Below are 56,263 nucleotides of genomic sequence, written 5' to 3'. Positions count from 1 at the left end.
ACGAGAGCCCCAGCAGGGGTAGGACGGCGACGGCGCTGACCCAGACCATGAAGCGCAGGGTGTCCTGGGGCTTTCCCAGTCTGGTGGCGACGTTGGCTACTCCCCAGCTCGCGCCGGCCAAGATCACCAGGCCTAGGGCTCCGACCGGGGCGGCGAGTTGGTGGTCGATGAGGATCAGGCCGAGGCCGCAGCAGGCGATCGCGATGCCAACGAGTTGTGCGGGGCGCGGGCGCTCGCGGAGTACGACGGTTGCGAAGAGCAACGTGAAGACGACCTGGCACTGCAGGACGAGCGAGGCCAGGCCGGCCGGTACGCCGTGGTCCATCGCAATGAAGAGCAAGCCGAACTTCGCCACCCCGAGCGCCAGGCCGACGGCGATCACGTACCGCCACGCGACCCGGGGCCGGCCGAGCAGGAAGATCGCCGGTACCGCCGCGAAGAAGAAGCGCAACGCGGAGAAGAACAGCGGCGGAAAGCCTTCCAGGCCGACCTCGATGACGACGAAGTTGACGCCCCAGACGACCACGGCAGCCAGGGCGAGGAGGACGTGACGAGGGTTCATGTCAGCAAGTCTGGGCTGGGCTACAGTTAAGGACCAGCGAAGATTGCTACCGCTGACACTGTAGGAGTGCTACATGATCGATCTGGGCCGCCTGCGCGCGCTGCACGCCGTCGCGACGTACGGCTCGGTCGGCAGTGCCGCCGAGGCACTCGGCTACACCCCGTCGGCCGTCTCCCAACAGCTCGCCAAGCTGGAGCGCGAGACCCGCACGATCCTGATCGAGAAGCGCGGCCGCGGGATCGTCCTCACCGACGCGGCCCTGCAACTCGCCGCCACCGCATCGAAGGTCCTCGAACTGGTCGAAACCGCCGAGCTGACCCTGGAAGAGCAGCGCGGCCAGGCGATCGGCTCGCTGGCGATCGCCGCCTTCCCGACCGCCGCGCGCGGACTGCTCCCGGCAGTGTTGCCTCAGTTGATAGCCGACAACCCCGCACTCGACGTCACGGTGATAGAGAGCGACCCGGTCGAGGCCGTCGCCGCCGTCGCCCGCGGCGAGATCCAGATCGCCATCGTCCACGACTGGCACAACACCCCGATCGCGATCCCCGAGGATCTCTCCAGGGTCAAGCTCGGCTCCGATCCAGCCGACGTCCTGGTCCCAGCCTCGCATCGCTTGGCCGGCAAGGAGGTCGTGCGCGCCGAGGACCTGGTCGGCGAGCGCTGGATCTGCCAACCGGCCGGTTCGATCTGTCACGAATGGCTGGTCCGCACGATGCGCAAGGCCGGCGTCCAGCCAGAGGTCGCCTACTCGATCGCGGAGTACCAGACCCAGCTCGCAATGCTTGCCCGAGGCATCGGTATCGGCCTCCTCCCCCGGCTCGGCCGCGGAACCCTTCCAGACGGCGTGATCGCGCTCCCATTGCAGCCGGCACCAAGCCGCCGCCTGTACGCCGTCTGGCGCACAGCGACCGCCCGACGCCCCGCGATCGCCGTCACACTGGCCGCCCTCAAAGCGGGCTGGTCCTCCCGCGACACGGCCTAGCAAAGCGCCCACGTTCCGCCCCACGGGATTTGTCCCGGTCACTCTTCGCGACCGATTGACAGCACCTCGCATCAAGGCTAACTTTCCGGGAAATCTATTAGGAAACTTTCCTAATAACTAGTAAGAACCCCTCTCGTCCCCGCCCCTGACGCAGTAGGAGGAACCATGAACCGCCCCCATTGGTTCGCCCTGGTGTCGACTCTCGCGCTGGCCGCGACAGCCCTCGTCACCACCAGCGCGACCGCCAGTACGACCACCGCCCCCACCCCGGCCGCGGCCACACCGGTTTCGATCAACGGACAGTTGCATGTCTGCGGTACCAAGCTCTGCAACCAGTACGATAAGCCGATCCAGCTGCGCGGCATGAGCACGCACGGCATCCAGTGGTACGCGAACTGCATCAAGAAGGCGTCCCTCGACGCGCTCGCCACCGACTGGAACGCCGACATCCTGCGGATCTCGATGTACGTCGCGCGCGGCGAGGACGGCTACGAGACCGACCCGCGCAAGTTCACCGACCTGGTGCACGGCTACATCGAGGAAGCCACCAAGCGCGGGATGTACGCGCTGGTCGACTGGCACCAGCTCACCCCCGGCGACCCCAACGTCTACACCGCCAAGGCGAAGACGTTCTTCGCCGAGATCGCCGAGCGGCACAAGGACAAGAACAACATCACCTACGACATCGCCAACGAGCCGAACGGTGTCAGCTGGGCCAAGATCAAGTCGTACGCCGAGCAAGTGATCCCCACCATCCGCGCCAAGGACCCCGACGGCGTCGTCTTCGTCGGCACCCACGGCTGGGCGTCGCTCGGCGTCTCCGACAGCCGGACCGAGGCCGACGTGATCAACAACCCGGTCAACGCCTCGAACATCATGTACACCTTCCACTTCTACGCAGCATCCCACCACGACGACTACTTCAACGCGCTGTCGCGGGCCGCGGACAAGATCCCGTTGTTCGTCACCGAGTTCGGCACCCAGAACTACGAGGGTGAGGGCGCCAACGACTTCGCCTACTCACAGAAGTACCTGGACTTCCTGGCCAGCAAGAAGATCGGCTGGACCAACTGGAACTTCTCCGACGACGAGCGCTCGGGCGCGGTGTTCAAGGAAGGCACCTGCGCCGGCAACAACTTCACCGGTACTTCGGTACTCAAGCAGGCCGGCGTCTGGATCCGCGACCGGATCCGCACCCCCGACGACTTCCCGACCGACGGGACCGAGCCCACCGACCCGACCGACCCAGCCACGACCATCAATGTCTCCACCGCGGCCCAGCTGAAGACGGCCCTCACCGCCGCCAAGCCGGGTGACACCATCAAGCTTGCCGATGGCACCTATACCGGCAACTTCAAGACCACCGTGTCCGGTACCTCCTCAGCACCGATCAAACTCACCGGCTCATCGAAGGCCATCCTGACCGCCGGCGGCGGGTACGGCCTGCACCTCAACGGCGCGAGCTACTGGCAGGTGTCCGGCATCACCGTCACCGGCGGCCAGAAGGGCATCATGATCGACAACGCGACCCGCGTGCTGATCGACGGTGTCACCGTGCACGGCCTGGACATGGAGGGCGTGCACTTCCGCAACAGCAGCACCTACGGAACGATCAAGAACTCGAAGATCTACGACACCGGCAACGACGGCCGCGGAATGGGTGAAGGCGTGTACGTGGGCAGCGCCGGTGGCCTGGACGACAAGTCGGACAACGTGCAGATCCTCGACAACACGATCGGGCCGGACGTCGGCGGCGAGGCGGTCGACCTGAAGGAAGGCACCAAGGGCGGCCAGGTCGCGGGCAACAGCTTCGACGGCCGCGGGCTGACCGGCGCCAACTACGACGACAGCTGGATCGATGTCAAGGGCAACAACTACGTGATCGAGAACAACACCGGCAAGAACACCACCAACAACGGCTTCGAGACCCACATGCAGGAGGACGGCTGGGGTTGCGGCACGGTCTTCCGCAACAACAAGTCCGACCTGACCGGTGCCACCGGCGCCGGTCGGTACGCCTTCAACATCACCAACTACGACGCTTCCACCTGCAAGGTCACCATCGACCGCTCCAACACCATCACCGGCGGCAAGGCCCTCGCCAACCCAGGCATCCCCGTCACCTGATCCCCTGACCCGTACTCCGGTCGCTCCGCCCCGACGACTGGAGTACGGGTCAGTTGTCGACCAATTGCTTGAGCTTGGCTTCGGATTCGTCGTCGACCGGGGTGTAGGTGGTCAGGCGCATCCGGGCCACCTGGCTCACCCAGAGATTCAGCGCCTCCAGCCGCATGAGGCCGACCTGCTCGTTGTCGAGCACCTTGATCTTCGCGCTCGGCGCGGCCACGTCGTACCGCTGCCACAGCTCGGCGAACAGGGGCGAGTTCACCAGCAGCCGCTCGGTCAGATCCTGCCAGCTCGGCTCCCCCAGATGCTCGGCCGATGCGGCCCGGAAGCCCGCGACCATGTGCTGCTCGATCGACTCGTGATCGATGAAGGCGCACCGCCACTCGTCCGACACGAAGGTCAGCCAGAGCAGGTTGCGTTCCTCGATCGGGATCTCGTTCATGTCGAGGATCACCTTGCAGTACGCGTCGTTGAAGGCCAGCACGTCGTACCGCGAGTTGAGCACCTGCGCGGGGTACGGGGAGAGCTGGTCGAGCATCTTCTGCACGGAAGCCGGGAGTGCCGAGCAGTCACTCTTGCCCGGGCCGAGCGCGATACCCGCCAGCGTGTAGAGGTGGTTGCGCTCCAACCGGTCGAGCCGGAGGGTGCGGGAGATCGCCTCCAGCACCTGGGCCGTCACGTTGATGTCGCGCCCCTGCTCGAGCCAGGTGTACCAAGTCACGCCGACACCCGCCAACTGGGCGACCTCTTCGCGCCGCAGGCCCGGAGTACGGCGTCGTCCGCCGGGCGCGAAGCCGACCTCGTCGGGCTGGATCCGCTCCCGCCGGCTGCGCAGGAACGCGGACAGCTCACGCCGCCGCTCGTCCTTGTCGGTGACGACTGGCACACTGCTCAGCAGACTCACCTCCCCATGGTGCGGCCTCACGCGCCCCGGCAAAAGCCTGGTGCCGGGTGCTGCCAATACCAGGATAACCAGGCTCTCACCACCAGGCTCGCGACAAGCACATGCTGAGTCCTATGACAGACCAGCTCCAAACCGCCCGGGTAGTCCCCAAGTCACCTCTCGGCCCCGTCGCCCTCACCACCTTGCTCTTCGGCGCCTTCCTGCCGATGCTCTCCTTCTTCATCATCAACGTCGCGCTGCCCGCGATCGCCACCGATCTGCACGCGAACGCCGGTGAGCTGCAGCTCGTCGTCGGCAGCTACGGCATCGCCAACGCGACCCTGCTCGTGGTCGGCGGCCGGCTCGGCGACGGCTTCGGCCGCAAGCGCCTGTTCCTGATCGGCATCGTCGGCTTCACTGTGATGTCGCTGATCTGCGCGATCGCGCCGAGTATCGGCGTCCTGCTCGCCGCCCGGGTGGTCCAGGGCGCCGCCGCCGCGGCGATGACACCGCAGGTGCTCGCCTCGATCAGCAGTCTGCTCACCGGCGAACACCGCGCCCGCGCGATGGCGATGTTCGGCGTCGCGGGTGGATCGGCCGCCGCACTCGGCCAGATCCTCGGTGGCGCTCTGGTCGAGGCCAACGTGTTCGGCCTCGGCTGGCGCGCGGTCTTCTTGGTCAACGTTCCGGTCGGCCTGCTCGCGATCGTCGCCGCAGTGAAGGTTCTGCCCGAGACCCGCGCCGACAAGGCCCAGCGCGTCGACCTGGTCGGCGCCGGTCTCCTGGCGCTCGCACTGGTTCTGCTGCTGCTCCCCCTCACCGAGGGACGCCCACTCGCCTGGCCCGCGTGGACCTGGGTCTGCCTGGCCGCCACGATCCCGGCCGTCGCGCTGCTCGGCGTACACCAGCACCGGTCCGAGAAGGCCGGTACTGCGCCCCTCATCCCTCCGTCGGTACTACGGCTGCGCCCGATGCAGATCGGATTGCTGCTGGCCGTAGGGTTCTTCACCACCTTCGGCGGCTTCATGTTCGTCTTCGCGCTGGCCACCCAGGGCGAGGCCGGGATGTCCCCGCTGCAGGGCGGTCTGAGCCTGCTGCCGATGTCGGTCGGCTTCCTGATCACCTCGATCTACGGGCCGCGCCTGCAGCAGAAGTACGGCGCCGGGCTCATCCTGCGCGGCTGGATCGTGCAGTCAGTCGGGTACGCCGCTCTGGCGGTGGTCGCCCTCACCGTGTGGCCGGATGTGACGCCGTGGACGCTAGCGGTCCCCATGCTGATCGCAGGGTTCGGCAGCGGCCTGGTGATGGTGCCACTGATGGGCGTCGTCATCGGTCAGGTGCCTGCTCCCCAAGCTGGTCTCGGTAGCGGCATCCTGCTCACCAGTCAGCAGACCTGCCTCGCACTGGGTGCAGCAACAGTCGGTACGGCGTACCTGTCGCTGGCAGGGACGTCCTGGGGACAGGGCGGTGCACTGGCAGCAGTAGCGCTGGCCATCACCGCGATCTCGCTACTGATGACGCCGGTGACTCACCAGCTCCGGGCTAAGTAGTCCAGTGGGCTGGGCGGGTCACGGCCTTAGGGAGCTTGGTCTTGGAGTCGCCCCGGGCGGCGTTGACCTGGGACTGGGTGAGGAACAGTGAGCCGGTGAGGTCGGCGCCTTCCAGCCTGGTGTCGCGGAGGTCCGCGCCGATCAGGTCGGCTTGCCGCAGATCGGCCTCGCGGAGATCAGCCGCGATCAGGTAGGCGCCCCGGAGGTTGGCGCTGTGCAGGTCCGCGCCGCGGAGTTTGGCCCCGAACAGGTCGGCTCCGCGGCGCTCCTTCTTGGAGACCTTGCCGCGCACCAGAGCGCTGGTCTGCAACAGGAGTTCGTTGACCTTCGCGCGCTCGCTTTGGAGATCGACCTTGGTGACATCGGGTTGCAGCGTGAGCTGCTCGATCCGCTCGCTCGCGGCGCGCAGGGCGGGGTGGATCGCCTTGGTCTGCGGCAATTCGAGCGCCTCAGCCAGGTACCAGAGCAGTTCGTGCAGTTGGCGCATGATCGGGAGCGCCTCGAACAGCTTCTGACCTGGAAGCTCCCGCCAACTGCTGCCGGCCTGCCGGGAGATCTTCTGACCGGCGCCGAAGCAGTCGTAGACCGTGCAGCCCTGGAAGCCCTTGGTTCTGAGCTTGCTGTGGATGCCGCAGCGGAAGTCCTGGTCCAGGTTCGGGCAGGGCTCGCCGGCCGCCTTGTCGATCGCGAAGTCGGCCGACCTCTGGAAAGTCAGCGCGACGCAGCAGAGGCCGTAGCAGCTACCGCAGTCTGCCTTGAGATCTGCCCTGCGATTTTCTGTGCCGGGCACCCGGTCAGTTCTGTTCGGCGGCTGTCTGGCCGGTACGGCGCCAGCGGATGCCGGCCTCGATGAACTCGTCGATCTCGCCGTCGAAGACGCCGCTGGTGTTACCCGACTCGTACAGCGTGCGCAGGTCCTTGACCATCTGGTACGGGTGCAGCACGTAGGAGCGCATCTGGTCGCCCCACGAGCCCTGCACGTCACCGCGCAGCGCGTCGATCTCGGCCCGCTCCTCGGCCTTCTTCAGCGCGAGCAGCTTGGCCTTCAGGATCACCATCGCGGAGGCCTTGTTCTGCAGCTGGGACTTCTCGTTCTGGCAGGAGACCACGGTGCCGGTCGGGATGTGGGTGATCCGGACCGCCGAGTCGGTGGTGTTGACGCTCTGCCCACCCGGCCCGGACGACCGGTACACGTCGATCCGCAGCTCTTCTTCCGGTACGTCGATCTCGTCGGTCTGCTCCAGCACCGGGACCACCTCGACCGCGGCGAACGAGGTCTGCCGACGGCCCTGGTTGTCGAACGGGGAGATCCGGACCAGCCGGTGGGTGCCCGTCTCGATGCTCAGCGTGCCGTAGGCGTAGGGGGCCTTCACGCCGAAGGTCGTCGACTTGAGGCCTGCCTCTTCGGCGTACGACGTGTCGTAGACCTCGGTCGGGTAGCCGTGCCGCTCGGCCCAGCGCAGGTACATCCGCTGCAGCATCTCGGCGAAGTCGGCCGCGTCGACGCCGCCGGCACCGGAGCGGATGGTGACCAGCGCCTCGCGTTCGTCGTACTCGCCGGAGAGCAGGGTGCGGACCTCGAGCGACTGGATCGCCTTGGCCAGCGAGCCCATCTCCTTCTCCGCCTCGGCCAGGGTGTCCGCGTCGTTCTCGTCGCGGCCCATCTCGACCATGATCTCCAGGTCGTCGATCCGGCCGCGCAGCTTGACCACCCGGTCGAGGTCGGCCTCGAGGCGCGACAGCTTGGAGGTCACCTTCTGCGCGTTCGCCTGGTCGTTCCACAGGTCGGGCGCGGCGACCTGCTCGCCGAGGTCGGCGATGTCGCGGCGCATGCCCTCCAGATCGAGAACTTTCTCGATCGAGGTCAAGGTCGCGTCCAGTTGCTTCAGGTCAGCGTCGAAATCAGGTCCAGCCACAACCAAGCAGCGTACCCGCTCAGCGTCCCAGGCCGGGAATTCAACCCCGCAGGCCGTGCTTCAGCGCACCGAACACGACGGCTGCGGCCTGCTCCATCGCCTCTTCGTACTGCGCGATCCGGCCGGCCTCCGGCTGCTCGGGCAGGACCCGGGCGAGCTCGGCCTCCAGTACTTTCTGAGCCGCCTGGTACTGCGCCGCGATCACCCGCGCCTGCAACGGACCGAGCTCCGGATCCCGCTCCTGGAGCGCTTGCACCATCAAGATCTCCATCTCGTCGGCGTTCTTGCGCCGTCGGGCGAGCAGCGCGGGGCTCTCCTCGATGGTCCGGGCGAAGGCCTTCCAGGTGACCAGGTGCTCCGACCGCAGCCGCATCCGGATCTCGTCCAGGTAGTACTGCTCGAGCACCTCGACCGCCCCGGCGCCAGGCCCGGCCTCGCGGATCGCCCGGACCGGCCCGAGCCACCAGGCGTCCTCGTCGAAGAGCAGGTCTTCCTTCGTCGGGAAGTGATTGAAGACGGTCTGGACGGCGACATCGGCCGCCTTCGCCACGTCGGCGACGGTGACGTGATCGAACCCGCGCGCCATGAACAGCTCGGTCGCCACATCGGAGATCAGCTGCCTGGTCTGCAGCTTCTTCCGCTCCCGCCGGCCCTGGGTCTCCATGGACAGCAGCTTAGCGATCATGCTTTACTTCCTCCATAGTTGTAGTCACTACAAATTTGGAGTTACACCATGACAATCCTCGTCACCGGCGGCCGCGGCAAGATCGCCCGCGCCGTCCACGCCGGCCTCGTCGCGGCCGGCCACGACGTCCGCGTCGGCAGCCGCGAGCCCGCCGATCTGCCCGGCGCCATCGCGCTCAACACCGCCCACCCGGTCTCGCTCGCCAACGCCCTCGACGGCATCTCCCAGGTCTTCCTGTACTCCGACCCCTCGACCGCCCCGCTCTTCGTCGAAGCCGCCGAGAACGCCGGCGTCAAGCAGGTCGTCCTGCTCTCGTCCCTGTCCTCGCAGGCCCCGAACGACGATGCGGCGGGCGACCCGCATGCGGAGACCGAGCGCGTCATCACCGACGGCGCCTATGCGACCACTCGGCTGCAGCCCGGGACCTTCATGTCGAACGCGATCTACTGGTCGTACCAGGTCCGCGCCACCGGTCAGATCCGGCTGCCTTACCTGGATGCCGAAGAGGCCCCGATCCATGAGCTGGACATCGCGGACGTCGCGCTCAAGGTGCTGCTCGACGGTCCCGGTGGCCTGCACGACGGTCGCGCGTATCCGCTGACCGGCCCCGAGTCGATGACGCGGCGGCATCAGATCGAGCTGATCACCGAGGTCACCGGCGTACCGATCGAGGCTGTCGAGCTGACGCCCGAGCAGGCCTTCGTCGAGATGGCCGACACCATGCGCAACCCCGCGCAGCTCGCCTCATTGATGGCGTACTGGGCGTCGCGCGTCGGCATCCCCCACCCGCTCGAGCCCAACGTCGAACTGCTGACCGGCCACTCGGCCCGTACCTTCGTCAACTGGTTGAAGGACAACCCGAGCGTCTACACCTCCTAAGGGAGGATCGAGTCGATGTAGCCGCCATCCACCCGGATGGCACCGCCGGTGGTGGCGGATGCCTGGGTGGAGCTGAGGTACACGATCAGGTTGCCGATCTCGGACGGCTCGACCAGGCGCTGGATGAGGGAGTTCGGGTCGTCGAGCTCTTCGCTGCCCGGTCCACGGGTGGGACCGGCCAGTACTGAATTCACTATGACTCCGGTGCCGGCCGCGGCTTTCGCGAACCCTCGGGTCACGGCCAGCAGAGCGGTCTTGGTGACTCCGAGGTGCACCATGTGCAGCGGGGTGGCCACTGCTGATTCGCTGGCGATGCTCAGCACTCGGCCGAAGCCGCGCTCCATCATGCCGGGCAGGTAGTAGCGGATCAGCCGGACTGCCGAGAGGACGTTCACCTCGAAGTACCGGCGCCACTCGTCGTCGTCGATCTCAAACACGGGCTTCGCGCCGTAGATCCCGAGGTTGTTGACGAGGATGTCCAGCTCGCCGACCTTTGCTTTCATTTTATCCGCACCAGCTGCCGACGCGAGGTCGGCGGCCACTGCGGTCACCTCGGCATCTTGTACTTCCTGCCGGATGGTGTTGGCCGCCCGCTCCGTCTTCGCTTGGTCGCGACCGTTGATCACCACCGCGGCGCCGGAGCGCGCCAGCTCGGTCGCGATGGCCAGCCCGATCCCTTGAGTGGAACCCGAAACCAGTGCGCGGCGGCCGGTCAGGTCGGTCTTCATGGTCGGCTAGGGCAGGATCGAATCGATGTAGCCGCCGTCCACGCGGATGGCGCCGCCGGTGGTGGCGGAGGCTTGGGTGGAGCTGAGGTAGACGACCATGTTGCCGATCTCGAGCGGCTCGATCAGGCGCTGGATCAGAGAGTACGGCCGGTGTTCCTTCATGAACTGGCGTTGTGCCTCGTCCCAGGGCAGGTCGTCGCCGACCAGTTCACCGACGAACTCCTCGACGCCGGGCGTGTGCGTCGGGCCGGCCATCACGCTGTTGACCGTGACGCCGGTACCGGCCGCGGCCTTCGCGAAGCCGCGCGTCACCGCGAGCAGGGCAGTCTTGGTCACGCCGTAGTGGACCATCTCGAGCGGCGTCACCACGGCCGAGTCGCTGGCGATGTTCATCACGCGCCCGAAGCCGCGCTCCATCATGTTGGGCAGATAGTGGCGGATCAGCCGGACCGCCGACAGCACGTTGACCTCGAAGTACCGGCGCCACTCGTCGTCATCGATCTCCAGCACCGGCTTGGCGCCGAAGATCCCGAGATTGTTCACCAGAATGTCGAGTTCATCAACCTTTGCGAACAGCTCGTCGGCACCGTCCCCGGACGCCAGATCAGCAGCGACCGCGGTCACGTCGGCATCGGGAACTTCGCGCCGGACCTCGGCCGCTGCCTGCTCGGTCTTCTCCTGGCCACGCCCGTTGACCACCACCGAGGCACCCGACCGCGCCAACTCGGTCGCGATCGCCAACCCAATCCCTTGGCTGGACCCCGAAACCAGCGCCCGCCGCCCTGTCAGATCGATGTCCATAGCCCCCACTGTGCCCTATCACCTGATCGGTACGACCGCCGCCGCGTCCGAGGCGATGTCGGTCGACCCCTGCCAGCCGGGCGGCTCGAACGGGAGGTCGACCGTCGAGGTCAACGTGACCGTCACGGTGGTACCGGTGACGTCGGCGGACCAGTCCAAGCTGTCGAAACGGTTGCCTGCGTCAACGGAATCCAGGTAGTCCGCGGTCAGCCGTCGCGCCTCGTCGGGATCGAGCTCGGCATTGCCCTCGCCACTCGGCTGCGCGTAGATCGCCGCCAGACCGTTGGCGGCGGCCAGTCCCGCGCCATCGGCGGTCGCGTCGAGATCCCGGCGTACCAGAAACACCTTCGAGATGTCGGTCACGACCACGATCATCAACAACACGATCGCGGTGAACCCGATGATGAGCACCGTCATCTGCCCTTGCTCACCACGCTCCCGCCGCGAGCTCATCCGTCACCCTTGGCTTCGCGATAGTCGCCGTACGACTCGGTATGGGAAGCATTGATGTGAATCGCCGGCCGCTCGCCACCCAGCGCGTCCGGAATCAGCGGCAGCGGTACGTCGGTATCCAACTCGACGGTCACCGTCGACCCCGGCTGCAGACAAGCAGGATCACAAGTGATCTTGAGCTGCCCCGGACTCAACTCCATCCCCTGATCCTTCATCGCCACCCGGGCCGCCTCGAACGCCCGGTCGCGCGCCTCATCCTCCGACAACCCGGCCGGCACGATGATGAACGCTCTGCCCGCGGCCCGCGTCGCGGCGGTCGCCCCGTACGAGGCCCGCTGCACATCGAAAACACTGAGCATCACGTAGATCAACGGCACCAGCAGCAACAACGCCAGCCAAGAAAACTCCACCACCGCGTTCCCCCGCTCGCCCCGCCCACCCCCCGCACCCCGCACGGACGCCACCCCCCGCCCACCTCGCCCCGCCACCCCACCAAGCCCAGCCCGCCCACCGCATCCAGCCAGCCCGCTGCGCTCGGCCTCGCCGCCTAGCTCAGCCAACTCATTTCGCTCAGCCTTTCCGACTAGCGGGAGCTGGGGCGACCGACCCGCCCGGTCTGCCAGCGCACGCATAAGTCCCCTCGGCAAACGCCTACTCTTGCGTGTCGAGTCTGTTCGCGGGAGTTGTGCGTGCGTGGCAATCCATCGAGGTTGTACGTCCGTGGTGGTCCACGGGGGCTGTGCGGGTGATGTGGGTCGGGACGGTCGGGAAGTCATTCGCCGGTTTCCTTGACGGCGTGGCCCTCGACGGTGAAGGAGATGCCGGGGCCCCACAACCCGAGCGGCGGCATGTGCGCCTTGACCACGACCAGTACGCCGGGTTGCCCGTCGACATCAGTCGCCTGGCCCTCGACCGAGTCGATCAACTCGTTGCGGACCACCCCGTCGATCAACTCCCGCGTCCGCGCCTCGCCATCACCCGGCTCGCGATTGATCACCGACGCGTAGTGCGCTCCCTCGGATGCCGCTGCCGTGATCGTGTTCCGCACGTACAGGAACAACCCCACCTGCAGCACTCCCAAGAACAAGGGCACCACCAGCATCGACACCATCACGAAGTCCACCACCGCGGCGCCCCGCTCACCCCGCTCACCGGGTCGTGGGGCGCACCGAAGTACCGCCAGGACCTTGGGCAGGCGGAACGGGGGCAGGTGGCGGGCTGGGCTCACTTGTTGGAGACGGAGTCCAGTGCCTTGTCGAGCATGTCGACGAGTTTCGGGCCGGCGAGGGTCCAGATCGCCACCACCAGGCCGGCGGTCATCACGGTGATCAGGACCCAGCCGGGAACGTCGCCGCGTTCCTTCTCGGCCGGTCTGGACTTCGTCACCAGGGCTACGAACAGTCTGGTCATCAACAGGGACATGGCATCTCCTCAATTCATCCGGCGATCAGCCGGATCCCGACAGCGCCTGGATAGAAGGCGAAGGCAATGGTCACCGGGAGCACGAGAAACACCACCGGAATCATCATGGCGACCTCCCGGCGGGCGCCCGACTCGATCAGCTCCCGGCGGCTGGCTTCGCGGATGTCACCCGCCTGGGCGCGCAGTACGTCGGCCAGCGGCGTCCCGCGCTCGAGCGCGACCGCCAGCCCATCGGCAAACCGCGACAGGGCCAGCAACCCGCTGCGATCCGCCAAAGCATCGAGCGCCCGCACCAGCGGATCGCCCGCTCGCGTCTCGGCGAGAACTCGTTGCAACTCGTCGGCCAACTCGCCACGGCACGACCTAGCGACCCGGTCGAGCGCGGCAGCAGGCCCTTCACCGGCAGCAACGGACAAGGCCAGCAACTCGGCAACAGTCGGCAACTCGGCCAGCAACCGACGCTCGCGACGACTCACCTGGCTGGTCAGATAGGTGTCGCGAGCCAGCACACCGATGATCGCCAGGAAGCAACACAAGACCAGCAACCCGATCGGATTCCCGAACCCCCACGACAACGAAACAAGGGCGACCAGCAACCCCACCCCGAACCCAGCGGCACCCCACAACACCTGCTCGATCCGGAATTCCTCAACCGTACGGTCGATTCCGGCCCGCGCCAGCCGCCGCCGGATCGACGCCGCCCCACCCAGAATCCGCTCGAGCCGCTCCGCCCCCGCCCGCAACGACGGCCCGAACAGCCGCACGATCGCGTAGAACGGCGACCCGGAATCCACCACACTCCGGAACACATCCGACCCACCGATATCCCGCAGGTACGGCCCGATCCGATCATCAACAGAAGGCTTCCGCAAGAACGGCAACCGCCGCACCACCAGCAACAGCCCACCACCCAGCAGCGCCCCCAGAAAAGCCCCAAGCACCATCGGACTCATCGCAAAAACTCCCCACCGAGCGCCGGACGAAGGAAGCCGGTGTGGGTCACCGGACTCATCACAGCAGCTCCCCATCGGAGCGCCGGGCGAAGGAAGGCGGGGTGTGTTGAGGGACTCATCGCACCAGCTCCACCGGGCGTCCGGTGGAGGCAGGCGCTGGGGGTCGACGGACTCATCGCACCAGCTCCCCATCGGGGCGTCGGGCGCAGGAAGGCGGTGTGGGTCGAGGGACTCATCTCAGCAGCTTCACCGGGCGTCGGGCGAAGGCAGGCGGTGGGGGTTGACTGGCTCATCGCAGCACCCGTTCTGGTTCTGGTAGGCGGCCTATGCGGAGCATCAGGCGGTAGGCGATTACGCAGACGAGGGCGCCGATGCCGATGATCAGGGCGCCTACGGGGGAGTTGTAGCGCTGGATCACGTCGCCTTGGAAAGAGAGCATTGCGAGGACCAGCCAAGGGGCGGCGACCGCTACCCGGGCTCCGTTGACCGACCAGGATTGTCTGGCTTCTAGTTCGGATCTGGTGCGGGCGTCGTCGCGGAGGAAGCTCGAGAGGGAACGCAGCAGGCGGCCGAGGTCGCCGCCGCCGACCTCGCGCGCGATCCGCAGGGCCTCGATCACCCGGTCGCCGACCGGGTCGGCCAAGCGCGCCTTCAAGCGGTCAAGGGAATCCGCGAAGCGGCCGGTCGACGCATAGTCCGAACCGAACCGCCGGAACGGCTCCCGCAACGGCAACGGCCCGCGCTCCCCCACCTGAGCCAGCGCCTCCGACAACGACAGACCAGCCCGCACCGCGGACGCGATGTTGTCGACCACATCAGGCCACAGCTCACGAAACTCCGCCAGCCGCTTCCGCGCCCGTCCCTTCAGCAAAGCGACCGGCGCCCCACCCGCCATCACGCCGAACACCAGCCCGATCGGCAACGCAGCCGACACGAGAAACATCAACAGGAACGCGACGAACCCCGTGATCACACAAGCCCCGATGAACGCAGCCGGCGTCACACCCTCGACTCCGGCTGCCGCCAGCAGATCCCGGCTGCGAGTCGTGAGACGTCCGTCCGTCCCGGCCTTGGGCTCGCGCGGCGCGATGAAGGTCCAGATGATCAGCAGTACGCCGATACCGAAGAAGAGACCGAGCAGGAGCCCCATCAGCTCAGACCTCCCGGCAACTCGGTGAGCAGCCCGGCCGGCGAGTACCCGCGTTGCAGGAAGCGCTCGGGATGCGGCAACTGCCCCTCGGCCCGGCGCAACTGCCCGTCGACGGTGGCGAACAGGTTCTCGGTCTCGATCGCCTGGCCCTCGATCCGCCCACTGACCGCGAGGATCTCCCGCACCCGGCGCTGACCGTCGTGACTGATCCCGAGGTGGACGACCAGGTCGACACAGCCGGCAACGGTCGGCAGCACGAACCGGGAACCGATGTTCTCCCCGGCGAGCAGCGGCAGCGTGCACATCTTCGTCAGCGCCTCGCGAGCCGAGTTGGCGTGGATCGTGCACATGCCGGGAAGTCCACTGTTCAAGGCGAGTAGCAGGTCGAGGCACTCCTCGCCACGGACCTCACCGACGATCACCCGCGAAGGCCGCATCCGCAGCGACTCCTTCACGAGGTCGCGCAGCCGGACCTCGCCGGTCCCCTCGAGACCCGCCTGCCGGGTCTGCATCGAGACCCAGTCCGGGATCGGCAGCTTGATCTCGAAGACCTCTTCGCAGGAGATCACCCGCTCGCTGCCGGGGATCGAGCCGGACAACGCGTTCAGCATCGTCGTCTTGCCCGCCTGCGTCCCACCGGAGACGAGGATGTTGAGCCCGCAGGCGACGGCCGCGTCGAGCACCGCGGCGGCGTGCTGGGTCAACGAGCCGAGCGCGACCAGATCGGTCAGCCGGGTCGCCCGGACGGTGAACTTGCGGATGTTGATCGCCGCGTACCGCTGGGTGATGCCGCCGAGCACGATGTGCACCCGGCTGCCGTCGGGCAGCCGGGCGTCGGTGAACGGCTGGGAGACGTCGATCCGCCGGCCGGTCGTCTTCAGCATCCGCTCGACCAGGTCGCTGACCTCCTCCTCGGTCAGCACCGTGGTGGTCAGCTCGTGCCGGCTCTCGCGGGCGATGAAGACCCGGCTCGGCTCGTTGATCCAGATCTCTTCAACAGCCGGATCGTCCAAATAACGCTGCAGCGGGCCGAAGCCGGCCACCCGGTCGTGCACCTCACGGCTGACCGCCTCGAGGTCGCCGATCGGCGGCACGATCCCGGTCAGGCTGCGCTCGTCGTACTCCTTGACGACCGTCGCGACGATCGCGACCACCGCGCCGGGGTTGCGCAGCGGGTCGATGCCCTCGCGCCGGACCAGATCGCGGACCTGGGCGTCGATCAGCTCGACCGCGTCGCCGCCGACGTACCGGCGCGGGGCAAGTCTGTCGGCTGTCATCGTCTCCCCGTGAGCGTCTCGGACGGCGACCCGACCGGTCACCCTGAGCGACATCCTTTCAACCCGGGGCACACCGGCGCCACCCGCTCCCCCGTCACCTGTGGACAACCGTGACACGCCAGAGGTCTACCGACCGTATCCAGCCGGTCACCAGGCGGTCCACCCGATTGCAGCTTGTTGCAGGCTCCACCGACCCCACGGCAGCGGAGACTCGGGTGTAACGCGAGCGGCCGGGTGCGGCGTCGTAAAGGTGTGACCACGACGGAGAGGCCGGGATGAGATCTACGACGGACGACTTCGAGGAGTTCGCCAGAGCGCGAACGCCACAGTTGTACCGGACGGCTTGGTTGCTGACCGGGGACCGGCACCACGCGGAGGATCTGGTCCAGGAGACGCTCGCGAAGATGTTCCGGGCCTGGCGGGGCCTGCAGCGGATCGACAACCCGCCGGCCTACGCGCAGACCGTGCTGGCCAGGACCTTCATCTCGCAACGGCGCCGGCGCAGCTGGAGCGAGCAGCCGGTGTCGTCGATGCCGGAGCGGGCCGACCGGCCGGGCGATCCGGCGTTGCGGATCTCGTTGCAGAACGCGCTGGCCGAGCTGGCCCCTCTCGACCGTGCGGTGCTGGTGCTGCGGTTCTTCGAAGATCGCAGCGTCGAACAGGTCGCGCTGGATCTCGGCAAGAACGCCGGTGCGATCAGGACCCGAACGTCTCGCGCCCTGGACCGCCTGCGGGTCGTCCTGGGCGCGGACCTCGACCACCTGATCGCTCTCTGAGAAGAAGGACCCCGATGAAGAACCTGAACGACACCCTGCCCGAGCTGATGCGCCGGGCCACCGAGAACCTCGAACCCGAGTCCACCGACCTGGTCGAACGCGGCATGGCCCGTGGCCTCACCCTGCGCCGCCGCCGGACCGCCCTGTTCACCGCCACCGGCGCCACAGCGGTGGTCGCCACAGCCGCGGTCATCGTCGGCGGCAACCAGCTCTTCGCCAAGGACACCCCAGCACCGCCGGCGGCCAGTACCACGACCAAGCAGTCGACCACGGTCACCAAGCAGGCACCGAAACCGGTCACCATGAAGGAGACCCAGGCGACGCTGACCAAGCTCCTGCCCGCGCGCCTCAAGGTCGCCAAAGCCCAGGTCTGGGACGACGGCGGGGGCTATCAGGCAGAGCTGCTCGTCAACGACGGCAAGGGCCTGTCGCTGCTCAGCCTGGCGATCAGGCCACCGTTCGGGCACAACCAGGGCTGCTCGGACCAGAAGCCCGGCACCTGCGGCCCCCGCGCGGACGGGTCCGAGCTCACGGTCGTGAAGGAAGAGGTCGACGAGCGGACTCCCGGCGTCCTCACCAACCGCATCTACCTCATCCGCCCCAGCGGCGAGACGATCTCCCTGGCGAGCCTCAACGGCCCCACCGTGACTCGCAACGGCGCTATCACGGTCGAGAAGTCTCGTCCCAAGCCTGCGCTGACCACGGCCGAACTGATCAAGATGGCGGACAGCGACACCTGGCGCTTCCCGCCGAAGCCGGTGGAGTCCAACGTCCCGGAGAAGCCGCAGCCGCCGAGTCCCGGGGTGAACAAGCCGCCGGTACCGGTCCAGCAGACCCTGCAGACGCTCAGAGCCGTACTACCGAAGGGCCTGCAGGTCACCCAGCCGCAGACGCGGGGTGGCACTCCGGCGGACTACAACGCAGCCTCTGTGATCGTCGACGACGGCAAGGGCAAGTCGTACGTCGAGGCCTTCGTCACCTACGAGGTGCCGACGGTCAAGAAGTGCGGAGTAGAGGGCGCACCGAACCACTGCAAGGTTCTGCCCGGTGGCGGTGTGGCCGGCTGGGACAAGAACTCCCCTGAGTACAGCGACGCCCGGCAGGCCAAGGAGGGTGTACTGGGGAACACGGCGGTGATCCGCTACGCCGACGGCCGCTACATCAGCATCACCAGCTACAACGCGGTCGCGGAGAAGGGGTCCAAGCACACCCGGCCCAAGCCGGCCATCAGCGTCGAGAAGCTGCTCGAGATGGCAGGCGACAAGGCCTGGAAGTTCCCCGGCACCAAGAAGTAAAGGCTCTCTCGTCCACCGCCGGCCCTCTGAGGGGTGGGTCAGCGGTGGACGAGGGTATGTTCGAAGGCGTAGCGGGAGGCCCGGAACAGGTGCGAGCCGTACTCCACCGCGCGACCGTGGTCGTCGTAGGTGATCCGCGTGGTCGCCAGTAGCGGGTAGCCCGGCTCTTCCATCAGGAGCCGGGCTTGCTCTGCTGTTGCGGGCTGGGCCGAGATGGTCTGGTGCGCCACCTTCAGGCGGACCCCCTCGGCCCGCAGGAGCTCATAGAGTCCGCGCTCGGCCAGGGTGTTCGGGTCGGTGTCGAGCATCTCCGGGGGCAGCCAGTTGCGCATCAGGGCCAGCGGCTCACCATCGGCGCGACGGAGCCGCTCCAGGCGCAGTACGCGATCGCCCTGCTCGCACTGGAGAGCTGCGGCGACGTCTGGGGTCGCGGGGGCGATACCGAAGCGCAGTACCTCCGTCTGCGGCTTGCGGTGCGCAGCGGCGAGATCGTCGTACAGGCTGGTCAGTTCGAGGCTGCGGCGGACCTGCCCCGAGTTGCCGACGACCTGTGTGCCGACGCCGCGCTTGCGGACCAGCAGGCCCTGGTCGACCAGCCGGGCGATCGCCTGGCGGACGGTGGGGCGGCTGAGGCCGTACGCCTCCGCGAGGTCCACCTCGTTGCTGAGCCGGGAACCGACCGGGAGGTCACCGCCCTGGATCGCCGCTTCGAGTTGCTGCGCGAGTTGTACGTGAAGCGGGGTGCGGCTGGTGCGATCTACGCTGACCTGGACGGTGCTCATGGGCACATCTTGGAGGGTCGGGGGCGCACCGTCGAGTCGAAGCATGGATTTGATCAGATCTCTTCCAATCTAGCGATCCCGCTGAGCCCGCGGGAAAGCCTCATCCGAGCTCGTCGAGCTGGACCGGCCGGCGTTCCTCGTGGGACTTCATCGCCGCCAGCGCGACCCGCAACGCGTCGCGGGCGTCCTCGCCGGTGACCGGCGGAGTCGAGCCGGTCCGGATCGCGTCGGCGAACTGCGACATCTCGGCGACGTACGCGTCGATGAACATCTCCTCGTCGCTGCGCAGCGTCTGCTGGCTGATCCCGTGCTCGCCGTACTGGAGCATCGGACTGTTCGCGTGCCGCCCGGCCGTCACCATCCCCTTCGACCCGAACACCTCACCACGCACGTCGTACCCGTACAGGGCCGAGAAGTTCGCCTCGGCGGTGGCGATCGCGCCGTTGTCGAAGCTGAGCATCACCGCGGCCGTGTCGATCAGCCCGGTCTCCTTGTACTGCGGGGCGACCAGCGCATCGGCCCGCGTGTACACCTCGACCGGCCGGCCGGCCGGGTTGAGCCAGAGCAACGTGTCGAAGTCGTGGATCAGCGTCTCGCGGAAGATCGTCCACGGCTTGATCCCGGCCGCATGCGTCATCCCCGCCGGCCAGCCGGGATCGCGAGTGACCGAGCGCATCAGCTGCGGCGTACCGATCTCGCCGTTGACCACCGCGGCGTGTGCGGCCGCGAAATCGCTGGCGAACCGGCGGTTGAAGCCGACCTGGAACACCACACCCGCTTGTTTCGTGGCCGCGATCGCGCGATCCATCTCGGCCAGCTCGAGCGAGGCCGGCTTCTCGCAGAAGACCGCCTTGCCTGCCTCGGCGGCACGGACCACCAGCTCGCTGTGCACCTTGGCGATCGAGGTGATCGCGACCGCGTCGATCTCGGGATCCTTCAGCACGTCGTCGATGTCCGGGTACGCCCGGGCGTCGTACTTCGCCGCGAGGCTCTCGGCCACGTCGACCCGCGGGTCCACCACCGCGGCCAGCTCGGCGGCCGGCACCCGGCGCGCGACGTTGCCCGCATGCATGGTGCCGATCCGGCCGGCGCCGATCAACGCGATCCGGATGACTTGCAGCCCATGGTCGGTACGCATGTGGTCGATCTCCTCATGACGTCTGGTGTTCCCCGTTGTGACGAGCAACTACTACTAGTAGCAACATCTACTAGAGCGCTCTAGTCACGAGCTAGCGAACACTGCTTTGATGGGCCCGTCAAGGGTTCTGCGGCGTAATCGTTTTCGTACCAGGTGGAGGTGTTTTCTTGTCCCGCGCCACGATGGAGGACGTCGCCCGGCTGGCCGGCGTCTCGCGAGCGCTCGTCTCGATCGTGTACCGCGACGCGCCCGGCGCCAGCGACGCGACCAGGGCCCGCGTACTGGCCGCGGGGAGCGAGCTCGGCTACCGGCCCGACCACCGCGCCCGGCTGCTCGGTCGCACCAGGACACGGTTGCTCGGCGTGACGTTCGACGTACGGGCTCCCTTCCACGGCGACCTGGTCGAGGCCCTGTACTCCGCTGCGGAAGCCGCCGGCTACGACCTCACCCTCAGCGCCGTGGCCCCGTCGCGTGCCGAGCCGCGTGCCGTGCAGTCCCTGCTGGACTACCGCTGCGAGGCGTTGATTCTCCTCGGCCCACAGCTCTCGCCGTCCGCCCTGTCGGCCCTGGCGGAGTCACAGCCCGTCGTCGCGATCGGCCGCAACGTCCGGGCGGCCGGCGTCGACGTAGTACGGACCGATGACTCGGCCGGCTCGCGGCTTGCCGTGGAACACCTGCTGTCGTTGGGCCATACGCGCATCCTGCACATCGACGGCGGCAAGACGCCGGGCGCGACGGAGCGGCGTACCGGCTATCGCAAGGCCATGCGCCAGGCAGGCCTCGAGCCGCACGTCCAACCCGGCGGCCGCACTGAGGCCGACGGAGCCGACGCTGCCAAGACCTTCCTCAACGACCCGCCACCCGTCACCGCCGTCACCCTCTTCAACGACCGCGCGGCGATGGGCTTCCTGGACACCATCCGTCTGTCCCACTTGGAGATCCCCACAGATCTCTCGGTGGTCGGCTACGACAACACCGCCATCGCCGCGCTCTCCCACCTCAACCTCACCACCATCGCGCAGGACACCGCAGCGCTCGCCACCCAGACCATCACCACAGTCCATGCCCGCTTGACCGGCACTCCGCCAACCACTCCGGTGGTGATCACACCGACCCTGGTCCCCCGCTGCACAACAGCACCACCGCGTTAGGTAGGCAGGTTGTGCGGGGTGATCGGGTGGATGTTGGAGGGAAGGGAGTGCGGGGCGTCGGGGAGAAGGTGGTGGGCCTGTAGGAGTGCATGGCAGCTGCGGCGGAGGTCTGCGGAGAGGTCGTGGTGCAGGACCAGCGAGAGGGCGCCGCTGCGGAGTAGTGCCCGGTTGTCCGGGTCCAGGTCGTGGGCAATGAAGCAGCGGTAGGGGCGGTTCAAGTCGCTGAGGGCGTTGACGATCGCCTGGTTGCCGCCGCCGATCGAGTAGACAGCGGTGATGGCGGGGTCAGCCGTGAGGGCCTGCAGCGTGAGGGCGTGGGTCGTGGCGTCCAGGCCGTCGGTGTTGTTCAGCTCGACGATCGAGCGGTCGGGGGCGAGCCGGCGGAGGGTGGTACGGAAGCCCTTCTCGCGCTCCTCCTCACCACGGAAGGTCGGTCACCAACGTCACCACCGGGATGCCGGCCGCGACCAGGCGATCGACCGCCTCGACGACCTCGGGCTCGTCCGGCGCCTTGAGGATGACGCCTTGCGAACCGCGCCGGCGTACCAGGTCGAGCGTCTCGACCATCGCGGGCGCCGACGCCGTCTCGTCCAGACTGAACCGGGCCCGGATGACGGCCGGCCGCAGACCCGGCAGCTCACCCTCGAGCGCCGACCTGACGGCACCGGTGAAGCGGGCCGGCGCCTGCATGACGAGGTCGACCACCAACGTGCGGCCACCGAGACGCAACTGGTCCTGTTGCCGCTCCAGTTCACGGACCGCCCGGTCGACCTGACGCTGAGCGCGCGTGCTCACCCCGGCCCGGCCGTTCAGCACCCGATCGACCGTGGTCTCGCTCAGCCCGGCCTGGAGCGCGATGTCGCGGACGCGAAACGCTCGGCTCACTCGGGCTCCACGAATGACGGTTTTTTGACGGGTTTCAGGTGTACCGGTCCCATCATCCACGGACCAGGCTGAAGCCACCACGAGAGGAGCCACCCCGATGACCTGGCTGAACCCCGAAGACGCCCGCCTGCAAGACCTCCTGACGGTCCTCGAAGACCGCACCGACCCCGCCGACTATGCGTTCGCCCGAACGATCGAGCAGCAGGTCCCGCTGTACGACGCCGACCGTCTCCGCAAGGAGGACCCGCTGGAGGTCCAGGCCGAGTTCGCGAAGGCGCTCAGCGACGGCCCCGGCATCGTCGTCCTGAAAGGTGCTTTCGGCAACGATGTGGTGGACGCCACGACCGCCGAGTTCCGGGCGATGATCGACGACCAGCACCGGGCCGGCACCGCGGCCGGCGACCACTTCGCCAAGCCCGGCGCCAACGACCGGGTCTGGAACGCCTTGGAGAAGCTGGCGCTGCGGGCGCCCGAGGTCTTCGCCCGCTACTACTCCAACGATCTGCTCGCGTTGACGGCGAAGGCGTGGCTCGGCCCGGCGTACCAGGTCACTTCGCAGGTGAACGTGGTGAATCCGGGAGGTGAAGGTCAGACGGTGCACCGCGACTACCACCTCGGATTCCAGTCCGACGACGTCGCTGCTCAATACCCTGCTCATGTGCACAAGCTGTCCAGCGTGCTGACGCTGCAGGGGGCGGTCGCGCACTGTGACATGCCGGTGGAGAGCGGGCCGACGCTCTACCTGCCGCACTCGCACAAGTACGAGCTGGGCTACCTGGCCTGGCGGCGGCCCGAGTTCGGCGAGCACTTCGTCGCTCATCACGTGCAGTTACCGCTGGCCAAGGGCGATGCGGTGTTCTTCAACCCGGCGTTGTTCCACGCGGCCGGCAGCAACCACTCCGGCGACATCTTCCGGATGGCGAACCTGCTGCAGATCTCGTCCGCGTTCGGCCGGGCGATGGAGAGCGTCGATCGGGTCCGGATGGCGGTCACCCTCTATCCCGTGCTGCGTACTCTGCGGCACGATGACGCCTTCGATCTGGACAACGTCGTCGCCGCCAGCGCCGAGGGATACGCTTTCCCGACCAACCTGGACCGGGATCAGCCCATCGGCGGTCTCGCTCCCCAGACCCAGGCCGACCTGGTCCGCCAAGCCCTCGCCGAGGACTGGCCCGACACCCGGCTGCAGCAGGCCCTCGACGAACACTCTGTACGCCGCCGTACGGATGACATCTGAGCAAGGGAGTATGCATGGAACCGCTTCGCATCGGAATCCTCGGCGCCGCCCGGATCGCGGGCCGCGCGATCGCCGAACCGGCCCGGCTGACCGGCGCCCGGCTGGTCGCGGTCGCTGCCCGGGATACCGGCCGGGCGGAGGCGTTCGCCGCCGAGCACGGGGTGGAGCGGGTGCTGGCGAGCTACCAGGACGTGATCGACGATCCGGAGGTCGAGGCGATCTACAACCCGCTGGCCAACGGGCTGCACGGTCCGTGGAACCTCCGGGCGATTGCCGCCGGCAAGCATGTACTGACCGAGAAGCCCTCCGCGAGCAATGCGACCGAGGCTGCCCTGGTGCGTGATGCTGCGCGCGAGCGGGGCGTAGTACTGATGGAGGGCTTCCACTACGTGTTCCACCCGGTGACCCGGCGGCTGCACGAGCTACTGGCCAAGGGCGAGCTCGGTGAGCTGCAGCACGTCGAGGCGACCATGGTGATGCCGCCACCGGCCGACGACGACCCGCGTTGGTCTCTGCAGCTCGCCGGTGGGGCAGTGATGGACGTCGGCTGCTATGCGCTGCATGCGCAGCGGATGCTCGCCCCCTGGGGTGGTGGCGCGCCGAAGCTGGCCAGTGCTCGGGCAGGTGAGCGCAAGCGGCTTCCTGGTGTGGATGAGTGGCTCAACGCCGACCTGGTGTTTCCCAACGGGGCTACTGGGGCAGTACGGACCAGCATGGCCGGTGAGGAGCTCGACTTCAGCCTGCGGATCATCGGCACGCGGGGTGAGGCGTTCGCGCCGAGCTTCGTACTGCCGCATCTGGACGACCGGGTCACCGTGAAGACCAAGGAGGACACCTGGGTCGAGCGGCTCGGCACCAAGTCCTCCTACACGTACCAACTGGAGGCGTTCGCCGCACACCTCCGCAACGGCGCTCCACTGATCACCGACGCCGACGACGCCCACGCGACGATGGAACTCATCGACGCCTGCTATCGCGACGCCGGCCTTCAGCCCAGGCCGGTCACCGCTATTTAGACACTCCAGCCACCCACACCCTGGTGATGGACCGGGTGGCCGACAGATCGGTCAGCGGATCTCCTGCGATCAGCAGGAGGTCCGCCCGACGACCTGCCTCGACAACACCTCGGTCTGCCAGCTTGAAGTACTGCGCTGGTCCGGCTGTCGCTGCATTGAGGGCCTCCGCGTTGGTCAGGCCTGCTCGGGTCAGCAACTCGAGTTCCCGGTGCAGGCTGCTGCCGTACTCGACCGGTGGCACACCTGGCTGAGCATTGGCGTCGGTACCGGCGAGGATCGGGACGCCGGCGTCATGCAGCGCACCGACTGTCTCGAGTGCGTCCTCAAGGCGGGTTCCTCTGAGCTTGCTGATGGACTCAGCCATCGTCAGCGTCGGTACAACGACCTGCCCGGCCGCGGCCAGCGCTTCGACCTGGTCGGGACGCAGCGCCTCCCCGAACGGCACATGGGTGACGATGTCCACGCCGATGGCGATCGCCAGGTCGTAGGCGCCGGCCGAGGCGGCATGCGCGATCGTTAGCAACCCGGCCTCGCGAGCAGCCATGACGAGCGCGGCGGCAGCGGCCTGGTCCGGGCCACCCTCTCCCGGTGCTTCGAGGACCAGCTTCAGGTAGTCGGAACCGTCCGCGATCCGGCTGCGAACCATCTCGCCCGCCTGCTCCGGCGTACCGGCGTAGGCACCCTCCGGCATCCCGAACTGCGCATGCCGCCCGCCCCTGCCGATGACCGGCAGCCCCGCGCTCCTGATGTCGGAGACACCGGGCTGTTCACGCAGGGACTGCACGAGCGAGGCCGGCCACGACGCCATGTCGAGCCCGGTCGTCACGCCGTACGACACCAACTTCCCGAGCGTCTCCGGCCCCTTCAGATGCAGATGCGCGTCGATCAGGCCCGGCAGCAGTGTCAGGCCGTCCGCCTCAACCACCTCGTCGGGCTCACCTGCTTCGGCCGCGATCACCCGGCCGTCGATCGTCACGTCCCGCGGCCCGGTCAGCCCGTGCCCGTCGAACACCCGAGCTCCACGAATCAGCGTCTTCGCCATCGGTCCTTCTCCTCCTCGGAACAGGAACAGCTAGCACTTTATAGTACAAGCTGTACCATAAGCTCATGACCAGCCCAACCGACCCCCGGATCGAGCGGACCCGGCAGCACGTGCTCACCTGCGCTCGCGAACTGCTGCTGGCCGAAGGCGCCGAGGCGGTGACCTTCAGCGCATTGGCGCGACAGGCGCGCGTCTCGCGCAACACCCTCTACCGACACTGGGCGACGCCCGAGCAACTACTCGTCGACCTGACGCTCGAGTACTACGTGATGCGCGTCGACGACAACGCGTCCATGACCGTGCCCGAGTTCCTTCATGGCCTGCGCGACAACCTGAGCACCTCGGAGACGGCGTCGATACTGACGGCTCTGATCGCCAGGGCGCACCGCGACGAGAGCACCTCCGAAGCGCTCCAGCACCTCGCCGGCCGGCGCAAGGAGGCGCTCGCCTCGATCACCGGACCGCTCAGCGACGCCCAGTTCGCGGCCCTCATCGGTCCGCTCTTCTACCAGGCCTTCATCGCCCGCGGCCGCCTCGACGACGCCTTCGTCGACGAACTCATCGCACTGACGACGCTTCCGCGATAACGCGCAGATTTGTCTCAATGACGCCTTGACGAGCACTTATGAACAGTGGCTAACTAACTGGAGCCGCCCAGTCATGAGGAGACTCCCGTGCGTCGTCACTCCCTGTCCCTACTGTCCGTCGTCGGTCTGATCGCGCTGGCCGCGCCCTTCGCCTCCTCCGCGGGCACTGCCGCCAGTACGTCGTACGCCGGCCCTCCTGCCGGGCCGGTCTCGCCGCAGCCACGGCAAGTGACCAGCCGGAGTGACGGGTTCGCCCTGACCCCCGTGGTCGGACTGGTTCGGGGCAAGGACTCCGACGCGGACAGCGAACGGGTCGTCCGCCGACTGCTCGACCGGGCCGGTGTGACGGAGGTGAAGACCACCGACGGCACCGACCCCGGTACGCCGACCACCATCTGGCTCGGCGACGGCTCCTTGGACGGGGTCGCCGACAGCTCTGGCCTGCCGGCCGAGGGGTACGTGCTGGCGGCCGGACGCGATCGCGGCGGGCGCAATCACGTAGTACTGGATGGTGTCGACACCGACGGCACGTACTACGCCGCGCAGACGCTCACTCAACTCGTGCAGACGCGGCATATCGGCACCGACTGGATGCCTGGCGTCTCGATCAGGGACTGGCCGACCATGCGCTACCGCGGCTCGATCGAGGGCTTCTACGGCACGCCCTGGTCGCAGGCCGACCGGCTGGATCACGTCGACTACCTCGGCGCACATCGGATGAACACCTACGAGTACGCACCGAAGGACGACCCGTACCACCGGGAGAAGTGGCGCGAGGCCTACCCGGCCGACAAGCTCGCGCAGCTGGGCGAACTCGTGAGCCGTGCCCGGCAGAACAAGGTCGACTTCACCTTCGCGCTCTCCCCCGGGCTCGACATCTGCTACACCTCGGAGTCGGACTTCCAGGCGCTGATCGCGAAGTTCGAGGCGCTCTACGCGCTCGGCGGGCGGTCGTTCAACGTGCCGCTCGACGACATCGACTACAACACCTGGCACTGCGACGCCGACCGGGCGAAGTACGGGACCGGCGGAGCCGCCGCCGGGCGCGCGCAGAGTGAGCTGCTGAACCGTGTCCAGCGCGAATGGGTCGAGACCAAGCCCGATCTCGCACCGTTGCAGATGGTGCCCACGGAGTACTACAACGTCTCGGAATCGCCCTACAAGAAGGCATTGCGGGAGCAGCTCGACTCGGATGTCGTCGTGCACTGGACCGGCGTCGGCGTGGTTCCGCAGACGATCACAGCCGCGCAGGCCGCTGCCGCGAAGGCCGTGTTCGGCCACGACATCCTGATCTGGGACAACTACCCGGTCAACGACTACGCGGCCGGACGCTTGCTGCTCGCTCCGTACAGCGGCCGTGAGCCCGCCCTCGCCAACGACGTCGTCGGCATCATCTCGAACCCGATGAACCAGGCCGCGGTCAGCAAGATCGCGCTCTACTCCTTCGCCGAGCTCGGCTGGAACCCCGCCTCGTACAACGAGCAGGCCTCCTGGCTTCGCGCCCTGGCCGAACGATCCGACGGCGAGCAGCGCACGATCAACGCGCTGAAGGTGTTCGCCGATCTCAACACGTACGACGGCACGCTCCACTCGGCGAGTGCGCCGGTGCTCCAGGCCGCGATCGACACCTTCTGGCAGACCTGGCGCGCAGGCGACCGGGCCGGCGCGATCGCCGTACTCCGGCCCCTCCTGAAGGCCGTCGCCGAGGCGCCGGCGACGATCCGTGCCGGTGTGCCCGACCCGGCCTTCGCCGCCGAGGCGGAGTCGTGGCTCAAGGCAACCGAATTGTGGGGCCAGGCGATGCTGCGTGGACTCGACCTGCTCACCACCCTCGACAACGGGAACGGTGCCCGCGCCTGGACGGCCCGCCAGGAGATCGACGCGCTGGTCACGCAGGCCAAGGCGATCCGGGACAGCCGGCTGCCGCACAGTGGAACGTATCCGCGGATCGGCGAACGCGTGGTCGACGAACTGCTCGCCGAGATCGGGCGGGTCCAGGATCGCTGGCTCGGTGTCGTCCCGGCGCGGGCCGCGTCGACGACGCTCGGCACCTATCAGGACAACGTGCCGGCGCGGATGGTCGACGGCGACCTGAACACGTTCTTCTGGAGCAATGGGACTCCTTCGACGGACTCCGAGGTGCGGGTCGACCTCGGCGAGAGCACGCCGATCGGCGACATCGCCTTGCTGATGGGCAAGCCGGGCAGTACGAGCGACTACATCCAGTCGGGTGCCCTGGAGTATTCGGTTGATGGGACTCACTGGACCGAATTGACCCGCGCCACGACGGCCGAAGTACGGGCTGTCGCGCCGGCCGGGACGAAGGCGCGCTACGTCAGGTACCGGGCGTTGGCGGCGGACGACTTCTGGGTCGTCGTGCGCGAGTTCTCGGTGCAGACGCTCGGCGGCGGTAAGACCTCGATGACAGTCACCGGTACGCCGACGCCGGCCAGCGGTTCGTCGTACCAGGCAGCCGTCGATGGCAACGTCGGGACTGCCTACCTGGCGGGCCATGCTCCGGTGGCCGGGGATGCTCTGGTGGCGACCCTGTCGGCGCCTCGGGCGCTTGCGGCGGTGACTGTGCTCCAGCGGACGGCTGCAGTGGGCTCTGCGGATGTGGAAGTCCGAGTTGGTGGCGCCTGGCGTCAGGTTGGTCGCGTGACCAGGGCCTATACGGAGTTGGTCTTTGGCAGCCTTCAGGCGGAGGCGATTCGCCTTGTGTGGAAGGACGGGAGCGCTACGCCGCAGGTGGCCGAGCTGATCCCGCGCTGGGCGGACGCACCGCCCGTGACGCTCGCCGTCGACGACACCGACGTCGTCCGCGGCCAGGCCACAACCGTCAACGTCACCTTGGCTGCGCCCGTCGACGTCACCGGCACACTCTCCATCGCAGCTCCTGCCGGCTGGTCAGTGCCCGCCAGCCAGCAACTCGAAGTACCACGCGGCTTCACCCGCACTGTCGGTATCAAGCTGACCCCACCCGCCGACGCGCCCCTCACCGCCGTCGCCCTCCCCATCACCTTCAGGATCGGCAGCCAGGCGTACACCACGACGCTGACCGCATCGGTCCGCCCGAAGACCTCCACCACCGACGCCCTGCTGAACCGACCAGCCACTGCATCCAGCGTCGAGCCCGGCACGACCTTCACCCCCAACCTCGCCGTCGACGGCAACCCCACCACCCGCTGGGCCTCCGGCTACGACGACGCATCCTGGCTCCAGATCGACCTAGGCACCAGCACCCGACTCGGCAAGGTAGTCCTCCAATGGGAGGCGGCCTTCGGCTCGGCTTACCGCCTAGAGGTCTCCAACAACGGCACCACCTGGACCACGGCCGCCGACGTCACCGGCGCCGACGGCGGCACCGACACCCTCTGGCTAGACGCCACCGGCCGCTACCTCCGCCTCCAGGGCGTCGACCGCGCCACCACCTACGGCTACTCCCTGTACGACTTCGCCGCCTACCCGATCGTCCCGTGACCGTGTTGCAAGTCCATCCAAACTCCATCTCAACTCACTCTGAGTAGTCACCCACCCACTACATTCACCCCATGCGGCAGACGATCAGAAGCCGAACACGGACCTATTCAGCATCAGCAAATGGCTCGTGTTCCCGGAGCTGTTCCTGTGCCTGAACTACTGACCTCGGTTGGCGTCGGCTTCTGGAATTCCAGCTATGGGCAGGCTAAGAGCTGGAAGCAGTACAACTCGTCGGCCCGGGTGAGGTTCGCAGGACAGAGCTGGTATCTGCCGCAGAGCAGTCCGAAGCCGAAGCCGAGTTGCTACGGCGTGATGGTCCGGTACCACCTGTACATGCGTGGGATCGACGATACGAAGGACACCGGTCAGCTCGCGATCTGCCCGACCCCTGAGTGGTGACTCGAACTGGGGTAGTCACCACTCAGGGGTGTTCTGCTACTCGTGCGTCGGGAAGCCCAGGTTGAGGCCGCCGTGGGAGGGGTCCAGCCAGCGGGAGGTGATGACCTTGCCGCGGGTGAAGAAGTGGACGCCTTCGGTGCCGTGGGCGTGGGTGTCGCCGAAGAGTGAGTTCTTCCAGCCGCCGAACGAGTAGTACGCCATCGGTACCGGGATCGGCACGTTGACGCCGACCATGCCGACCTCGACCTCGGTCTGGTACCGCCGGGCGGCGCCGCCGTCGTTGGTGAAGATCGCGGTGCCGTTGCCGTACGGGTTCGAGTTCACCAGCGCCAGCGCCGCGTCGTACGACGGGACGCGCAGCACCGACAGCACCGGGCCGAAGATCTCGTCGGTGTAGATCGACATGTCCGGAGTGACCTTGTCGAACAGCGTCGGGCCGAGCCAGAAGCCGTCGTCACCGCCGTCGAACGGACCTTCGCGACCGTCGACGGCCAGCTCCGCGCCGGCCTCGACCCCGGCTTCGACGTACCCGACGACCTTGTCGCGGTGCGGTCCGGTGACGAGCGGGCCCATGTCGCTGCCGCGGGTGCCGTCGCCGGTCTTCAGCGTCCCCATCCGCTCGCGGATCTTGGCGATCAGGTCGTCCGCGACGGGCTCGACCGCGACCAGCGCGGAGATCGCCATGCAGCGCTCACCCGCCGAGCCGAAGCCGGCGTTGACCGCGGCGTCGGCGGCGAGGTCGAGATCGGCGTCGGGCAGTACGACCATGTGGTTCTTGGCGCCGCCGAGCGCCTGGACCCGCTTGCCGTTCCTGGTGCCGGTCTCGTAGACGTAGCGCGCGATCGGCGTCGAGCCGACGAACGAGACGGCCTTGACGTCCGGGTGCTCGAGCAGCCGGTCGACGGCCTCCTTGTCACCGTGCACGACGTTCATCACGCCGCCGGGCAGGCCCGCCTCCTTCCAGAGCGCGGCGACCGCGTTGACCGCGGACGGGTCCTTCTCCGACGGTTTGATCACCACGCTGTTGCCGCAGGCGATCGCGATCGGGACGAACCACAGCGGCACCATCGCCGGGAAGTTGAACGGCGAGATGACCGCGACCACGCCGAGCGACTGGCGGATCGAGTAGACGTCGACGTTGGTGGAGACGTTCTCGCTGAAACCGCCCTTGAGCAGGTGCGGGATGCCACACGCGAACTCGACCACCTCCAGCCCGCGGGTGACCTCGCCGAGCGCGTCCGAGAGCACCTTGCCGTGCTCGGCGGTGATCAGCGCGGCGATCTCCTCCTTGCGCGCGTTCAGCAGCTCGCGGAAGGCGAACAGCACCTGGGCGCGCTTGGTGAGCGAGATCGTGCCCCACGCCTTCGACGCGTCGTGGGCGACCTTCACCACCTCGTCGACGGTGGCCGCCGAGGCCAGGTCGAGCTCACCGGTCGCCTCACCGGTGGCCGGGTTGTAGACCTTGCTGGTCCGCTCGGAGACTCCCGTCCACGGGGTTCCGCCGACCAGATGGGTGATTCGCTCAATGCTCACAGCTGCATCCCTCGCTCGTTCGGTAAGTCTGCGTTCTTCATCTGCCGACCTCGCCGGTCCTCATCCGAGCACCTCGCCGGTCCTCATCCGAGCACCTCGGCGGTCGTCATCCGAGCACCTCGTTGCGGGCGACCATCTCGACCTCGACCGGGCGGCCCTCCTGCAGGGACCGGACCCCGGCCGTGCAGACCGCCGCGGCCGCGTACCCGTCCCAGGCGCTCGGGCCGTCGATCTCGCCCTTCGCTGCGGCATCCACCCAGCGCTGGACCTCGATGTCGTACGCGAGCCCGAAGCGGACCCGGAAATCGTCCGGCACCGCGCCACCCCAGTGTCCGGCCTGCTTGGTCAGTACGTCGACCCCGAGACCGATCGTCGCGCTGCCCTTCTCCGCCACGGCCTCGCAGCGCACCTCGTAACCGACCTGGAAGTTCACGAAGACCTCCACATCGGCCATCGCACCGCCGGCCATCTCGAACACGGCCAGTTGCGGATCGAGCACCCCCTCGGCGACCAGGCTGGTCGGCTTGGGCGCGTGCACGGTGATCCGGGTGATCTCGTCGTCGAACAGCCAGCGCGCCACGTCGACCTCGTGCACCAGGGAATCGCGCACGATCATCTCGCTGCGGAACGTCTCCGGGACCGTCTTGTTCCGGTGCACGTTGTGCAGCAGCAGCGTCCGGCCCAGCTCACCCGAATCCAGCAACTGCTTCAACCGCGCGTACTCCGGATCGAAGCGGCGCATGAACCCGACCTGGATCAGCGCCCGGCCAAGCTTGTGCTCCGCCTCGACCACCCGCAACGACGACTCCGCATCCATCGTCAACGGCTTCTCGCACAACACCGGCTTCCCATACTCCAGACAAGCCATCAACTGCTCCCCATGAGCAAACCCAGGCGACGCGATGATCACCGCATCCACCTCAGCATCCCCAACCAACGCCAACGGATCCCCAATCACCCGCACCTCACCACCGCGAGTTCCGGGGGCGGCGGAGGTGCCGGCGGCACCGGGAGTACCGGAGGTGCCGGCTGGCGACCCGCCTGCGTGGGCGGAGCCGGCGCTGCCCGGCGTACCGGGGCCGGCGCTGACCGGAGTACCGCTTAGGGCTGCGGCGAGTGACTCGGCTCGGGCGGTGTCGGGGTCGGAGACCGCGACGAGGCGGGCGCCGGAGGTTCGGTGGGCGACCCGTTCGGCGTGGTCGGCGCCCATTGCTCCGACGCCGATGATGCCGATCCTGAGGTCTTGGGTCATGTGCTCTCCAGAGGGGATTGGATCCTGGCCGGCCCGTCGGCCGGCCGTGCCACCGCACCCGCGTCGATGTCGCGCAGCTCGTGGCTGAGCGCCTCCAGCTCGGAACCACCGGCCATCTCGTTGGTCAGCTGCTCCAGCGTGATGTCGGCGCGATGCGTGTCGAGCGCGACCCGGCCCAGCTTGAGCACGACGAAGTGGTTCCCGACCAGGTACGCGTGGTGCGGGTTGTGGGTGATGAAGACGACGCCGAGCCCGGCGTCGCGCGCCTTCACGATGTACTTGAGCACGACCCCCGACTGCTTGACGCCGAGCGCCGCCGTCGGCTCGTCCAGGATCAGCACCTTGGCGCCGAAGTAGATCGCCCGGGCGATCGCGATGCACTGGCGCTGACCGCCGGACAGCATCCCGACCGGCTGGTCCAGGTTGGGGATCGAGATCCCCATCTTGGTCAGCTCCTCACTCGCGATCCGCATCATCTGGCGGATGTCGAGCCGGCCGAACCCCTTGGTGATCTCGTTGCCGAGGAAGAAGTTCCGCCAGACCGACATCAGCGGCGCCAGCGCCAGGTCCTGGTAGACGGTGGCGATCCCGCTGTCCAGCGACTCCCGCGGCGACTTGAACCGGCGCTCCTCGCCGTTCACCGAGAGCGTGCCGTCGGTGTGCTCGTGCAGGCCGGCGATGATCTTGATCAACGTCGACTTGCCCGCGCCGTTGTCACCGAGCACACAGGTGATCTCGCCCTGCCGGACCGCCAGCGAGACCCCGCGCAACGCGTTCACGTTGCCGTAGCTCTTGCCGACCTCGTCCAGGTGGACCACCGGGGTGGTCGGCCCGGCGGCCGCCTCGGCGTCGAAACTGCTCGTGGTGGTCATCGCGCTTCCGCCTTCTTCTTGACGACGAGGTTCACGATCGTGGCCAGCAGCAACATCACGCCCAGGAACGCCTTGAACCAGTCCGGGTTCCAGCCGGCGTACACGACGCCCAGCTGCACCATGCCGAAGATGAGCGCCCCGACCGCACCGCCGACCACGGAGCCGTAGCCGCCGGTCAGCAGGCAGCCGCCGACCACCGCGGCGATGATGTAGAGGAACTCCTTGCCGACGCCCTCACCGGACTGCACGACGCCGTTCTGCGCGAACAGCAGGTGCATACCGGTGAACCAGGCGAAGAAGCCGACGGCCATGAACAGGCCGATCTTGACCCGCTTCACCGGTACGCCGACCGCCCGGGCCGCGGCGGCGTCGCCACCGACCGCGAAGATCCAGTTGCCGATCCTGGTCTTCAGCAGGAACCAGGCGGCGATCGCGACGAAGACGATCCACCAGACGATGATGATCTTCACCGTGATCCCGCCCAGCTTGAACTGCGACGCGAATACGGCGTGGGCCGAGGAGAACCCGTCCATGTCGCTGATCGAGTTCGACGCCACGGCGCCCGACGTCAGCCGGGTCACCGCGATGTTCAGGCCTTGCAGGATGAAGAAGGTGCCGAGCGTCACCAGGAAGCTCGGCAGCCCGGTCTTCATCAGCAGCCAGCCGTTGAAGGCGCCGATCAGCAAGGCCAACGCCAGCGACACGAACATGGCGAGCCAGACGTTGACGCTGAACTGGTACGCGAAGATGCCCGCGGTCAGGCCGGCGGTGGTCACCGCGACGCCGGCCGACAGGTCGAACTCGCCGCCGACCATCAGCAGCGAGACCGGGACGGCCATGACACCGATCAGGGCGGCCCCGTACAGGATCGTCCCCACGTTGTTGATGTCCCGGAAGGGAGCCGCGGCGATCGCGAAGAAGAGCAGGATCGCCACCGCGCCGACCAGGGAGCCGATCTCCGGGCGGCTCAGCAGGCGGGCGCCCACCGACCGGGTGGAGACCCGGTCGTCGGCCGCCGCCGGCGTCGTGATCGTCGATGCCATGGCCGGGCCTCAGCGCGTCCCGGCCGTGGCGTACTTCGCGACGGCCTCGATGTTCGACTTGTCGATGAACGCCGGGCCGGTGAGCGTGGCCTCGCCACCGCCGATCGTGTCGCCGTTGGTCTTGTTCAGCCAGATCGCGTCGACGGCCAGGTAGCCCTGCAGGTACGGCTGCTGGTCGACGGCGAAGTCGACGGTGCCGTCCTGAACGGCCTTGGCCATCTCCTTGCTCATGTCGAAGCTGCCGATCTTGGCCGACGAGCCGGCGTCCTTGGCCGCCTGGACGGCGGTCAGCGCGACGCCCGCGTTCAGCGCCACGACGTAGTCGGCGCCCTTGTCCTGTTGCAGCTTCGAGGTGATCGTCGCCTGCGTCCCGGGCTGGTCGGCGCCGTCGACGTTGAGGTTCTCGACCGCGCCGAACTTGTCCTTGATGCCCTGGCAGCGTGCCTCGAGGCTGACGTTGCCCTGCTCGTGGATGACGCAGATGACCTTCTTGGCGCCGAGCGTCTTCAGCTTCTCACCGGTCGCCTGACCCGCGATCCGCTCGTCCTGACCGAAGTACCCGATCGCGCCGGAGGTCTTCCAGGTGTCCAGGCCGCCGTTGAGGACGGTCACCGGGATACCCGCCGCCACTGCCTTCTTCACGTTCGGGATAACCGCGTCAGGCTTGTTCAGGGTGACCGCGATGCCGTCGACCTTGGAGTCGATCGCCGTCTGGACCAGGTTGGCCTGGCCGGCGCCGTCGGGGTCGGAGGAGTACTGCAGCTCGATGTTGTCCTTCTGCGCGGCCGCCTCGGCGCCGCGGCGGACGATGTCCCAGAAGGTGTCACCCTGCTTGGAATGGGTGATCAGGGCAACCTTCATCCGTGGCGTGGTCGCCACGTTGCCGGACGAACCGCTCGCCTTCTCCTCCTCCTTCTTGCCGCCGGAGGAACTACAGGCGCCGAGCGCCGCGACGAGCACGAGCGCCGCCCCCGTGGCCACCGCCTTCTTCTGCCACCGAACCATGACTACCAACCAGCCTTTCAGACGTTCCGCGGTAACGCCGCGGCGTACGGGTGTGACCAGAGAGCAATACTCTGCTGGTCGTCATACGGATACACCACCACCCCCGTGGGTCTTGAGATATTCGAGGGTCCGTGTCGCGATCGGCAGCGGTACGTCGGGCGGGCACGGGTACATGTCCTGCTCGACGATCGCGAACAGATCCGCGTCCAGCCCCGCCAGCGCCGCCAGCACCGGCGGCAGCTCGGGCACGCCCAGCGGCGGCTCGCACATCACGCCCCGCCGGACCGCCTCGTCGAACCCGATCCCATCGGCCTCCGCCTGCGCGAGCACCACCGGATCGACCTGCTTCAGGTGCACATAGCCGATCCGCTCCGGGTACTTCCGGATCAGCTCGAGGTTGTCGCCGCCGCAATAACTGATGTGGCCGGTGTCGAGGCACAGGTTGACGTGCTCCCCATCGGTCTCCTCGAGGAAGCGCTCCACCGTCTCCTGGCTGTCCACGTGCCCGTCCGCATGCGGATGGAACTGCGTCTTCAGCCCGTACTCCGCGGCGACCCGCCGGCCGAGCTCGGTCACCTGCTTGCCGTGCCGGGCCTGCCCGTCGCGATCCAGCCGCGGCTCGATCACCTGACCGTCGTCACCACGCCACATCGACGGGATGACCACGAGGTGCTTGGCGCCCATCGCCGCGGCCAGCTCGGCCGCGGCCGAGACGTCACGCCAGGTCGAGTCCCACGAGTCCGGCCGATGCAGGTGCTCGAAGATCGTCCCGGCGGTCACCTCCAGGCCGCGCTTGTCCAGCTCCTCCTTCAGCTGGACGGGATCGGTCGGGAGGTAGCCGGACGGGCCGAGCTCGATCCGCGTGTAGCCGGCCTCGGCGACCTCGTCGAGGAATCGCTGCCAAGGGACCTGCTTCTCGTCGTTCGCGAACCAGACACCCCAGGAGTCGGGCGCGCTGCCGATCTTGACGCTACCCATTGCCGCCTCCCTCGACGGGCGCTTCGACGGGTGCGAGGTACGGCTTCTGTGCCTTCTTGGACTCCTCGTACTTCACGGAGGCCGCGCGGGTCGAGTCGAGGTCGGAGACCTGGCTGACCGGTACGTCCCACCAGGACTCGCTGTCGGGGGCGCCGATCAGCGGGTCGGTCTTCACATGGATCGCGATCGGGCCGTCGGCAGCTTTCGCAGTACCGATCGCCGTCTCCAGCTCGGCGCGACTGTTGACGTCCAGCACCTCGACGCCGAGGCTGCGCACGTTGGCGGCCAGGTCGACCGGCAGGTAGTCCCCGTCCAGCCGGCCGTCGCCGGAGCGGCGGCGATACGCAGTACCGAACCTTTGTGAGCCGAGGGACTCCGACAGCGCGCCGATCGACGCGAAGCCGTGGTTCTGGACCAGGACGACGACGATCTTGATGTTCTCCTGGACCGCGGTGACGAGTTCGCTGGACATCATCAGGTACGACCCGTCGCCGACCAGGACGAAGACATCGCGCTCCGGTGCGCCGAGCCGGACGCCCAGTCCGCCGGCGATCTCGTAGCCCATGCAGGAGTAGCCATATTCGACGTGGTATCCCTTCGGGTCGCGAGTCCGCCAGAGTTTGTGCAGGTCACCCGGCATCGAACCGGCTGCGCACACCACCACATCAGACGCCGCCGACAATTCGTTGACGGCACCGAGGACCTCGCCCTGGGTGAGCAGACCTTCGGCCAGTTTGCTCGTCACCTCCGCGGGCGGGTTGTAGGTGTTGTCCACAATCGCGTCCCACCGGGTTGCGAGCTCGGCGGTCAATGTTCTGTACTGGTCCTCCACCGACCAACCGACGAGCTGGGAAGCCAATGAAACAAGGGCTTCCCGGGCATCGGCGACGACAGGGAGACCAGCATGCTTACCACCGTCGAAACGCGCCACGTTGATGTTGACGAACCGGACGTCCGGGTTCTGGAAGGCGGTCCGCGACGCCGTCGTGAAGTCCGCGAAGCGGGTGCCGACGCCGATCACCAGATCGGCCTCGCGGGCCAGCGTGTTCGCGGCCGTCGTGCCCGTGGACCCGACCGCACCGACCGACTGCCGGTGGTCGTAGCGCAGAGATCCCTTGCCTGCTTGGCTTTCCGCGACCGGGATGCCGGTCTGCTCGGCGAACTCACGCAGGGCGTCCTGGGCGCGGGAGTAGGCGACGCCGCCACCGGCCACGATCAGGGGTTTCTTCGAAGACCGGATGAGTTCTGCCGCTTTGTCGACAATAGATGCCTCAGGCAACGGGCGGACGACGTACCAGGTGCGCTCGGCGAACAGTTCCTCGGGCCAGTCGAACGCTTCTGCCTGCACGTCCTGCGGCAGGGCGATCGTGACCGCGCCGGTCTCCACCGGGTCGGTCAGCACCCGCATCGCGTTGAGCAGCGCCGAAGGTAGTTGCTCAGGGCGCCAGATCCGGTCGAAGTACTTCGAGACGGGCCGGAACGCATCGTTGACGGAGACGTCGCCGGCGGTCGTGCTCTCCAGTTCCTGCAGCACCGGCGTGGCCACCCGGGTGCTGAACACATCCGACGGAAGGAGCAACACAGGCAACCGATTGACGGTCGCCAGGGCCGCCCCGGTGATCATGTTGGTCGAGCCGGGACCGACGCTCGCCGTGCAGGCGTAGGTCTGCAGGCGGTCGCGGGTCCGGGCAAACGCCGATGCGCTGTGCACCATCGCCTGCTCGTTGCGGGCGAGGATGTACGGCAAGGCCGCGGGGTCCTCGAGTTCGGACTGCAGCAACGCCTGTCCGAGACCCGCCACGTTCCCGTGCCCGAAGATCCCGAAGCACCCGGCGAACAACTTCTGCCGCTCGCCGTCGCGCTCCGAGTACTGAACGCTCAGGAACCGCACCAGCGCCTGCGCGACCGTAAGACGCACCGTCATTCCACTCCTCCAAGACCCGTCAACGCCACTCCACCCGTCAACCCACCACCGAACCCGCACGCCACCGCCGCAACCCGCGGCAGCTTGACCGGCGCGATCACTCGTTGCTCCCGAAGGGCAGTCTCGGGTCGACCTTCTCCGTCTTCCAGAGTTCGCGGACCCAGCCGTGGTGGGGGTCGTCGCTGATCAGCCACTCGCGTTCGGTGCCGGGGCCGGCCATCACGTTCAGGTAGTACATGTCATAACCAGGAGGCGCCATCGCAGGACCATGCCAACCGTGTGGCACCAGCACCACATCTCCGCCGCGTACTTCAGCAAGTACGTCGATGGGGCGGTCATCGGTGCCGTAGACCCGCTGGTAACCGATCGGGTCGTTGCCCTTGACAACCTCAGGGGCGGCGTCGGAGAGCTGCAGCTCGAAGTAGTAGATCTCCTCGAGCACACTCTCCTTGCCAGGCTTGTGCTCGTCGTGCTTGTGCGGCGGGTAAGACGACCAGTTCCCGGCCGGGGTGAGCACCTCGCACGCGATGATCGAGTCGGCCTCGAGCACCGCTGGCGTGCCGAAGTTCCGCACTTGCCGGGAGGCGACACCCGCGCCCCGCAGTTCGGTCTCAACCTGCTCGACCCCGATCCGCCGGAACGGATAGTCCGACGCCGCCCGCGCATGCGGAAACGCAATCCGGGCACCTCCGGCGCTGACGACGGCCATCGTCGTACCGCGCGGCACGTAGGCCAGATCGGTCGCCCCCGCGAACACATCAGCCCGTCCACCGAGCGCGACGGTCTCGCCGTCAACGATCACCTCGGCCGACCCCGACAACGGCAGCACAAGCCATTCGGAGTCCCCGGTCTCGATCTCGACGGATTGCCCCGGCCGCAGCGTACCGACGTACAGGCCGGTGTGTTCCCAGTCCTTCTCGCCGGGGCTGACGACCACATCGAAGCCATCCCGCGCGGTAGATCCAGCCGGCCGAAACCACTCAGTCATGCGGCGCCTCCGTGGACTAGGGATGAGGCTTGGTCTACGGCGGCGGCTACGTCGCCGTCGGGTGGGAAGAGGAGGGCTCGGCCTACTACTAGACCTCGGACCGAGGGGAGGCTCAAGGCTTTGCCCCAGGAGGCGTAGGTCTCTTCGGGGGCGACGGTCGGGTCGCCGCCCAGTAGGAGGGTGGGGAGCGTGGTGGCTTCCATCACGCGGGCCAGGTCGTCGACCACGGGGAGTTTGAGCCAGGTGTAGGCGCTGGTGGCGCCGAGGCCGGAGGCGATGTGGATCGACCTGATGACCGAGTCCGGGTCGAGAAGGTTGGTGACGCGGCCGTCGCGGCGTACCGACCAGAACGGTTCGACCATCGCCATCAGTTTGCGTTCGGCGAGCTCGGTCACCGCCTGCGCGCTGCTCTCCAGCGTCGCGACCGTACCGGGGTCGTCGAGGCAGATCCTGGTCAGCATCTTGCCGCCGTCCAGCCTGCGCCCGGCGATGTCATCGGCCGTACCGTAAGCCGTGAACCGGTCGTCCAGCTCGAACGACGCGCCTTGCAGCCCGCCACGGTTCATCGACCCGATCACGACCTTGCCCTCGAGCGCGCCGAGCAACAGCAGGTCCTCGAGGATGTCCGGCGTCGCCAGCACACCGTCGACGCCGGGCCGACGCAGCGCAGTACACAGCCGATCGATCAACGCCGGCCGACTGGCCATCGCCATCCGATCGTCCCGCACCCCGAGCGCACCCCGAGCCGGATGATCAGCCGCCACAATCAGCAGCCGCCCATCCTCCCCCACCAGTTCCCGCCGCCGCCGCTGCTGCCACCCCTCAGCAATCCGCTCCGGATACCGCACCCTGACCTCAGTCGGATTCACACCATCCCCCAACCCGCCCCCACCCCAGCCACTCCGCATGCCGCCGTTCGGAGCTGCGGTCGTACCGCCGTGGTTGGCCGCAGCCGGAGCGGCGGACGTGCCGCCGTGGTTGGCCGCAGCCGGAGCGGCGGACGTGCCGCCGTGGTTGGCCGCAGCCGGAGCGGCGGACGTGCCGCCGTGGGGGTTGGTGGTGGGAGTGCGGTTGGGGGTTGCGTAGAGGCCGGTGGTTTCGAGGTCGTTGTCGGTGGGGGTCGTGGGGTCTCCGGGCGCCGCGGTCTGTGGGTCGTTCTCGGGCGCGGTCATGCGGATTGCTCCAGGAGGGCGAGGACTTCGGCTTCGGTGGGCATGGCGGTGGAGCATTCGAGGCGGGAGGCGACGATGGCGCCGGCGATGTTGGCGAAGCGGATGACCTTCTCGAGCGGCCAGCCGGCGAGTAGGCCGTGGCAGAGGGCGCCGCCGAAGCCGTCGCCGGCGCCTAGGCCGTTGACTACCTCGACCGGGAAGGGCGGGACCTCGACACGTTCGTCGCGGGTGCGGGCCAGGGTGCCCTTCGGGCCTTGCTTGACGACTGCCAGGTCCAGGCCGCGGTCCAGTAGGGCCTGGGCTGCCTTGTCGGGGTCTGTCTCGCCGACGGCAACCTCACACTCTTCTCGGTTGCCCACGGCAACCGTGCAGTGTTGCAACGCGCGCTCGACCTGCTCGTGCGCCTCGCTCGGATCCGCCCAGAACATCGGCCGGTAGTCCAGGTCGAGGACGGTGAACTGCCGACGTTCGCGAGCCTCCCAAGCTCTGAAGTGCGCCGTGCGACTGGGTTCCGCCGACAACCCGGTGACCGTCGACCAGTAGATCGACGCATCACGAATCGCGTCCAGATCGAGCTCGGACGGGTTGATCACCAGATCCGGCGCCTTCGGGAACCGGTAGAAGTACAAGGGAAAATTGTCCGGCGGGAAGATCTCGCAGAACGTGATCGGCGTCGGCAGCCCGTCGACAGGCGTGACAAACCTGTCGTCCACCCCCAGCTCCAGCAGCGTCCGGTGGATGAAGGTGCCGAACGGATCGTTCCCGGTCCGGCTGATCACCGCCGACTTCCGGCCGTGCCGGGCGGCGGCGACGGCAACGTTCGTCGCACTCCCGCCGAGGAACTTGCCGAAGCTCTCGACATCCTCGAGATGCGTCCCCGTCTGCAACGGATACAGGTCGACCCCGATCCGCCCGATGGTCAGTACGTCGTCGCCCATCAGACCGCCTCCGCGATCCGCCGCAGGTGCTCGATACTCGCCCGTACGTCGGCCAGCGGCCCGTCCCCATCAGGCCGCCCGGTCAAAATCGTGTCCTGCTCCAGCACGTACCAGCCGTCATAGCCGGACTTCTCCAGCGCCGACACGATCGTGGCGAGGTCGATGTCGCCGCCACCCAACGGCCGGTACATCCCAGCTCGGACGGCGTCCGTGTAGCTGACCTCGCCCGACTGCACCTTCGCTGCCCAGGCGGCATCGACATCCTTGAGATGCGTGTGCAGGATCCGCGAAGTGTGCTTCAGCGCCAACGCCACCGGGTCGACCCCACCGATCAGCAGGTGCCCGGTGTCGAGCGTGAGCCCGATCGTCGAGCCCGCAAGCACGCGGTCGACATCCGCAGCATTCTCGACCATCGTGCCGACGTGCGGGTGCAGCGTCGCCGTGATCCCCTGCTTGGCAGCCAGCCCGGCCAGCGCGTCGAGGTTGGCCAGCAAGGTGGCCCAGCCGGCGTCGTCGAGTACCGGGCGGTCGTCGTACCCCTCCGCACCGGTCGCGGCCGCAAGTACCAGCGTGCTGGCCCCAGCAGCGACAAACCCTTCCAGAGCACGCGCGACCTCAGGAGCCGGATCGTGCGAAGGGTCATGCAGCACGACCGGCACGAATCCGCCGACCGCCCGCAACCCGAGATCCGCGAGTGCCTTCGCCTTGTCGGCCGGATCATCGGGCAGGAACCCGTCCGGCCCGAACTCGGTCGCCGCGATGCCCACCTCGCGCATCTGCGCCAGCACCGTCTCCGGGTCGTACTGCCAACCCCAGTCCGGGACCTCGCAGACACCCCACGAGATGGGTGCTCCGGCGATCCTGGTGGCAACGTCACTCATCGGCCGATCTCCTCCAAGGAAACAACGCGGTTCTCGCGTCGGGACAGTTCGCATGCGTCGGCAATTCGGAAGGCCTGCAAGGCGTCACGGACCGTGCAGGGGACGGCGCGGGTGCCGGCGACCACCTCGGTGAAGGCGGTCAGCTCGGCGACGTACGCCGGCTGGAACCGGTCCATGAACGTCCCGTGCGACTGTCCGCCGGGGAACGTGACACCGGGCTCGGCCGAACGCAACGCGGTGTGCTCGTCAAGGCCGACCGCGATCGAGCCGAGCGAACCGAGCACCTCCATCCGCACGTCGTGGCCGGCCGCGTTGTAGCGGGTGCCGCTCACCGCGACGAAGGTGCTGTCGTCGAGGGTCAGCAACGCGGCCGCGGCGTCGATGTCGCCGTACTCACCGAAGAACGACTCGCCACGGTTGGCGCCGGTGGCGAAGACGCTGGCCACCTCGCGACCGGTGACGAACCGGATGATGTCGAAGTCGTGCACCGTGCAGTCGCGGAAGAAGCCGCCGCTGGTCGGGATGTACTCGCGCGGCGGCGGGAACGCGTCGTTGGTGTTCGCGCGGATGTGGTGGATGAAGCCGAGCTCACCGCTCGCGACCTGCTCCTGCGCCGAGCGGTACCCGGCGTCGAAGCGGCGCTGGAAGCCGATGTGCACCGGCACGTCCGAGCCCTCGACCAGCTCGACGATCCGCTGCGTCTCGCCGAGATCGATGGCGACCGGCTTCTCGCAGAAGGTCGGAATGCCTGCGGCGACGGCCTGGGAGATGAGGGCCGCGTGCGCCGAGGTGGCCGCGGCGATGACGAACCCGTCGATGCCGGCGGCGAGCAGATCGTCCACGGAGGCAGCGAACTCCAGGCCGAGGTCCTTGGCGACCAGCTCCGCCCGGCTGGCGTCGGCGTCGGTGACGACCACCTGCTCCACCGCCGCCAGACTCTTCAGCGTCGCGGCGTGGAACGCCCCGATCCGCCCGGTTCCGACCAACCCGATTCGCATCCTGGCATCCCTCTCGTCAAGGCTCGTGGCTGTCCGCCGGACCAGCCCACCCGCGGTGCTGGTTCGCCCCGTCAGCTTTGCTGGCCGCACCAGGCGTGTCAATACTTTGTAAGCACATTTTCACGTCGGGACATACAAACCTCCTTCCTGTAACATCCGCAGCATGGCCGCCCTCCCGATCCAGATCGATCGGACGAGTCCGGTGCCGCTCTATCACCAGCTCGCCGAGCAGCTGACCGCCGCGATCAGCGACGGCACCCTGCGCCCGGGCGACCCGTTCGAGAACGAGCTGGCGATGTCCGGCCGGCTCAGCCTGTCCCGGCCGACGGTGCGCCGGGCGATCTCCGAGCTGGTCAACAAGGGCCTGCTGGTCCGCCGCCGCGGCATCGGCACGACGGTCGCCAACCAGATGGTGCATCGGCGGGCGGAGCTGACCAGCCTGTACGACGATCTGGTCCGTGAGGGTCGCACTCCGCGTACCGAAGTACTGTCCCTGGTCTGTGCCGCTCAGGACGATCGCGCGGCCGAGGCGCTCAGCCTCCCGACCGGCACCCCGCTGGTCTCCATCGTCAGGCTCCGGTACGCCGGCGACCAACCGCTCGCGATCCTCCGCAACTGGTTGCCCCCGGCAATGGACGACCTGACCACCGAACTCCTCGAAACCGACGGCCTGTACGCCGTACTCCGCGCCCGCGGCATCCGCCCCACCGTCGCCCGCCAACGCATCGGCGCCCGCAACGCCACCGCCGAGGAACGCCGAACCCTGCACATGTCCAAGGCCGAACCCCTCGTCACCATGACCCGCAGCGCCTACGACGCCGACGGCTCCCCCGTAGAATTCGGCGACCACTGCTACCGAGCCGACCAATACTCAGTCGACGTCATCGTCTCCGAACGCTGAGCAATGCCATCATCTGGCCATGACAGATCAACAGCCGGTCGTTCGCCCACTCGCAGTTGACGACGGCAGCTTCCTCAACCCACCGCCGGGAGCGCCCGCCTACTACGGCTTCCGGGTGCTGGACGAGACCGAGGTCGACGGCTTCTGCTTCGGCATGATCACCGACTTCTTGGCAGCCCCCGATACCTACGGCGACGGCTTCGTGGTGGCGCCGGACGACTCGCGAGCCGGCCTGATCTGGCAGTCGGAGACTGCTGTGCACTTCGACGAGGTCAAGCCTCCGAATCACAACAGCTGGGGACTGTTCGGAGTCGGGCTCCCGCTGCCGATGCATACCGTCGAAGATGCCAAGGCCTACCTGGCTGCCCTGCTCCCTGAGCTCAAGCCGCGCTGGGAGAGCTCCCGCCGAACTCCGTCAGCGTGAGCGGATGATTGAGTCTTCGAAGGTTTCGACGTGTAGGGGGATGACTACGAGGGCGACTCGTAGGGCCGGGTTGAGGCGGTTCCAGAGGAGGTCGGGGAGGGATTCCCATTCCTCGTTGACCGCGACGACTATGGGGTAGCCGTCGGTTACTACCTCGGTGGTGCTGCCGGAGTAGGTGTTGACTACGCCTGCGGTCGCCTCTTCCGAGCGGCGGAGGAACAGGGACGGGTGCTGGACCTGGTCCGCGGAGTACGAGCGGGCGGAGCCGACGACGACGTCCATCAGCTCGGGGCCCTCGGTGACGGCGCCGGCGAAGATTCGAGGGGTGCGGATGGGTGGGTCGGGCTCGTAGTCGATGTTGCGGAGTACGACCTGCAGGTCGACGCAGTCGCCGTGCGCGGCGGCGAGCTCGTGGACATGGCTGCCGTTGCCGACGATGACCCAGTCCTCGGTGCGGATCGCCGCCGTGTAGTGCCGCAGCTCGTCCGCCCCGTCGCCCTTGAGGTCCTGCACGGTGATCTCGTACTCCGAAACCACCAGCTCCCGTTGCTGCGAGGCTGGACTCCGCCCGGTCAGCCAGTACGCCGCGAACGGCACACCGTCGACATCCCGCCCGATCGCCACCCCACGCCCCGGATACTCACTACGCCCCACCAGATCCTCAAGCGTCGCCACGCCCGAACTCTAACCCGCGGCAGGTTGTGGCGACCTCGGACACCAAATGGCGACCTTGAACACGTTATTTCATGTTCAAGGTCGCCATTTGGTGTCCGAGGTGCTGAGTCGTGGTCAGGCCTGGTTGTTGAGGAGGGTGCGGACCAGGCGGAGGCCGACGGAGAGGTGGGCCAGTTCTGGGCCCTCCGTCTCGACGATTTCCTCCATCATCGTGGCGGCTCGGGACAGGGCCGTTTCGTTCATGTCCTGCCAGGCGATGACGCGGTCCTCGGGCTCGGCGGCGGCGTCGGTGGCCGCGAGGACCTGAGCGGTCAGCCGTGCGTGGACCGCGTGCAGGTCGTCGCGGAGGGCCGCTCGCGCCATCGTCTGCCAGCGGTCGGTCCGTGGCAGCCCGATGATGCGCTCCAGGAAGAGGCCGAGTTGCAGCCGCTCGCCCAGCGCGAAGTGGACCTTGGCGACCTCCAGTACGTCGAGATCGGCCCGGTCCGCCGTCTCCACGATCCCCAGCGCCGCGTACGCCGGTGGCAGTACCGCGATCCGCGTCGCGAAGTCCTCCGGCACGTCCTTCTCGAGCAGCGCCTGACGCCGCTGCTCGTAGAGAGCCAGCTCGCGACCCCGTAGTACCTCGGGCAGAGCAGCGGTGAGCTTGGCGATCCCCGGGGCGAAGAACTCGATCAGCTCGGCGATGTCCACCGGAGAGCGCCGGTTCGACACCAGCCAGCGCGTCGCCCGCTCCACCAGCGTCCGCGTCTCCAGCCGCATCGCGGTCTGGGTGCCGGCGTCCACGATGTTGTCGAGCTCGGCGTTGCGGGCCAGCAGCTCCGGCTGGGCGAAGATCCGCGACGCGGCCAGGTTGGCCCGTACGACGTCCTCGACCGACCCACCCGTCTCCAGCGACAACCGGTGGTACGCCGTGATGCCGGACGAGTTGATGAACTCGTTCACCACCTGCGTGGTGATGATCTCCCGGCGCAGCTGGTGCGACTTCATCGGCTCGGCGAACCGGTCCTGGATCGCCTTCGGGAAGTACGACACCAGCTTCGCGGCGAGGTAGTCGTCATCGGGCAGCGTCGTCTTGAGCAACTCGGCCTCGAGCACGATCTTCGTGTACGCGATCAGCACCGACAGCTCCGGCGAGGTCAGCCCACGCCCCTCCAGCTTGCGCCGCTTGAACTCCGCGACGCTCGGCAGGAACTCCAGCTCCCGGTTGAGCAGGCCTTGCTTCTCCAGCCGCCGGACCCAGTCCTGGTGGACGTGCAGCAGCGCCGCCGCCTGCGCGGTAGCGTTGGCCAGCCCGATGTTCTGCCGGTAGTTCGACTTGAGCACCAGCGCGGCGACCTCGTCCGTCATCGACGCGATCACGTCGTTGCGCTGCTTCTCGGTCAGGTCCCCGTCGGCGACCACCTTGTCGAGCAGGATCTTGATGTTCACCTCGTGGTCGGAGGTGTCCACGCCGGCCACGTTGTCGATGAAGTCGGTGTTGATCCGGCCGCCGGCGGTCGCGTACTCGATCCGGCCGAGCTGGGTGAAGCCCAGGTTGCCGCCTTCACCGACGGCGCGAGCCCGCAGGTCGGCCCCGTTGATCCGGATCGCGTCGTTGGCCTTGTCGCCGACATCGGCGTGCGTCTCCGAGGCGGCCTTCACGTACGTACCGATGCCGCCGTTCCAGAACAGGTCGACCGGCGCCTTGACGATCGCCTGCATCAACTCGTTCGGCGTCAGCGCGTCCGGGTGACCCTCCAGGCCGAGCGCCGCCCGGACCTCGGCCGAGATCGGGATCGCCTTGTCGGTCCGCGGGTAGACGCCGCCGCCGGCCGAGATCAGGTCGGCGTCGTAGTCCGCCCACGACGACCGCGGCAGGTCGAACAACCGCCGCCGCTCGACAAAGGACGACGCCGCGTCGGGGTTGGGGTCGAGGAAGATGTGCCGGTGGTCGAACGCCGCGACCAGCCGGATGTGCTCCGACAACAGCATCCCGTTGCCGAACACGTCGCCCGACATGTCACCGACGCCGACCACGGTGAAGTCCGCGTTCTGGCAGTCGTGGCCCATCTCACGGAAGTGCCGCTTGACCGACTCCCACGCACCACGCGCGGTGATCCCCATCGCCTTGTGGTCGTACCCGACCGAGCCGCCCGACGCGAACGCGTCACCCAGCCAGAACCCGTACTCCTTGGCGACCCCGTTCGCGATGTCCGAGAACGTCGCCGTCCCCTTGTCCGCGGCAACCACCAGATACGCGTCGTCACCGTCATAACGAACAACGTCAGCCGGCGGAACGATGTCCCCGGCAACAATGTTGTCCGTGATGTCCAGAAGCCCCGAAATAAAGGTCTTGTACGACGCGATCCCCTCGGCCAGCCACGCGTCGCGATCAACAGCCGGATCCGGCAGCTGCTTGGCGTAGAACCCACCCTTCGCACCCACCGGCACGATCACCGAGTTCTTCACCATCTGCGCCTTCACCAGGCCCAGCACCTCGGTCCGGAAGTCCTCCCGCCGGTCCGACCAGCGCAACCCACCACGCGCGACCGCGCCGAAGCGCAGGTGCACACCCTCGACCGGCGGCGAGTACACGAAGATCTCGTACGCCGGCCGCGGCTGCGGCAGGTCCGGGATCGCCTTCGGCTCCAGCTTGAACGAGATGTACGTCCGTGGCGTCCCGTCGGCGGCCGGGAGGAAGTAGTTCGTCCGCAGCGTCGCCTTGATGACGGTCAGGTACGAGCGCAGGATCCGGTCCTCGTCGAGGCTCTTCACCGTGTCGAGCGCGGTACCGATCTCCTTCTGCAGCTGCTCGACCGCGATCATCCGGTTCGGGTCGTCGGCCGCGCCCCGGGACGGGTCGAAGCTCGTCTCGAACAGCTGGACGAGCAGCTTCGCGATGTCCACGTGGTTGAGGAAGGTGTTCTCGATGTAGCTCTGGCTGAACGGCGTGCCGCCCTGCCGGATGTAGCGCTGGTACGCACGCAGGATGGAGACCTGTCGCCAGCTGAGGCTGCCGCGCAGTACCAGGGCGTTGAGCGCGTCGCTCTCCGCCTTGCCTTGCCACACGGCCTGGAAGGTGTCGGAGAAGAGCCCACGCAGCTCTTCCTTCTCCTCGGAGCCCTGCGGCGCCCGGAGCCCGAAGTCATAGATGTACGCCGTACCACTGGGCCGGCGGATCTCGTACGGCCGCTCGTCGATCACCTCGACGCCCATGTGGGTCAGCAGCGGCAGCACCTGCGACAGCGACAGCGACGTACCGGTCCGGTAGACCTTGAACCGGCGCTCGCCCTCCCACTCCTCGTCGATCGGGCTGTACAGCGACATGGCCAGCCCGTCCTGGGGCGGGAGGCCGTCCAGGATCTTCACGTCCCGCACGGCGACCCGGGCGTCGAAGTCTTCCTTGTACGCCTCGGGGAACGCGTTCGCGTACTGACTCGCCAGCTGGGTGACCGCTCCGTCGCCGCCGTCGGCGTGCAGCGCGACGTTGAAGTCGTCCTGCCAGGCACGGGTCGCCTCGACGACCTTCTGCTCGAGGATCTCGGAGTCGAAGTCCCCCACCGTCTCGCCCTGCTTCATCCGGACGACGAAGTGCACCCGGGCGAGCACGGACTCGGTCACGTAGGCGGCGTAGTCGACCGACTCGGCCCCGATCGCGTCCTTGAGGATCTGCTGCATCTTGAGCCGGACCGCCGTGGTGTAGCGGTCACGCGGCAGGTAGACGAGGCAGGACAGGTACCGGTTGTAGACGTCGCGGCGGACGAACAGCTTGACCGCCCGACGCTCCTGCAGGTGCAGTACGGACTGCACGATCGGCAATAGGTCCTCCACCGGCGCCTGCAGCAGCTCGTCGCGCGGGTAGGTCTCCAGTACGTCCAGCAGGCCCTTGCCACTGTGGCTGTTGGGGTCGAAGCCGGTACGGGCGAACAGCTCGATCGCCTTGCGGCGCAGTACCGGGACCTGCATGACGCTCTCGGTGTACGCCGTCGAGGAGAGCAGCCCGATGAACCGGCGCTCAGAGACGGGCTCACCGTTCTCGTCGAACTCCTTGATGCCGACGTAGTCCAGGTAGGACGAGCGGTGCACGGTGGAGCGCGAGTTGGCCTTGGTGAGGATCAGCAGCTTGCGCTCGCGGGCCTTGGCGCTCACCTCGGGCGGCAGCTTGCCGGCGTTCTCGTCGAGCTTCGGGTCCGGTCGCAGGATGCCCAGGCCGGTGCCGGGGATGCCGCGCAGGACGCCCTGCTCGCCGTTCATGGTGAAGCTGTACTCGCGGTACCCGAGAAAGGTGAAGTGCTCGTCGGCGAGCCACTCCAGCAGTTCCTTGGCCTCTTCGACCTCTCCGGCGCCGACCGGCAGCTTGGCCGGGTCGAGCGACTCGGCGATCGAGACGGCCTTCTCGTGCATCTTCGGCCAGTCCTCGACGGCCTCGCGGACGTCGCCGAGGACGCGCTGCAAGGCCTGCTCCAGCTCGCGGTGCTCCGCGGGGTCGGCGATCCGCTCGACCTCGAGGTGCATCCAGCTCTCCCGGACCAGGTCGTGCTCGTCCGCGGCGGCCGCGTCGTCGAGCACCTCCTGCAGGGTGCCGGCCACGTCGCGGCGGACCACGAACTGCGGGTGCACGAGCAGCTGCAGCTCGAGGTTGTGGTCGGTGATCACCATCGACGCGCTGTCCACCAGGAACGGCATGTCATCGATCACGATCTCGACCACGGTCCGGCCGTTCGCCGACCAGCCGTGCTCCTCGAGCGTCGGTGTGAAGACGTGCACCTTCGCGGTGCCCTGTGGCCGGGAGAGCGCAGACTTGTAGTGGTGCTTGGCGGCGCCCAGACAGTCGGTCGGCTGCCGCTCGGCGACGTCCTCGGCAGCGACGTAGCGGTAGTACCGCTCCAGGAAGGTGCGCAACTTCCCCGCGTCGACCTCGTTGCCGTGTGACCCCGCGGTCACCGCCTTGGCGAGCACATCCGCCTTCTGGACGTCCAGCTTGCTCTGCATTCCCCACCGTCTCCACACGTGACAAAAACGACGCTCTGCGCCGAGAGACACGACTCTGTGCCCCTCCTCAGAGATTAGTCCACTTCTGTCACTGGTGTGATGTCGGGACGGTCCTTTCCGATGCCTTACGAATCACGTTTAACAGTCCTCGTCAGCCGTAGCGCGAGGGCCGGGCAGGCCAGTACTGCGCGCCGCGCGTTCGCCTGTTCACCACGGGTGATCTCGCGGTCCCGGATGACCGGGAACCCCCATTCGTCGAGCCAGACGTCGTCGGGCAGGAGGGTTCCGCAGAGGCCGTGGCCGTCGCAGCGGGTCCAGTCGATTTCCAGCTTTTTCACCAGGTACCTCCGGGTACCGGCAGCACGCCCAGGACCGAGCGACCACAGCCGCCGGCCAGGTGCTGCCGGATGTCGTCGTCGAACGCCTCGAGCGCCGAGGCGAGGAAGCGGGCCGATCCGTCCGGGTGCGCACAGGCTCCACGACCCGGTACCAGCCCCAGGTGCCGTTGTGCGTCGTGCCAGCCGGCGGGGTCTCCGTTGACGAGGCGGCCGAAGTCGTCGACCAGGGCGGCCAGTCCGAAGACGCAGGGGCCGCATTGGCCGGCGGACTGGCTCGCTAGCCACTGGGCGACTCGGTGGACCTCGCCTAGCGGGCAGGTGTGCGTACCGAGCGCTAGGACGATGCCTGCGCCGCCAGTCGTCTCGGGTCGACTCAGGTCGCTTGGTAGCCACTTGCCGTGGTACCCGCCGACCAGTACGGGGCCTGGGGAGGCGCCGGCGAAGCGTAGTACGGCCTCTAGCGGAGTACCGGTCGGAGTCTCGACCACCCCTGGGCGCTCTACTGCGCCGTCGATCGTCAGGAGTTGGGTGCCGGGCTCACTGATCAAACCGGTGCTGCTGAACTCGTGGGCGCCGAGCCGGGCCAGTACTGCGAGCTGGGCGAAGGTCTCGACGTTCGAGAGGAAGGTAGGACGGCGGTTGTAGCCCTTCCTGGTCGGCAGCACCTTCCGACCAGGCGGGACCGGTGGACCTCCCTCCAAGACGCTCAACACAGCCCGGGCCTCGCCTGCGACGAAGCGGCCGGGCGTGTCGGACACCTGCACCTCCACGCCGTCCTGCCGCTCTAGGAGTGCAGCCCTAACTGAGGCGGCCGCAGCGGGGTCGTGCACCGCTACTAGAACCAGTGGGGCCTTCAACGCTCGTGCCAGACCGGTAGCGCCGTCTAGTACGAGGTGCGGCGCCATGGTGAGGAGGAGACGGTCCTTGCGACTGACCGGCTCACTCTCGGAGCCGTTGATCACTACAGCCTCGGTCCCCCTGGACGGGAGGTCCGCGAGCTTGATTGCGACCGGGAAGGCTGCTCCCCCGCGACCCCTGAGACCTACGGCCGTCGCTAGTTCGGTGTAGGCCTCCCTACTGAGTTCCGGGAGCGGGCCGTGCACCTGGAGGTGCCGTTGAAGGTCTGTGCGACCGGTGGTCAACCCGGCCAGCAGCCGCGGCTGCCCGATGGCGCGCAGGGACGTAGGGGTCTCTTGCAGGATCGTCATGAGGTCCTCACCAGCCGAACGGTCGTCCTGCTCCGCAGGCGTACGGCGACGGATGCGCCGACAGCTGCCAAGCAGGTGAGAGTGATCGCGAGCATCCACGGCGTACTGCGGTCAGTGCCGGCCAGCAGGCTGTGGCCGACGGCCAGGAGCCAGCCGACCGAGGCCGCGACGTGGATCGAGCGCCAGCGCTTGGTGAAGGCCTCGGAACGGGCAAGCCGTCCCCGGGCGGCACCGACGAGTGCTGCGAGTACCAGGGCGTAGAAGGCGAGCACTCCGACCACCATCGCGAACGGCCGATAGCCGGAGCCGAACGGCCAGACCAGGACGGACACACTGATGTCCACGAAGCTGTCGGCGATCACTGCCACGACATGCGCGAGCAGGAGCAGCAGGCCGGTCACAGCAGCCGACCTGTGGACGTACTGCAGCCAGAACCGTCGCTCCGGCGTTCTGCTCCCTGAGCCCAGTGCGCCGAGGGACGCGGCCAGGGTGAAGAAGATGAGGGCCATCACGCCGGCGGCGCGTGCCAGGTACCACAACGTCATCAGGCGGCCCTGCTCGCGGCGGGCCAGCCCGACAGCTCGGTGACCTCGCCATCGCCGGCTATGAGCCGGGCCGGGTGTCCAGCGAGAGTCAGTCGCCCCAATGCCGCTTCGCCGGTGGCGATCAGGGCGGTGCTGAAGGTGTTGGCTCGTACGGCGGTCGGCGCCCAGACCGATGCCGTGCGCCAGCGTCCGTCGGCGGGTCGGCCGGTGCGGGGGTCGATGACGTGGTGGCCGTGGCCCGTTGGGGTCAGCCAGCTTCTCGCAGTACGGGTGGAGGTGGTCAGGCCGCCATGGGCGAGGGTTACCGCTACACCTTCTTCACCTTCGCGTTCTGCTACTCGGATGACCCAGGGCTCGGCCGGCGTACCGGCTGCACGGAGGTCTCCGCCGATCTCGACCAGTACTGCGCAGCCGTGGCGCTTACTGAGGACCAGGGCCGCCCGGTCTGCGGTCCAGGCCTTCGCGGTGGCGCCGAGGTCGAGGGAGACGCCCTCGGGAACGCCGACCATGGCGATCTTGCGGTTCAACCGGACCTGCTGCCAGCCAGGGGCCGGTACAGCACGTCCTGCCGGCTTGGGGAGGCGAGTGCGGACGGTTTCGATGTCACTGTCGTAGCCAGCGGCGACTACGGCGGCTCCTACTGTCGGGTCGACAGCACCGCCACTGTTGGAGGCCGCGACGAGGCTTACGTCGACCAGGTCGACCAGTAGGCGAGAGACCGGGACCATGGAGCCGGCGCGGGTGTTGACCGCGGACAGCTCGGAGTCGGGTCTGAAACGGCTGGCGGCTTTGTCCACGCGATCCATCAGCGCCTTGAGAGCGCCGGTGGCCGCGCCGAGTACTACGGGATCGTCAACGGTCAGGCGGACGGTGCAGCTCCACGCCTGCCAGGTGCGCGAGGCGGTCATGAGCCGTTGCTCCCGCCTTGGGTGGGAGCGTCCGGCTGGGCAGTACCGAGGCCGCTGCTGCCACTGTCGGAGCTGCTGCCGTTGTCCGAGGAGCTGCCGGAGCCGCTGCCACTGTCGGTGCTGCTGGAGTCGTCGGAGCTGGCGGCCTGGGTGCCGCCGGACGAGTCGGACTGGCGTGCGCTGACGATGCCGACGGCCAGCCCCGTCCCGGTGATCCCGAGGACGACGGTGGCGATGGCGGCCGCGGCGGACCTGCGCAGCCAACGGGTGCGGTCTGAGTGGGGGTCGATCGCTGTGGTGACCATGCCCTCAGCCTTCCGCCGGGGGCCTCAGGCGCACGCCAAGAGAACCTCAAGGCGGAGTCAAGTTCTCCTGAGACCTCCCTGAGAGCGGCTCTCAGCCGCAGCCGCGTACCTCCGGCGGGCAGTCGGTCCGCTGGTGCTTGTCGACCGCGTCGATCACGTCGTCGGCAGCCTGGCCCAACGCGAGCACCCGCTCCCGGCCGAGCACGTCGACGAAGAACTCGCGGACCCGGGCGGCATGCCCCGGCGCGCAGGCCTTGATCGCGGCCAGTCCCTCCTCGGTCAGCACGATCTCCGGGTAGCGGGCCTCGCAGGCCTCCTTGCGGATCAGCCCGCGCTTCTCCATCCGGGTCAGGTGATGCGACATCCGGCTCTTCTCCCACTGGGTCGCCTCACCCAGCTCGTACGCCCGCATCCGGCCGGTCTCGGACTCGGACAGGTTGACCAGGATCTCGAAATCGGACTCGGACAGGCCGAACTCGCGCTGCAGGTGCCGGGCCAGGTGGGTCTCCAGCGTCCGGCGCATCTGCAGATAGCTACGCCAGGCCTTCTGCTCGTCGTCGTCGAGCCACGGTTCGTTCGTCACGATCACCATCCTACTCGACGGGGTTGACACATCAACCTAGCGCGCTATGCTCGGAGCAGGTTGACACATCAACCCACATCTTCGAGGGAGATTTTTCGATGACAGACAAGAAGCTCATCGCCGTGGTCGGGGCTACCGGTTCACAGGGCGGCGGGCTGGTCCAGGCGATCCTGGCCGACCCCGAGCAGCGGTTCGCAGTACGGGCGCTCACCCGGAACGCGCAGTCGGAGAAGTCGAAGGCCCTGGTGGCCGCCGGCGCCGAGGTGGTCGAGGCCGATCTCGACGACGAGACGAGCCTGCGGAAGGCGTTCGACGGCGCGCACGGCACCTTCGTCGTGACGAACTACTGGGTCGAGCGGACGCCGGCCGAGGAGGCCGCCCGGACCCGTGCCGAGATGGAGCTCGAGCAGGCCGACAAGGCCGCCCGCGCCGCCAAGGACGCCGGTGTCGAGCACGTGATCTGGTCGACGCTGGAAGACACCCGCGACCACTTCGGCGAGACCGACCGGGTGCCGAGCCTCGACGACGGCAAGTACAAGGTCCCGCACTTCGACGCCAAGGGCGAGGCCAACGACCTCTTCACCAAGTACGGCGTACCGACCACCTTCCTGCAGACCACCTTCTACTTCGAGGCGATCAAGCAGGGCATGGGCCCGGTCCGCGGCGAGGACGGCAAACTCATCCTCACCCTCCCCATGGCCGACCAGCCCCTCTCCGGCATAGCAGCAGAAGACATCGGCAAAACCGCCCTGGGCATCTTCAAGCGCGGCCCAGAATTCATCGGCCAAACGGTCAGCATCGCCGGCGACCACCTCACCGGCACCCAGTACGCCGCCGCCCTCGCCAAGACCCTCGGCGAAGAAGTCACCTACCAACCCCACACCTGGGACGACTTCCGCGGCTTCACCTTCCCGATGGCCATCGAAATGGCCAACATGTTCCAGTACTACGCAGAAGACTCAGCCCGCTTCACCGGCACCCGCGACCTCGACCTGGTCCGCGAGCTGAACCCGGAGCTTCAGTCCTTCGAAACCTGGCTCGGCCTCAACCAAGCCGAAGTAAAAGCAGCCGCGAACTGACGATCGCTCACTCGCGATCGTCGTCGATCATTCCGGCCGCCAGTGTCCACCCGTCGTGGGCGTCGATCAGCAGGAACGATCCGGTGGTGTTGTTGCTGGAGTACGGGTCGGCGGCGAGTGGTGCGGCGATTTTGAGCTGTACCTTGCCGATGTCGTTGAGTTCGAGCCCGGTGGCCGGCAAAACGCAGAGCGTGCCTGTGCCACTGACATCGAGCGCGCCGTTGATTTTGGTGACGATGGCCTGGGCGGTGGTGGTGGTGTGCTTGATCAGTAGCCGGGCGCCTACGGTCAGTGGGCGTTCCGACAGCCAGCACAGGGTGGCGAGGAGTTCCCGGCGGGTGCCGGGGGAGGAATCGGCCGAGACGATGACCGATCCGCGGGCGACGTCGAGGTCGTCTGCGAGCCGGACGGTGACGGCTTCGCCGGCGACCGCGGACGGCCGTTCGGCGACCGCGGTACCGGTGGCGCTGATGACTGCGCGGTCGATCCCGGCGACCGACGTGCGCCGGCCTGCCGGCAGTACGATCACCTGGTCGCCGACGGACACGGTGCCCGAGGCGACGGTTCCGGTGTAGCCGCGGTA

General features: G+C 67.8%; 54 protein-coding genes and 1 pseudogene (1 of these 55 cut by a window edge). 15 read left to right on the top strand and 40 right to left on the bottom strand.

Going from position 1 to position 56,263, the window contains the following annotated elements:
• Positions 1–562, bottom strand: the 5' portion of a protein-coding gene (locus AB0M15_RS38930) for an EamA family transporter (RefSeq protein ID WP_363831191.1). The gene continues 350 nt to the left of window position 1, outside the view; the window shows 562 of its 912 coding nt (coding positions 1–562); the start codon lies at positions 560–562; its stop codon lies off the left edge, out of view.
• A 73-nt stretch (positions 563–635) separates the two neighbouring features.
• Here AB0M15_RS38930 and AB0M15_RS38925 point away from each other — a divergent pair, with 73 nt between their 5' ends.
• Both AB0M15_RS38925 and AB0M15_RS38920 read left to right on the top strand, forming a co-directional pair.
• Positions 636–1,544, top strand: a complete 909-nt coding sequence (locus AB0M15_RS38925; RefSeq protein WP_363831188.1) for a LysR family transcriptional regulator — start codon at positions 636–638, stop codon at positions 1,542–1,544.
• A gap of 165 nt (positions 1,545–1,709) precedes the next feature.
• Positions 1,710–3,671, top strand: coding sequence for a cellulase family glycosylhydrolase (locus tag AB0M15_RS38920; RefSeq protein WP_363831184.1), 1,962 nt, complete (start codon positions 1,710–1,712; stop codon positions 3,669–3,671).
• A gap of 49 nt (positions 3,672–3,720) precedes the next feature.
• Here the strand turns inward: AB0M15_RS38920 and AB0M15_RS38915 are convergent, their stop codons facing one another.
• The gene (locus tag AB0M15_RS38915; RefSeq protein ID WP_363831181.1) at positions 3,721–4,575 is read right to left on the bottom strand and encodes a helix-turn-helix transcriptional regulator; all 855 of its coding nucleotides are present in this window, start codon (positions 4,573–4,575) and stop codon (positions 3,721–3,723) included.
• A 113-nt stretch (positions 4,576–4,688) separates the two neighbouring features.
• On the opposite strand from AB0M15_RS38915, the gene AB0M15_RS38910 reads away from it, so the two are divergent.
• Complete coding sequence (locus AB0M15_RS38910; protein WP_363831178.1) at positions 4,689–6,104, top strand: MFS transporter; 1,416 nt, start codon at positions 4,689–4,691, stop codon at positions 6,102–6,104.
• On the opposite strand, the gene AB0M15_RS38905 is transcribed toward AB0M15_RS38910, so the two are convergent.
• From AB0M15_RS38905 to AB0M15_RS38895, 3 genes are read right to left on the bottom strand one after another with little or no spacing between them, the layout of a single operon-like run.
• Entirely contained in the window at positions 6,097–6,894 is a 798-nt protein-coding gene (locus tag AB0M15_RS38905) for a pentapeptide repeat-containing protein (RefSeq protein ID WP_363831174.1), read from the bottom strand. The two genes, AB0M15_RS38910 and AB0M15_RS38905, sit on opposite strands and share 8 nt — an antisense overlap.
• A gap of 4 nt (positions 6,895–6,898) precedes the next feature.
• Positions 6,899–8,020, bottom strand: a complete 1,122-nt coding sequence (prfB, locus tag AB0M15_RS38900; protein WP_363831169.1) for a peptide chain release factor 2 — start codon at positions 8,018–8,020, stop codon at positions 6,899–6,901.
• Positions 8,021–8,060: 40 nt separating this feature from the next.
• A complete protein-coding gene (locus AB0M15_RS38895) occupies positions 8,061–8,705 on the bottom strand; it encodes a TetR/AcrR family transcriptional regulator (protein WP_363831165.1) in 645 nt (214 codons plus the stop codon).
• 48 nt (positions 8,706–8,753) lie between these two features.
• Here AB0M15_RS38895 and AB0M15_RS38890 point away from each other — a divergent pair, with 48 nt between their 5' ends.
• Positions 8,754–9,584: an NAD(P)H-binding protein gene (locus tag AB0M15_RS38890; protein ID WP_363831162.1), complete on the top strand. Its 831-nt coding sequence runs from the start codon at positions 8,754–8,756 to the stop codon at positions 9,582–9,584.
• Here AB0M15_RS38890 and AB0M15_RS38885 read toward each other — a convergent pair.
• The 9 genes from AB0M15_RS38885 to AB0M15_RS38845 form a co-directional block, all read right to left on the bottom strand.
• Positions 9,581–10,312 carry an SDR family oxidoreductase gene (locus AB0M15_RS38885; RefSeq protein ID WP_363831159.1) on the bottom strand — a complete coding sequence of 244 codons (732 nt, stop codon included), beginning with the start codon at positions 10,310–10,312 and terminating at the stop codon, positions 9,581–9,583. The genes AB0M15_RS38890 and AB0M15_RS38885 overlap by 4 nt on opposite strands.
• A 6-nt stretch (positions 10,313–10,318) precedes the next feature.
• Positions 10,319–11,113: an SDR family oxidoreductase gene (locus AB0M15_RS38880; protein ID WP_363831156.1), complete on the bottom strand. Its 795-nt coding sequence runs from the start codon at positions 11,111–11,113 to the stop codon at positions 10,319–10,321.
• Positions 11,114–11,131: 18 nt separating this feature from the next.
• Positions 11,132–11,566, bottom strand: a complete 435-nt coding sequence (locus tag AB0M15_RS38875) for a pilus assembly protein TadG-related protein (RefSeq protein WP_363831153.1) — start codon at positions 11,564–11,566, stop codon at positions 11,132–11,134.
• A complete protein-coding gene (locus tag AB0M15_RS38870; RefSeq protein ID WP_363831149.1) occupies positions 11,563–11,976 on the bottom strand; it encodes a hypothetical protein in 414 nt (137 codons plus the stop codon). The genes AB0M15_RS38875 and AB0M15_RS38870 overlap by 4 nt, the downstream gene beginning before the upstream one ends.
• 362 nt (positions 11,977–12,338) lie before the next feature.
• Entirely contained in the window at positions 12,339–12,794 is a 456-nt protein-coding gene (locus AB0M15_RS38865; RefSeq protein ID WP_363831146.1) for a TadE family protein, read from the bottom strand.
• The gene (locus tag AB0M15_RS38860; RefSeq protein ID WP_363831143.1) at positions 12,791–12,988 is read right to left on the bottom strand and encodes a hypothetical protein; all 198 of its coding nucleotides are present in this window, start codon (positions 12,986–12,988) and stop codon (positions 12,791–12,793) included. Before AB0M15_RS38860 ends, AB0M15_RS38865 begins: the two co-directional genes overlap by 4 nt.
• Positions 12,989–13,002: 14 nt before the next feature.
• Positions 13,003–13,941, bottom strand: a complete 939-nt coding sequence (locus AB0M15_RS38855) for a type II secretion system F family protein (RefSeq protein ID WP_363831140.1) — start codon at positions 13,939–13,941, stop codon at positions 13,003–13,005.
• 289 nt (positions 13,942–14,230) lie between these two features.
• Positions 14,231–15,091 (bottom strand): type II secretion system F family protein, encoded by an 861-nt coding sequence (locus AB0M15_RS38850; protein WP_363831137.1) that lies wholly within the window; start codon positions 15,089–15,091, stop codon positions 14,231–14,233.
• A complete protein-coding gene (locus tag AB0M15_RS38845; protein WP_363831134.1) occupies positions 15,091–16,368 on the bottom strand; it encodes an ATPase, T2SS/T4P/T4SS family in 1,278 nt (425 codons plus the stop codon). Before AB0M15_RS38845 ends, AB0M15_RS38850 begins: the two co-directional genes overlap by 1 nt.
• Positions 16,369–16,643: 275 nt before the next feature.
• On the opposite strand from AB0M15_RS38845, the gene AB0M15_RS38840 reads away from it, so the two are divergent.
• Both AB0M15_RS38840 and AB0M15_RS38835 read left to right on the top strand, forming a co-directional pair.
• Complete coding sequence (locus tag AB0M15_RS38840; RefSeq protein WP_363831131.1) at positions 16,644–17,144, top strand: SigE family RNA polymerase sigma factor; 501 nt, start codon at positions 16,644–16,646, stop codon at positions 17,142–17,144.
• 14 nt (positions 17,145–17,158) lie between these two features.
• Positions 17,159–18,439 (top strand): hypothetical protein, encoded by a 1,281-nt coding sequence (locus AB0M15_RS38835; protein WP_363831128.1) that lies wholly within the window; start codon positions 17,159–17,161, stop codon positions 18,437–18,439.
• A gap of 38 nt (positions 18,440–18,477) precedes the next feature.
• On the opposite strand, the gene AB0M15_RS38830 is transcribed toward AB0M15_RS38835, so the two are convergent.
• Positions 18,478–19,221 (bottom strand): GntR family transcriptional regulator, encoded by a 744-nt coding sequence (locus AB0M15_RS38830; RefSeq protein WP_328320248.1) that lies wholly within the window; start codon positions 19,219–19,221, stop codon positions 18,478–18,480.
• Positions 19,222–19,321: 100 nt separating this feature from the next.
• The gene (locus AB0M15_RS38825) at positions 19,322–20,359 is read right to left on the bottom strand and encodes a Gfo/Idh/MocA family oxidoreductase (RefSeq protein WP_363831123.1); all 1,038 of its coding nucleotides are present in this window, start codon (positions 20,357–20,359) and stop codon (positions 19,322–19,324) included.
• Between the two features lie 167 nt (positions 20,360–20,526).
• On the opposite strand from AB0M15_RS38825, the gene AB0M15_RS38820 reads away from it, so the two are divergent.
• Positions 20,527–21,510, top strand: a complete 984-nt coding sequence (locus AB0M15_RS38820; protein WP_363831119.1) for a LacI family DNA-binding transcriptional regulator — start codon at positions 20,527–20,529, stop codon at positions 21,508–21,510.
• On the opposite strand, the gene AB0M15_RS38815 is transcribed toward AB0M15_RS38820, so the two are convergent.
• Entirely contained in the window at positions 21,507–21,728 is a 222-nt protein-coding gene (locus AB0M15_RS38815) for a hypothetical protein (RefSeq protein ID WP_363831115.1), read from the bottom strand. The genes AB0M15_RS38820 and AB0M15_RS38815 overlap by 4 nt on opposite strands.
• A gap of 199 nt (positions 21,729–21,927) precedes the next feature.
• On the bottom strand, positions 21,928–22,395 hold the full coding sequence (locus tag AB0M15_RS38810; RefSeq protein ID WP_363831111.1) for a LacI family DNA-binding transcriptional regulator: 468 nt from the start codon (positions 22,393–22,395) through the stop codon (positions 21,928–21,930).
• A 97-nt stretch (positions 22,396–22,492) separates the two neighbouring features.
• Between AB0M15_RS38810 and AB0M15_RS38805 the strand changes: the two genes are divergently transcribed.
• Both AB0M15_RS38805 and AB0M15_RS38800 read left to right on the top strand, forming a co-directional pair.
• Positions 22,493–23,632 carry a phytanoyl-CoA dioxygenase family protein gene (locus AB0M15_RS38805; protein ID WP_363831108.1) on the top strand — a complete coding sequence of 380 codons (1,140 nt, stop codon included), beginning with the start codon at positions 22,493–22,495 and terminating at the stop codon, positions 23,630–23,632.
• Positions 23,633–23,646: 14 nt separating this feature from the next.
• Positions 23,647–24,648 (top strand): Gfo/Idh/MocA family oxidoreductase, encoded by a 1,002-nt coding sequence (locus AB0M15_RS38800; RefSeq protein ID WP_363831105.1) that lies wholly within the window; start codon positions 23,647–23,649, stop codon positions 24,646–24,648.
• On the opposite strand, the gene AB0M15_RS38795 is transcribed toward AB0M15_RS38800, so the two are convergent.
• A complete protein-coding gene (locus AB0M15_RS38795; protein WP_363831101.1) occupies positions 24,641–25,690 on the bottom strand; it encodes an amidohydrolase family protein in 1,050 nt (349 codons plus the stop codon). The genes AB0M15_RS38800 and AB0M15_RS38795 overlap by 8 nt on opposite strands.
• A gap of 65 nt (positions 25,691–25,755) precedes the next feature.
• Between AB0M15_RS38795 and AB0M15_RS38790 the strand changes: the two genes are divergently transcribed.
• From AB0M15_RS38790 to AB0M15_RS38780, 3 genes are all read left to right on the top strand, one after another.
• Positions 25,756–26,277, top strand: a complete 522-nt coding sequence (locus AB0M15_RS38790; protein ID WP_363831098.1) for a TetR/AcrR family transcriptional regulator — start codon at positions 25,756–25,758, stop codon at positions 26,275–26,277.
• An 87-nt stretch (positions 26,278–26,364) separates the two neighbouring features.
• Positions 26,365–29,757, top strand: a complete 3,393-nt coding sequence (locus tag AB0M15_RS38785; protein WP_363831094.1) for a beta-N-acetylglucosaminidase domain-containing protein — start codon at positions 26,365–26,367, stop codon at positions 29,755–29,757.
• A 147-nt stretch (positions 29,758–29,904) separates the two neighbouring features.
• Positions 29,905–30,156 carry a hypothetical protein gene (locus AB0M15_RS38780; protein WP_363831091.1) on the top strand — a complete coding sequence of 84 codons (252 nt, stop codon included), beginning with the start codon at positions 29,905–29,907 and terminating at the stop codon, positions 30,154–30,156.
• 36 nt (positions 30,157–30,192) lie between these two features.
• Here the strand turns inward: AB0M15_RS38780 and AB0M15_RS38775 are convergent, their stop codons facing one another.
• From AB0M15_RS38775 to AB0M15_RS38720, 12 genes are all read right to left on the bottom strand, one after another.
• Complete coding sequence (locus AB0M15_RS38775; RefSeq protein WP_363831088.1) at positions 30,193–31,689, bottom strand: CoA-acylating methylmalonate-semialdehyde dehydrogenase; 1,497 nt, start codon at positions 31,687–31,689, stop codon at positions 30,193–30,195.
• A gap of 106 nt (positions 31,690–31,795) precedes the next feature.
• Positions 31,796–32,941 carry a Gfo/Idh/MocA family oxidoreductase gene (locus AB0M15_RS38770; RefSeq protein ID WP_363831084.1) on the bottom strand — a complete coding sequence of 382 codons (1,146 nt, stop codon included), beginning with the start codon at positions 32,939–32,941 and terminating at the stop codon, positions 31,796–31,798.
• Positions 32,938–33,813 (bottom strand): ATP-binding cassette domain-containing protein, encoded by an 876-nt coding sequence (locus tag AB0M15_RS38765; RefSeq protein ID WP_363831080.1) that lies wholly within the window; start codon positions 33,811–33,813, stop codon positions 32,938–32,940. Before AB0M15_RS38765 ends, AB0M15_RS38770 begins: the two co-directional genes overlap by 4 nt.
• Complete coding sequence (locus tag AB0M15_RS38760) at positions 33,810–34,856, bottom strand: ABC transporter permease (protein WP_363831077.1); 1,047 nt, start codon at positions 34,854–34,856, stop codon at positions 33,810–33,812. The genes AB0M15_RS38765 and AB0M15_RS38760 overlap by 4 nt, the downstream gene beginning before the upstream one ends.
• 9 nt (positions 34,857–34,865) lie before the next feature.
• Positions 34,866–35,861: a substrate-binding domain-containing protein gene (locus tag AB0M15_RS38755; protein WP_363831074.1), complete on the bottom strand. Its 996-nt coding sequence runs from the start codon at positions 35,859–35,861 to the stop codon at positions 34,866–34,868.
• Positions 35,862–35,942: 81 nt separating this feature from the next.
• Positions 35,943–36,839 carry a TIM barrel protein gene (locus AB0M15_RS38750; RefSeq protein WP_363831070.1) on the bottom strand — a complete coding sequence of 299 codons (897 nt, stop codon included), beginning with the start codon at positions 36,837–36,839 and terminating at the stop codon, positions 35,943–35,945.
• Positions 36,832–38,763 (bottom strand): 3D-(3,5/4)-trihydroxycyclohexane-1,2-dione acylhydrolase (decyclizing), encoded by a 1,932-nt coding sequence (gene iolD / locus AB0M15_RS38745; protein ID WP_363831067.1) that lies wholly within the window; start codon positions 38,761–38,763, stop codon positions 36,832–36,834. Before iolD ends, AB0M15_RS38750 begins: the two co-directional genes overlap by 8 nt.
• A gap of 97 nt (positions 38,764–38,860) precedes the next feature.
• Complete coding sequence (iolB, locus tag AB0M15_RS38740) at positions 38,861–39,751, bottom strand: 5-deoxy-glucuronate isomerase (protein WP_363831063.1); 891 nt, start codon at positions 39,749–39,751, stop codon at positions 38,861–38,863.
• Positions 39,748–40,659, bottom strand: a complete 912-nt coding sequence (locus tag AB0M15_RS38735; RefSeq protein WP_363831488.1) for a deoxyribose-phosphate aldolase — start codon at positions 40,657–40,659, stop codon at positions 39,748–39,750. The genes iolB and AB0M15_RS38735 overlap by 4 nt, the downstream gene beginning before the upstream one ends.
• A gap of 260 nt (positions 40,660–40,919) precedes the next feature.
• The gene (gene iolC, locus AB0M15_RS38730; protein ID WP_363831060.1) at positions 40,920–41,861 is read right to left on the bottom strand and encodes a 5-dehydro-2-deoxygluconokinase; all 942 of its coding nucleotides are present in this window, start codon (positions 41,859–41,861) and stop codon (positions 40,920–40,922) included.
• Positions 41,861–42,742, bottom strand: coding sequence for a sugar phosphate isomerase/epimerase (locus AB0M15_RS38725; RefSeq protein ID WP_363831057.1), 882 nt, complete (start codon positions 42,740–42,742; stop codon positions 41,861–41,863). Before AB0M15_RS38725 ends, iolC begins: the two co-directional genes overlap by 1 nt.
• A complete protein-coding gene (locus tag AB0M15_RS38720) occupies positions 42,739–43,740 on the bottom strand; it encodes a Gfo/Idh/MocA family oxidoreductase (protein WP_363831054.1) in 1,002 nt (333 codons plus the stop codon). The genes AB0M15_RS38725 and AB0M15_RS38720 overlap by 4 nt, the downstream gene beginning before the upstream one ends.
• Before the next feature lie 163 nt (positions 43,741–43,903).
• Here AB0M15_RS38720 and AB0M15_RS38715 point away from each other — a divergent pair, with 163 nt between their 5' ends.
• Both AB0M15_RS38715 and AB0M15_RS38710 read left to right on the top strand, forming a co-directional pair.
• Positions 43,904–44,641 (top strand): GntR family transcriptional regulator, encoded by a 738-nt coding sequence (locus tag AB0M15_RS38715; protein WP_363831050.1) that lies wholly within the window; start codon positions 43,904–43,906, stop codon positions 44,639–44,641.
• A 19-nt stretch (positions 44,642–44,660) separates the two neighbouring features.
• Entirely contained in the window at positions 44,661–45,065 is a 405-nt protein-coding gene (locus tag AB0M15_RS38710; RefSeq protein WP_363831047.1) for a hypothetical protein, read from the top strand.
• Here AB0M15_RS38710 and AB0M15_RS38705 read toward each other — a convergent pair.
• From AB0M15_RS38705 to AB0M15_RS38670, 8 genes are all read right to left on the bottom strand, one after another.
• Positions 45,057–45,740: an IMP cyclohydrolase gene (locus AB0M15_RS38705; protein ID WP_363831043.1), complete on the bottom strand. Its 684-nt coding sequence runs from the start codon at positions 45,738–45,740 to the stop codon at positions 45,057–45,059. The genes AB0M15_RS38710 and AB0M15_RS38705 overlap by 9 nt on opposite strands.
• A 114-nt stretch (positions 45,741–45,854) precedes the next feature.
• Positions 45,855–50,714, bottom strand: coding sequence for an NAD-glutamate dehydrogenase (locus AB0M15_RS38700; RefSeq protein ID WP_363831040.1), 4,860 nt, complete (start codon positions 50,712–50,714; stop codon positions 45,855–45,857).
• A gap of 125 nt (positions 50,715–50,839) precedes the next feature.
• Entirely contained in the window at positions 50,840–51,052 is a 213-nt protein-coding gene (locus AB0M15_RS38695; protein WP_343984263.1) for a ferredoxin, read from the bottom strand.
• Positions 51,049–52,260, bottom strand: coding sequence for an NADH-ubiquinone oxidoreductase-F iron-sulfur binding region domain-containing protein (locus tag AB0M15_RS38690; protein WP_363831035.1), 1,212 nt, complete (start codon positions 52,258–52,260; stop codon positions 51,049–51,051). The genes AB0M15_RS38695 and AB0M15_RS38690 overlap by 4 nt, the downstream gene beginning before the upstream one ends.
• Entirely contained in the window at positions 52,257–52,805 is a 549-nt protein-coding gene (locus AB0M15_RS38685; protein WP_363831032.1) for a hypothetical protein, read from the bottom strand. Before AB0M15_RS38685 ends, AB0M15_RS38690 begins: the two co-directional genes overlap by 4 nt.
• On the bottom strand, positions 52,805–53,713 hold the full coding sequence (locus tag AB0M15_RS38680; RefSeq protein WP_363831029.1) for an FAD:protein FMN transferase: 909 nt from the start codon (positions 53,711–53,713) through the stop codon (positions 52,805–52,807). The genes AB0M15_RS38685 and AB0M15_RS38680 overlap by 1 nt, the downstream gene beginning before the upstream one ends.
• Positions 53,710–54,018 (bottom strand): hypothetical protein, encoded by a 309-nt coding sequence (locus AB0M15_RS38675; protein WP_363831026.1) that lies wholly within the window; start codon positions 54,016–54,018, stop codon positions 53,710–53,712. The genes AB0M15_RS38680 and AB0M15_RS38675 overlap by 4 nt, the downstream gene beginning before the upstream one ends.
• A 91-nt stretch (positions 54,019–54,109) precedes the next feature.
• Positions 54,110–54,610, bottom strand: coding sequence for a MarR family transcriptional regulator (locus AB0M15_RS38670; protein ID WP_363831023.1), 501 nt, complete (start codon positions 54,608–54,610; stop codon positions 54,110–54,112).
• 89 nt (positions 54,611–54,699) lie between these two features.
• Between AB0M15_RS38670 and AB0M15_RS38665 the strand changes: the two genes are divergently transcribed.
• On the top strand, positions 54,700–55,680 hold the full coding sequence (locus AB0M15_RS38665) for an NmrA/HSCARG family protein (RefSeq protein WP_363831020.1): 981 nt from the start codon (positions 54,700–54,702) through the stop codon (positions 55,678–55,680).
• A 7-nt stretch (positions 55,681–55,687) separates the two neighbouring features.
• On the opposite strand, the pseudogene AB0M15_RS38660 reads toward AB0M15_RS38665, so the two are convergent.
• Positions 55,688–56,263, bottom strand: a pseudogene (locus tag AB0M15_RS38660) (hypothetical protein); the annotation flags it as partial.

It is taken from the genome of Kribbella sp. NPDC051718, from assembly GCF_040681515.1.
Classification (GTDB): Bacteria; Actinomycetota; Actinomycetes; order Propionibacteriales; family Kribbellaceae; genus Kribbella.
Note: the sequence above shows the minus strand (reverse complement) of the source record. Positions and strands in the feature narration are given on the sequence as shown.

Bases quoted from the DNA above. Each gene is read 5' to 3' on its own strand.
- AB0M15_RS38925 (WP_363831188.1), top strand. From the start codon at position 636: ATGATCGATCTGGGCCGCCTGCGCGCGCTGCACGCCGTCGCGACGTAC.
- AB0M15_RS38920 (WP_363831184.1), top strand. From the start codon at position 1,710: ATGAACCGCCCCCATTGGTTCGCCCTGGTGTCGACTCTCGCGCTGGCC.
- AB0M15_RS38910 (WP_363831178.1), top strand. From the start codon at position 4,689: ATGACAGACCAGCTCCAAACCGCCCGGGTAGTCCCCAAGTCACCTCTC.
- AB0M15_RS38895 (WP_363831165.1), bottom strand. From the start codon at position 8,705: ATGATCGCTAAGCTGCTGTCCATGGAGACCCAGGGCCGGCGGGAGCGG.
- AB0M15_RS38890 (WP_363831162.1), top strand. From the start codon at position 8,754: ATGACAATCCTCGTCACCGGCGGCCGCGGCAAGATCGCCCGCGCCGTC.
- AB0M15_RS38885 (WP_363831159.1), bottom strand. From the start codon at position 10,312: ATGAAGACCGACCTGACCGGCCGCCGCGCACTGGTTTCGGGTTCCACT.
- AB0M15_RS38880 (WP_363831156.1), bottom strand. From the start codon at position 11,113: ATGGACATCGATCTGACAGGGCGGCGGGCGCTGGTTTCGGGGTCCAGC.
- AB0M15_RS38875 (WP_363831153.1), bottom strand. From the start codon at position 11,566: ATGAGCTCGCGGCGGGAGCGTGGTGAGCAAGGGCAGATGACGGTGCTC.
- AB0M15_RS38860 (WP_363831143.1), bottom strand. From the start codon at position 12,988: ATGTCCCTGTTGATGACCAGACTGTTCGTAGCCCTGGTGACGAAGTCC.
- AB0M15_RS38855 (WP_363831140.1), bottom strand. From the start codon at position 13,941: ATGAGTCCGATGGTGCTTGGGGCTTTTCTGGGGGCGCTGCTGGGTGGT.
- AB0M15_RS38850 (WP_363831137.1), bottom strand. From the start codon at position 15,091: ATGGGGCTCCTGCTCGGTCTCTTCTTCGGTATCGGCGTACTGCTGATC.
- AB0M15_RS38845 (WP_363831134.1), bottom strand. From the start codon at position 16,368: ATGACAGCCGACAGACTTGCCCCGCGCCGGTACGTCGGCGGCGACGCG.
- AB0M15_RS38840 (WP_363831131.1), top strand. From the start codon at position 16,644: ATGAGATCTACGACGGACGACTTCGAGGAGTTCGCCAGAGCGCGAACG.
- AB0M15_RS38835 (WP_363831128.1), top strand. From the start codon at position 17,159: ATGAAGAACCTGAACGACACCCTGCCCGAGCTGATGCGCCGGGCCACC.
- AB0M15_RS38830 (WP_328320248.1), bottom strand. From the start codon at position 19,221: ATGAGCACCGTCCAGGTCAGCGTAGATCGCACCAGCCGCACCCCGCTT.
- AB0M15_RS38825 (WP_363831123.1), bottom strand. From the start codon at position 20,359: ATGCGTACCGACCATGGGCTGCAAGTCATCCGGATCGCGTTGATCGGC.
- AB0M15_RS38805 (WP_363831108.1), top strand. From the start codon at position 22,493: ATGACCTGGCTGAACCCCGAAGACGCCCGCCTGCAAGACCTCCTGACG.
- AB0M15_RS38800 (WP_363831105.1), top strand. From the start codon at position 23,647: ATGGAACCGCTTCGCATCGGAATCCTCGGCGCCGCCCGGATCGCGGGC.
- AB0M15_RS38795 (WP_363831101.1), bottom strand. From the start codon at position 25,690: ATGGCGAAGACGCTGATTCGTGGAGCTCGGGTGTTCGACGGGCACGGG.
- AB0M15_RS38790 (WP_363831098.1), top strand. From the start codon at position 25,756: ATGACCAGCCCAACCGACCCCCGGATCGAGCGGACCCGGCAGCACGTG.
- AB0M15_RS38770 (WP_363831084.1), bottom strand. From the start codon at position 32,941: ATGACCCAAGACCTCAGGATCGGCATCATCGGCGTCGGAGCAATGGGC.
- AB0M15_RS38765 (WP_363831080.1), bottom strand. From the start codon at position 33,813: ATGACCACCACGAGCAGTTTCGACGCCGAGGCGGCCGCCGGGCCGACC.
- AB0M15_RS38760 (WP_363831077.1), bottom strand. From the start codon at position 34,856: ATGGCATCGACGATCACGACGCCGGCGGCGGCCGACGACCGGGTCTCC.
- AB0M15_RS38755 (WP_363831074.1), bottom strand. From the start codon at position 35,861: ATGGTTCGGTGGCAGAAGAAGGCGGTGGCCACGGGGGCGGCGCTCGTG.
- AB0M15_RS38750 (WP_363831070.1), bottom strand. From the start codon at position 36,839: ATGGGTAGCGTCAAGATCGGCAGCGCGCCCGACTCCTGGGGTGTCTGG.
- iolD (WP_363831067.1), bottom strand. From the start codon at position 38,763: ATGACGGTGCGTCTTACGGTCGCGCAGGCGCTGGTGCGGTTCCTGAGC.
- iolB (WP_363831063.1), bottom strand. From the start codon at position 39,751: ATGACTGAGTGGTTTCGGCCGGCTGGATCTACCGCGCGGGATGGCTTC.
- AB0M15_RS38735 (WP_363831488.1), bottom strand. From the start codon at position 40,659: ATGCGGAGTGGCTGGGGTGGGGGCGGGTTGGGGGATGGTGTGAATCCG.
- iolC (WP_363831060.1), bottom strand. From the start codon at position 41,861: ATGGGCGACGACGTACTGACCATCGGGCGGATCGGGGTCGACCTGTAT.
- AB0M15_RS38725 (WP_363831057.1), bottom strand. From the start codon at position 42,742: ATGAGTGACGTTGCCACCAGGATCGCCGGAGCACCCATCTCGTGGGGT.
- AB0M15_RS38720 (WP_363831054.1), bottom strand. From the start codon at position 43,740: ATGCGAATCGGGTTGGTCGGAACCGGGCGGATCGGGGCGTTCCACGCC.
- AB0M15_RS38715 (WP_363831050.1), top strand. From the start codon at position 43,904: ATGGCCGCCCTCCCGATCCAGATCGATCGGACGAGTCCGGTGCCGCTC.
- AB0M15_RS38710 (WP_363831047.1), top strand. From the start codon at position 44,661: ATGACAGATCAACAGCCGGTCGTTCGCCCACTCGCAGTTGACGACGGC.
- AB0M15_RS38700 (WP_363831040.1), bottom strand. From the start codon at position 50,714: ATGCAGAGCAAGCTGGACGTCCAGAAGGCGGATGTGCTCGCCAAGGCG.
- AB0M15_RS38690 (WP_363831035.1), bottom strand. From the start codon at position 52,260: ATGACGATCCTGCAAGAGACCCCTACGTCCCTGCGCGCCATCGGGCAG.
- AB0M15_RS38685 (WP_363831032.1), bottom strand. From the start codon at position 52,805: ATGACGTTGTGGTACCTGGCACGCGCCGCCGGCGTGATGGCCCTCATC.
- AB0M15_RS38680 (WP_363831029.1), bottom strand. From the start codon at position 53,713: ATGACCGCCTCGCGCACCTGGCAGGCGTGGAGCTGCACCGTCCGCCTG.
- AB0M15_RS38675 (WP_363831026.1), bottom strand. From the start codon at position 54,018: ATGGTCACCACAGCGATCGACCCCCACTCAGACCGCACCCGTTGGCTG.
- AB0M15_RS38670 (WP_363831023.1), bottom strand. From the start codon at position 54,610: ATGGTGATCGTGACGAACGAACCGTGGCTCGACGACGACGAGCAGAAG.
- AB0M15_RS38665 (WP_363831020.1), top strand. From the start codon at position 54,700: ATGACAGACAAGAAGCTCATCGCCGTGGTCGGGGCTACCGGTTCACAG.